A 56316-nucleotide genomic window follows, 5' to 3' on the forward strand; every position below is an offset into this window, starting at 1 on the left:
CAGCAGCCGCTGCCGGCTCATGTTCGAGCCGTAACTGACATACCAGACCTCGTCCATCGCGCTGTGGTTTCAGACTCCGAATCCGGCGGCCACCATCTCGACTGGTACCAATTCCTGTCTCGCCGAAAGGGTCTCAGCCTTCGGTCGCACTCACCTCGGCCTCGGAGCGCAGGATGCAGAACTCGTTGCCCTCCGGGTCAGCCAGGACGACCCACCCGGTGCCAGGACCGTACTTGCCTCGACGATCGGCCACCTCACGGGCGCCCAGTTCGAGCAGGCGCGCCAACTCGGTGTCCCGGTCACCCTCGGTGGGACGAAGATCCAGATGGATGCGGTTCTTCTTCGACTTGGGCTCCTCCACCTCGAGGAACAGGATCCGGTGCCTGCCGTCAACGTCCTGGATCATGCACTCCGCATGCCCCGGCTCGTTCGGGTCGCCGGGCACGTCACCGTAGTCCAGCACCTGCTTCCACCATTCCGAGATCTCATAGGCGTTACGGGCGTCGATGGTCGTATGTGACACGAAGGAAGTCATGGGAGCCACTTTCCCAGGGCCCGTCTGCACACACCAGCTGTTTGGTCAGCGCCCGGCCTTCTCCAGCGTCCCGAACGTGCGCCGGTAGGCCTGGGGGGACACGCCTCGTTCCCGCAGGAAGTGCTGACGCAGGGTGCCGGCGTTGCCGAATCCGACCTGGTCGGCGACCCACTCCACCGAACCGTCGCCGCTCTCCAGCATCTCCTCGGCCGCGGCCACTCGCTGACTGACCACCCAAGCGTGCGGTGTCTGACCTGTCTCGGCCCGGAAGCGCCGGGCGAAGGTCCGTGCCGACATGTGCGCGCGGCGAGCGAGTGCCTCCACGCTCAGATCCTCCTGCAGGTTCGCCACGATCCAGGTCAGCAGGGGTCCGAGCGTCTCGGCCCGGCAGTCCGGGACCGCTCGGGCGATGTACTGGCTCTGGCCACCGGAGCGGTGCGGGGGCACCACCATCCGCCGGGCCGCGGTCGCCGCGGTGCCCGCACCGAAGAGTTCGCGCATCAGGTGCAGGCCGGCGTCCAGCACCGCGGCCGCACCGGCACCGGTGGTCAGCCTGCCGTCGGTCACGTACAGCACGTCCCGGTCCACCACGGCCTCGGGGAACATGGCGATCAGACGGTCCGCATAACGCCAGTGCGTGGCACACCGCCGACCATCCAGCAGGCCGGCCCGTCCGAGGGTGAAGGCCGCGGTGCAGTGCGAGAACAGGCTCCGGCCGCCGGCGTCGGCCTCGCGGAGCAGGTCCAGCACGTCCGAGTGATCGGCGGTTATGTCCTGCTTGGGGGCAACGCAGATCAGGTCCGCATCCTTCGCGGCGTCCAAGCCGTGCTCGACGTGCAGATCGAAACCGGAGTTGGCTCGGATCCGGCCCGGCTCGGGAGCACAGACGACGAAGTCGAACACCGGGTTGTCGTCATCGGGGTGGTAGGGCTCGTCCCAGAGTTCACACAAGGCGCCAAGCCCGAACGGCTCGACGCCGTCCTGCACGATCACGGCGACCTTCTGCATCCCACCAGCATCCTGCACCGATGGCAGGAAATCAATGGGTAGCAATACCTCTGCCACCGCATCGTCCGGATGAGGCCACGAGACGGTTGGCAGGAACTAAACGGATCTTGGCATATCTGCCACTGGTGGCAGAGACGCAATGGGCGCACGATAACTGCCATGTTTACTCTCATCGTCGTACTCGCCTTGATCCTGTCCCTGGTGGCCTTCGCCGTCCGGACCGTCTACCGCGACGGTTACGGCTCCGCCCCACCCCCGCGTTCGGAGTATGAGCACGCTCCGCGCATACTGCCCTGAGGCCATGGCCACGCCGGCTCGAGCCCACTATTGAGTTCACCGCCGCCCGCGCGCCTGAGACAATGGCGCGCGGTGACCGAGACGAAGCACAACCAGCGGCGGCCCGAGCGCGGGTCACGACGTCGTCGACCCCAGCGCCGTCGCGAGGGCTACCGAAAGCCCGATCCCCAGTTGCTCCAGCGGCGCAGGGACGCCGTCCCGAAGGTGGCCTATCCGGAGCAGTTGCCGGTCTCCGCCCGCCGGGAGGAGATCGCCGAGGCCATCGAGAAGAACCAGGTGGTGATCCTGTCCGGGGAGACCGGGTCGGGCAAGACCACCCAGTTGCCGAAGATCTGCCTGGACCTGGGCCGCGGTATCGAGGGCACGATCGGGCACACCCAACCCCGCCGGATCGCCGCGCGCACCGTGGCCGAACGCATCGCCGAGGAACTGGGCACGGAAGTCGGCCAGGCCGTGGGCTACCAGGTGCGCTTCACCGACCAGGTCTCCGAGACCACGCTGATCAAGGTGATGACCGACGGCATCCTGCTCGCCGAGGTCCAGCGCGACCCGATGCTGCGCCGTTACGACACCATCATCGTGGACGAGGCCCACGAACGGTCCCTCAACATCGACTTCCTGCTCGGCTACCTGCACCAGCTCCTGCCCAAGCGCCCGGACCTGAAGGTGATCATCACCTCGGCCACCATCGACTCGGAGCGCTTCGCCGAGCACTTCGGCTCCCCCGGCACCCCTGCCCCGGTGATCGAGGTGTCCGGGCGCACCTACCCCGTCGAGGTGCGCTACCGCCCCCTGGTGCCGGACACGGAGACAACCGAGGACGACGACGAAGCACCCGGCCGCGCAGGCGGCACCGGCGCTGGGAGTAACGCAGGCGACCCCGCGCGCTCCCGCGGAAGCGCCGGTCCCACACGCTCCCGCGCAAACTCAGGCGAGCGCGAACCCCTGGACCAGGCCACCGCCATCTGCCTGGCCGCCGATGAACTGATGGCCGAGGGCCCCGGCGACATCCTGGTGTTCTGCTCCGGGGAGCGCGAGATCCGCGACGGCGCCGAGGCCCTCACCAATCACCTGTCCGGCCGCCCGGGTCCCGAGGTGGAGATCCTGCCGCTGTACGCGCGCCTCTCCGCGGCAGACCAGCACCGGGTCTTCGCCGCGCACTCAACCGGCGCATCGTGCTGGCCACCAACATCGCCGAGACGTCGCTGACCGTGCCGGGCATCCGGTACGTGATCGACCCGGGCACCGCCCGCATCTCCCGCTACTCCAAGGGCACCAAGGTCCAGCGCCTACCGATCGAACCGGTCTCCCAGGCCAGCGCCGGCCAGCGCGCCGGCCGCTGCGGACGGGTGGCCGACGGCATCTGCATCCGGCTGTACTCCAAGGCCGACTACGAATCCCGCCCGGAGTTCACCGAACCGGAGATCCTGCGCACCTCCCTGGCCTCGGTGATCCTGCAGATGACCGCCCTGGGTCTGGGAGAAGTCGCCAAGTTCGGCTTCGTCGACCCGCCCGACACCCGCTCCGTCCGGGATGGGGTAGCCCTCCTCACCGAACTGGGTGCGATCACCGACGACGACGGTGCCCGGCCCGCCCGTCCGGGTCCCGCGGACGCCGCTCGCCCGGGTGAGTTGCACCCCACCGCCGCGAAGACAGCCCGGCGGGATGCGCCGTCGTCGGCCACTCCCGGGCTGCGCCTGACCAAGGTGGGCCGATCCCTGGCGCACCTGCCGATCGACCCGCGCCTGGGCCGGATGCTCCTGGAGGCCGACCGGCTCGGGGTAGCCGCCGAGGTACTGGTGATCGTGGCGGCCCTGTCCATCCAGGACGTGCGCGAGCGCCCGCCGGATGCCCAGCAGCAGGCCGACGCCAAGCACCGCCGGTTCGCCGACGAGACATCCGACTTCCTGTCCATCCTGCGGCTATGGGACTACCTGCGCACCAAGCGGACCGAGCTGTCGTCCTCGGCGTTCCGGCGGATGTGCCGGGCGGAGTACCTGCACTTCCTGCGGATCCGGGAATGGCAGGACGTGCACACCCAACTGCGGCAGATGATCAAGCCGCTGGGCATCCATCTGGGTCGTCTGAAGGCACCCGGGGACATCGACGCCGACGCGGTGCACCAGGCGATGCTGACTGGGCTGTTGACCCAGATCGGTTTCTGGGATGAGCGCAAACGGGACTATCTCGGCGCCCGCGGGGCGCGGTTCGTGATCTTCCCCGGCTCCCACCTGGCGAAGAAGCGCCCGGACTGGGTGATGGCGGCCGAACTGGTGGAGACCTCGCGGCTGTTCGCCCGCACCGCGGCCCGGATCCGCCCCGAGTGGGTCGAGCCGCTGGCGGCCCACCTGATCAAACGAAGTTACTCCGAGCCGTACTGGTCCACCCGGCAGGGTGCGGGCATGGTCAAGGAGAAGGTGATGCTCTACGGGCTCACCCTGGTGGCCGACCGGCCCGTCCCCTACGCCCGGGTCGATGCCCCGGCGGCGCGGGAGATGTTCATCCGGCACGCCCTGGTGGACGGTGAGTGGCGCACCCACCACGCCTTCGTCGAGCACAACGCCGGCGTGATCGCCGAGGCCGAGGAACTCCAGGCCCGCGAGCGCCGACGGGACCTGATGCTGGATGAGGACGGCCTGTTCGACTTCTACGACGAACGCATCCCCGAGCACGTGGTCACCGCCGCGCACTTCGACACCTGGTGGAAGCAGGCCCGCCGGGAGCACCCGGACCTGCTGAATCTGAGCGTGGACCTTCTGGTGCCGCAGGTGCAGGAACTCGATCCCGGCCGGTACCCGCAGGTGTGGCAGCAGGGGGACCTGACGTTGCCGCTGTCCTACCAGTTCGAACCGGGCACCGAGGCCGACGGGGTCACCGTGCACATCCCGATCGCGGTGCTGGGCCGGGTGCGTCCGGAGGGATTCGACTGGCTGGTGCCCGGACTCCTGCAGGAACTGACGGTGGCCAGCATCAAGGCCCTGCCCAAGCCGATCCGCAAGCATCTGGTGCCGGCGCCGGACACCGCACGCGCGATCGCCGAGCTGTTGCCGCCGTGGGAGCAGATGGCCCCGGCCGGGGAGGGAGCGGTCTCCTACGCCGAGGCCTTCGCGACCGCCGCCCGGCAGGTGCGCCCGGAGTTGGAGATCAGCGCCGGGGACCGCGATCCGGAGAAACTGCCCCCGCACCTGCGCATCACCTTCCAGGTGCACGCCGAGCGCGGGGCGGTGCTGGGCACCGGTCAGCATCTGGAGGCGTTGCAGCGGGAGTTGTCCCGGCAGTCCGGCGACGCGGTGCGCACGGCGGTGAAGGCGGCGCTGCTGGCGGCCCGGAAACGCGCCGGGGCTGCGGCTGCCGGGCCCGGAACCGCAGGCGGGGCATCGGCGGGCGCTGGAGCGGCCGGTGCCGGCGCGGCATCAGCCGGTGCCGGGTCGGCGGAAGACGGCGACGGCGACGGCGACGGCGACCGTGCGGCCTTCCCGCAGGGCGGCGTGCGCGCCGGGCTGGCTGAGGAGAAGAACCTGACCGGATGGCCGGCGATGGACCGGATCCCGGACGTGGTCACCGCCACCGGCGCCGGCGGGTTGGAGATCCGCGGCTACCCGGCGTTGGTGGTGGAGGGCGAGGTCACCGGCCGGGTGTCGCTACGGGTGCTGCAGGATGCCGCGGCCCAAACCGGCGCCCACCGCGCCGGTGTGCGGCGGCTGCTGGCCGACACCACCGCTCTGCCCACCGGGCGGGTCTCCAGCCGGTGGGGCGGACGGGAGGCGCTGTCCCTGGCGGCCAGCCCGTACCGGGACACCGCCGCCCTGGTCACCGGTTTGCACCGGGCCGCGGTGGCCTCCCTCACCGCGAGCAGGGACCTGGCGCAGGTGCGCACCGCGGAGGCGTTCGCGCAGGTCCAGGCCGATGTGCGGGCGCGGCTGGAGGATGAGATCTACCGGTTGGCGGCCCTGACGGTGCAGATCCTGGATGCCTCCCGGGAGTTGCAGGCCCAGATCAAGGCCACCACCTCCATCGCACTGCTCGATGTGCTCACCGATGTGCGCGACCAGCACGCCGCGTTGATTCATGACCGGTTCCTCACCACCACCCCACCGGAGCAGCTGACGCATCTGCCCCGGTACCTGCAGGCGGCCACGATGCGGCTGGCCAAGGCCGCGGAGAACCCGAACCGGGACGCGGATCTGGCCTGGCAGATCCGGGACCTGCACGATGCCTGGTGGGCCGCGGAGCGGGCCACCACCGACCCGACCCACGCCGAGCAGTTGGCGCAGGTGCGGTGGATGCTGGAGGAGTTGCGGGTCAGCTTCTTCGCGCAGCAATTGGGCACCGCGGTCCCGGTCTCGGCCAAGCGCATCCGCAAGGCCCTCGCCGAGGTCGGCTCGGCCTGAGGCCGGACCAGCGGTGCCGGAGGGTGTCGGTGGCAGCGATTAGAGTCGGCACCAACCGGTGCAGTTGGGGTGATGTGGTGAATCTGGAGCAAGCCGAGTCGATGGCCCGTGACCTGATGGCCGAACACGGCCTGAGGGACTGGACCTTCGCCTTCGACCGCGCGAAACGCCGCGCGGGCCTGTGCCGGTTCCACACCCGCACCATCTCCCTGAGTCGTCACCTGACCGAACTGCACCACGACGATCTGGTGCGGGACACCGTGCTGCACGAGATCGCCCACGCCCTGGCCGGCCCCGATGCCGGGCACGGCACCCAGTGGCGCCAGGTCGCCGGCCGGATCGGCGCCCGCCCGGAACGGACCCTGCCCGCTGAAGCCCCGCTGCCGCCGGCGCCGTGGGAGGGCCACTGTCCCGGCGGGCACGAGCACCGACGGTTCCGCAAGCCGGCGCGCCCGGTCAGTTGCAGCCGGTGCTGCCCGCAGTTCTGCATCGCGAACCTGATCATCTGGACCCGCGACGGCGAGCCCATGCAACCCGGCCCCACCTACCATCGGGCGCTGAAGGACGCAGCCCGGCGGGCCAAGCGGCAGCGGGTGTGCCGCCGGTGCGGCGGTGCCACCGACACCGCACGCGAGCCCGCTCGCACCGGCCACCGCGGGGCGGCTCCCGGTCGCCCCAAGGATCCGCCGCCACTCGTTCCGGCCACCCTCTTCTAAACCCCGGCTACCGGGCCCACCCGATGGCTGGCAGACTCGATCCAGACCCGCAAGCGGCACTGGCGAAGGTGAGGAACCGATGAGCATCGAACCCGATGCCAAGGACTGGACCTGGGTCCTGCGCGAACCCTGCGATGAGTGCGGGCTCGAGGCGGGCACCGTGGTGCCGGAATTGATCCCCCAGATGCTGCGGGACAACGCCAGGCAATGGCAGGACGTGCGGGCGCGCACCGACGCCCACTGGTGGACCCGGCGCCCGAACGCTCAGACGTGGTCACCGCTGGAGTACGCAGCGCACGTGCGCGATGTGCACGGGGTGTTCGCCGAGCGACTGGGGCTGATGCAGACCGAGGAGGACCCCACCTTCCCCAACTGGGACCAGGACGCCGCCGCGATCAAGGGCAACTACGCTCAGGAGGATGCCGATCAGGTCCTAGCCGAGTTGCGCGAGCGCGCCGAGCCCGTCGCCGAGCGGTACCAGCGCTTGTCCCGGGACCAGTGGCAGCGCACCGGCCGCCGCTCCGACGGCGCGCAGTTCACCGCTGTCACTCTCGCCCAGTACCACCTGCATGACGTCATCCACCACCTCGGTGACATCACCCGCTAGTCGGTGAGCCGGCTTCCACCCACAGCCGCACGACGGCGTAACCACGGTGCGGCCGCCACGCCTCGGCCGCAGTCCTGACCGCACGCGCCGTCAGACCGCCCATGCCGCGGCGCAGCACCAGATCGGAGGCCGGCAGCGCATCACCGTCGCCGCTACCGCGTAGCGCAATGATGGAGAGGGTCCAGGGACCGACTCCGGGAAGGTCGGCGAGTCGGGCGAGCACGTCCCCCTCGAGCAGGTGCGGCGCGTCGGGATGGCCGGGGTGCTCGGCCAGCAGCGCGGCCGTTGCCCTGAGCGTGCGGGCGCGGGCCCCGGTCAGGCCGATCGCTGCCCGCAGGTCCTCCTCGTCCGCCGCAGCGATCCGAGCGGGCACCGGGAAGGCCCGGAGGCGGGCCGCGGTCTCCTCGCCGTAGGCAGCGACCAGCCTGCCGGCGAAGGTGCGGCCGCCGCCAGGGACACCTGCTGACCGAGGATCGTGGTGAGGACCCCGGCTGCCGCGTCAGCATGACGAGTGATCCGGATCCCGGGACGGTCCGCGACCTGCCCCGCTAGGAGTGGATCACCGCGCAGGTGGGCGTCGATGGCCCCGATCTCGGCGTCCAGGTCGAACCACCAGCGCAGCAGTGGCTCCATGGTCCTCGCATCGGGCGCTCCGGCGGCCCGGTCGTGGCCGCGCACGCGCCAGTACACGCCGGCGGGGGTGAGCCGCAGGTCGACGATGTGAAGATGCCCACCGATCCTGAGCACCCGGGTGTGGGTCCCGCTCACGGTGTCGGTGCGGTGTGCACCAGGGATGCTGTGATGACCCAGTGTGGTCAGGGTCGCGCGGGTATCCCACGGGCCGCGTGCGGGCAGGAAGCGTTCAGTCATCATCGTCTGCGCGCGATCAGAACAGCCTCGCCGCTCGGGCCTCGGCAGGTTCCTCGAGGTCCAGCAAGGCCCGCTACGGTCCAGTCCGCCGGCGTACCCGGTCAAGGACCCATCGACGCCGAGCACGCGGTGGCAGGGGATCACGATGCTGATCGGGTTGCGCCCCACGGCCTGGCCCACCCGTTGGGCCAACGTCGCCGACCCCGCTTGCTGCGCCAGCGCGCCGTAGGTGGTCACGTGCCCGTAGGGGATCTGCCGCAGCATCGCCCATACCGTCTCGTTGAACTCCTCGCCTGCGGTACGCAGCGGAAGGTCGAACGCTTGCCGCTCCCCGGCGAAGTACTCGCGCACCTGCTCCCCGACGGTGAAGAGGAGTTCATCGTCGCGGCGGCGCAACCGGTCACCGCTGGGGTGTACCAGTTCCCCGAGCGTGCCGGGTTTCGGTGGGTAGGTGCGGTCCGGGAAGTACAGGCCAGACAGTGCTGTGCCCGATCGGACGGCCAGGAGGGTCCCCATCGTGGTGGGCAGGTAGGCGTGGCGCCGGTCCGCCGGAGCGACCTTTCCCCGGGTGGTCATGGTCAGTGGTCAGCGCGGGGGTGGCGGCGTCTGGGAACCGGGCGATTGCGGTCCCGGCCCCTGGCCGCCGTGCTGCGGCTGCTGGACATGGGAGTAGGCCGCGCGGTAGATGTCCTGGTTCAGTTGTCGCTGCTTGGCGCGACGCCGAACTGCGAGCGCCACGAAGAAGGTCACCACGGCCAGCACGCCCAGCGCGAGCAACAACTGCACCAACAACACGATCATGGTCATGGAAGTCACCTTCTCCGGTCCGGCGTGGCGGGCCTGTCGGCACACTACCGCCATCGGTCCGCCGAGGGTGACGGCCGTTGGCGCCGCTGCGGACCCTGCGGGTGGGCTCAACGCGCCAGACGCGCCAACACCTCCAGCACATGCTCATAGGTGCGCCCGGTGGCCCGGCTCATCCCCATCTCACAGGTGCGGTTGGCGGAGATGTAGGCATCGAACGCACCGTGCCGGGCCTCGACCGCGGCCAGTTCGGCCACCTGGGGTGCGGTGGCGCCGGCGGTCAGTTCGGGGTGCAGCATGCCCCGGTCACCGGCGAACCCGCAGCACCCCCAGCTCACCGGAACGGTCACCTGCCGCGCCACCGAGCGGGCCAGGGCGAGCAGGTCATCGGTGACGTCCAGGTGGGTGGTGGCACACGTGGGGTGCACCGCCACCGAGGCCAGGCGCCGGTCGGGGTCCACCGGCACCCTCGGCAGCACGTGGGCGCGTACGAATGCCAGGGCATCCATCACCTGCAGGCCAGGGTCCGACTCCACCAGGCCCAGGGTGCACGAGGCCGCGTCGGTCACCACCGGCAACCGGCCCCCCTCACTCGCCTCGGTGAGCACCTGGCGCACCTGCTCGGCCATGGTCCGGGCGCCACCGGTCAGGCCCTTGGAGGTCCATGGCACGGCGCAGCACAGGGAGTCGATCTGCTCCGGGATCCGCACGTGCACCCCGGCCCGGGCGCACAGGTCCAGGAAGGCCTGGGCGGCCCCGGGTGAGTCCGAGCCGAACATCGCCCCGGTACAGGAGGGGAAGAGGACGACGCCGACAGCCCCCTGGTCAGCCGTGGCACCAGCCGCGGGGGTACGTGTGGTCACCGCGCCGGGGCGCAGCGCCGAGCGTTTCGTGCCGGGCCCGGGCAGGTCCTTGCCCACCTCGGGCACCAGGTCATGGGGCGCCGCGGTGCGCACCGCCCGGCTGCCCGCCGCGAGCACCCCGCCGGGAAGGACCGCGGCGACCCCCAGGCCGGCCCGCACCGCCGTCGTCGTGCCCGCCCAGTGCATCGCGGCCGTCCGCCCGGCCCGTTGCGCCACCGGGGGTGCGGCCTCGGCACGCATGCCCTTCATCACCGCGCCGGTGTCGATGCCCACCGGGCACACCGTCACGCACATGGAGTCCCCGGCGCAGGTCTGCACCGCCTGGTACTCGAACGCCTTGGCCAACTCCTCCCGGCGCTGGGGGTCGGCCACCGCCATCTCCCGCATCAGCACAATGCGCTGGCGCGGGGTGGTGGTCACGTCCCGGGAGGGGCACACCGGCTCACAGAACCCGCACTCCACGCACGCGTCCACGAGCGGGTGGGCGGTGGGCATCGTCTTCAGGTGCTTGAGGTGGGCCAGCGGGTCCTCGTTCAGCACCACCCCGGGGGCGAGGATGCCGGCGGGGTCGCAGGCCGCCTTGATCCGGCGCATCAGGGCGTACAACTCCGGGCCGAACTGACGCTCGACGTAGGCGGACATGATCCGCCCGGTGCCGTGCTCGGCCTTCAGCGTGCCGCCGGCGCCCAGGATCACCTCGACCATGTCCTCGGTGAAAGCGGCGTAGGTGTCCACCTGCGCCGGATCGTCCAGCCGCGGATTGATCATGAAGTGCAGGTTCGCATCGCGGGCGTGGCCGAAGATGACCGCGTCGTCATACCCGTGCCGCACGAACAACTCCGCCAGGTTGCGCACGGTGGTCCGCAGGTGCTCGGGGGGGACGGCGACGTCCTCCAGCAGGTTGGTGTGCCGGCCGGCCGGGCGCGCCCCGGCCACTGCGGGGTAGAGCCCCTTGCGCACCGTCCACATGGCCGCACGGGCGGCGCCGTCCTGGCTGAGTTCGGCCGGCATCGACAGCCGGGCATCGGCCAGCGCCGCGAGCAGGTCCCGACTCTGCTCGGTCAGTTCGGCCTCCTGCTCGGCCTGCAGCTCCACCAGCAGGGCGGTGTGGGCCTGCACGTCGATTCCGCGCATCGACTCCGGTGCCGCCGGCAGTCGCTGGGCCACCCGCAGGGCGCGGGCGTCCATGAGTTCGGCCGCCCGGGCGCCGGCGCCCAGGATCGCCGGCAACGCGTCCGTGGCTCGGTTGACGTCGTCGAACACCAGCAGCGAGGTCGCCACGTGCGGGTGGGCGGGCACGGTGGTCAGCACCACCGAGGCCAGGTAGGCCAGGGTGCCCTCGGACCCGACGATCAGGTGCGCCAGGATCTGGGCAGGCTCGTGGTGGTCCAGAAAGGCGTTCAGCCCGTACCATGGTGTTCTTCATCGAGAACTGGTGCTCAACGATGCGGCGCAGCGCCGGTGTGGTGCGGATCGTGTCCCGGATCCGCACAAGTTCGGCGTGCAGGGCTGGTTCCTGCTCACGCAGGCGGGCGTCGGCGTCACCGGCGGCGGTGTCGATCGCCGTACCCGAGGGCAGTACGAACACCGCGGATTCCATCGTGTGATAGGCCGTGGCGGCCGAGCCGCTGGTCATCCCGGAGGAGTTGTTGGCCACCACCCCGCCGATGGTGCAGGCGATCTCACTGGCCGGGTCCGGTCCCAGCCGGCGCCCGTACGGCATGAGCGCGGCGTTGACCTTGCGCAGCAGCACCCCCGGTTCGCAGCGCACCCGGGCGCCGTCGTCGAGCACGTCGAACCCGGCGAAGTGGCGCCGCACGTCGATGAGCACCCCATCGCCCACGCCCTGCCCGGACAGACTGGTGCCGCCCGCGCGGAAGGTCACCGGCACCCCGGCGGTGCTCGCGCGGGCCAGAACGGCGGTGAGTTCGCCCAGCGTGCGAGGGGTGTGCACGGCACGCGGGGTGAGCAGGTAGTGCGAAGCGTCATGGGCCATCGCGGTCCGGGTGGCCTGATCGGTGCTCCAGGCGGCCGGGGCGGCGACGTCGCGCACCTGCGCCAGCAGATCCTCGGTGACTGTCACAGTGCCGACCCTACGCCCGGGCGGGTGGGCGCGTGAGCGCGGAACGGGCGCCCGATCGGTGTTGCGCCGGGCAGATGTGCCCATCGATATCGCTGAACTCATCCGACACGATTGGCCCCGGATGCGTCATGATGGACGCACGGACGAGGGAGGACACCATGACCACGCCATCCGGTACGCCGCAACCTGATCAGTACGGCCAGCAGCCGCAGGCTCAGCCCGGGCAGTACGGCCAGCCCACCCAACCCGGTCAGCCGCCGCAGCCGGGGCAGCCGTCGCAGCCGGGCCAGTACACGCAGCAGGCGGGCCAGGGCGCCCAGTACGGCCAGCCTGCCCAGTACGCCCAGAACGCCCCCTACGGCTCCAGTCCCGCTGGCTCGGCCGCAGGCTCCCGCAGTTTCCGGCCCGGGACGGTCACCGGCGGGGCGGTGCTGGCCTGGATCGGCTCCGCGGTCATGATCATCCTCGGGCTGCTGCTGATGTTCGCCCAGGCTCTCGACCCCGCCGATCTCGGGCTGAGCGCCGACGAGGGCGTGGTGCTGCAGTTCATCGCCATCTTCGGGGTGGTCGCCGCCATCTGGGGTGTGCTGGTGCTGGTGATGGCGATCTTCGCCTTCCGTGGTGCCAACTGGGCCCGCTGGGTGCTGGTGGTGTTCGGTGCCCTGGCCATCGCCGGCAGCCTGTTCAACCTCTTCGACGGCAACGCGCTCGCTCTCATCTCCATCATCTGGGTGGGCCTGTCGGTGGGGCTGTTCCTGGCCCCGAAGTCGCGGGACTGGTACAACGCCCGCAAGACCACCCAGTTCAACCCCGGCAACTACACCCGCTGACTTCCTGGATGGGCTCGATCACCGAAGGACAACCCGGCAACGCGGCCGAGCAGGCCCACCGACCCGGCACGGTCGCGGCCGCCTCGCTCATGACCTGGTTCGGCACGCTGTTACCGATCGTGGGTGGGGCGGTGCTGCTGATGGCACGGGATTCCCTGCTGGCGATGATCGCGGACCTGATCGCCGGTGGTGAGCAGGGGCTGGTCGATGTGGGGGTGCACCCCTCGCAGGCGGCCGATTTCCTGGCTCTGCTGCGCGAGGCGCTGCCCTACCTGTCGCCGATCATGACGGCGGCGGGGGTGGTCTCGCTGGTCTGGGGCGCGGTGGTGTTCCTGCTGGCGGTGCTCGCCTTCCGGGGCTCCCGGGCAGCGGTCTGGGGGTTGACGGTGATGGGCATCGTCTTCGTGCTGGCGATCTCGATCCTGCTGCTGGCCGGTGAACTGCTCTCCCTCATCGCCGCCTCCTGGACCGGTGTCGCCGTGATCCTGTTCCACGTCACCTCCTCCCGGCAGTGGTACGTCCAGCGTCAACACCGGCAGACCGGCGATCGATACGGTGGCGCCTCCGGTGGCGGCCCCGGTGGACCAAGCGGTGGGCCGCACAGACCCGCGGCGAGCTACGGCACCGAGCCGCCGTCGTCGGCCCCCTTCCGGCGCTGACCCGCACCTCCGGCGCCGGCTGCACCGACGGCACCGGACAGTGACTGATCGCCCCCACCGGCTGGGTCCATCCACAACGGGTGGGCCCGCTCTTCGTTGTCCACACGGCCGGGTGAGGCACGTGCGGCGTCGCCGGTCCGGTTCGTACCGTCGGGCTCTGTCAGGTCCCTCCCTCCGGTGCGGCACGCGCGCTCCCGGAGGACGACGGCGGGAGCAGCCGATGACGAATCCGCACCATCCACCTGGGCCGCCCGGTGGGCACCACCCGGCGGGGCCGCCCGGCGCAGGTCCTCCGTCACGGCCGCCCGGGCCGGGTCCACCGGCCGGCCCGCCCCGCCGGCACCACCGGGTCCACCGTCCGGACCCCGGTCGGCAGCACCGGGCGGGGTACGGCCCGGGGGCGCGGCGCCGCCACCACGGCGACCGCTCACCGTGACCATCGCCGCTGCGTTGATGTGGGTGGCCGGAGCCCTGGGGCTCGGTGTGGGCGTGCTGGCCCTGGCCACCGACGATCTGCTCGTCCGTGAACTGCTGCCGCGGTTCCTCTTCGGCCATCCCCCGCACGGCACCGGAATCAGGATCGTGGAACTCACGCTGTACCTGGCCGCCATGGCGGTGGTGCTGACCCTCGGACTGCTGGCGGTGGCCGCCTACCAGGGGTCGAACGCGTGCCGGTGGGTGCTGGTGGGTCTGCTCGGCTTCTGGTCGCTGCCGACTGTGCTGGCCGGGACCGTCCACCCGCACCCGGTGAGCGTGCTCCTGGGCTTCGGTCCAGCGGTGGTGATCCTGCTGTTCCTACTCCCGCCGGCCTCGGCCTGGTACCGACACCAGACGTCCCCGGCGGCGATGGCGCCGCCACCTGATCGAGACCCAGCGCCGTCCGGGGCGCCGGCCCGGGCCGGCGCCCCCGGGTCGCCCAGCACGACCGGGCCATCCAGCGTCCCCGGGCAGGTAGCCCTCGGGCATTGAAAGTTGCCTGCCGCGCTGCCGAATGAGCCCGGAACCGACCCCGCCGAGATTAGGCTGGCGCAGGAGCACTCCTGACCGGGTGCGGCCGAGAGGACGACGGCGTGGAGGGGACCGTGACGAATCCTTACCCGCAGCAGCACGACGGCGGGCAGTGGACCGGCGGGCCCGCCCAGAACCCGTCCGCCCAACCCGACGCAGCGGCACCGGGTTACGGGCACCCCGGCCACCGGGGCGGTTACGGCGACGCCGCACAGAGCCGGCCGCCCGGTGCTCACCCCGCCTACGGCCAGTCCCCACACAGTCAGCCGGGCACCCACCCCGCCTACGGCCAACCGGGCTATGCCCAGCCCGGCACGCAACCGGCACCAGCTCAGTACCCCTACGCCCCGCCCGGCCATGAGGGCATGCCCACCACCGCTGACCATCCCCCGGGCCCACCGCCGCGCCGCCCGGTCACCGTGCTGCTGGGCTCGATCCTGGTGTGGCTGGCCTGCGCCGCCTCCCTGGTCGCGGGGATCGGGGTGCTGGTGGTCCGGGACCGGGCCGCGGACCTGCTGGTCTCGCTGCCGTTCATGATCCCGGAGTTCCACGCCGGCTTCTCGATCCTGATCAGCCTCATCGGCGCCTTCGCCATCGCGATGGGCCTGGTCTTCGGCGCGTTGACCGTCGGCGCCTTCCGCGGCTCCAACGGGGCCCGCTGGGTGCTGATGATCCTGATCGGCCTGGCCGCGCTGGGCGCCCTGCCGGCCGTGGTGGAGGTGCCCACCATGGAGGGCGCGCTGGCCGTGCTCATCCCGGCCCTCGTCGTCGTTCTTTTCCTGGTACCCCCGGCACCGCAGTGGTACCGGTATCGCAGCAACGAGGAGGCCGCGCGGGCAGGACAGACCATCCGTTGAACCGTTCCACTCCGCGATAGGCCCCGCCCGGGTGAGGTTCTGGCCGTACTGTGAGGCCCATGGTCAGCGAGGTGCCGATCGCGATCCACGTGATGGCCGATTCGACCGGGGACACCGCCGCGCGTGTGGCCCGGGCCACGCGTGTGCAGTACGAGGACTTCGACACCCGGATCGTGCGCCACCCGCGCATCCGCACCTCCGCGGTGCTGCGGGCAGCGTTCCGCGACATCACCGGTTCGGAGGAGGACGTGGTGGTCTTCTCCACCCTCGTCGACGACGGGCTGCGCAGTCTGCTGGATGACCTGTGCGATGAGCACCGGATCTCCCACGTGGACCTGCTGCTGCCGGCGATGCAGGCGATGGAGCGGGTCACCGGGACCGCACCCCGGCGCAAGATCCGCCCGGTGGGCATAGACGCCGACTACTTCAAGAAGATCCAGGCGATGGAGTTCGCGATCGCCCTGGACGACGGCCGCGCCCCGAGTCCCTGACCGAGGCCGACATCGTGCTCGTGGGCGTCTCGCGCACCGGCAAGACCCCGCTGTCGATGTACCTGGGTTACCTGGGCTACAAGACCGCGAACATCCCGCTGGTGGCCGGGGTGCCACCGCCGCAGGAGTTGTTCACGGTGACGCCCTGGCACGTGGTGGGGCTGAGCATCGACCCCGAACGACTGCTGCACATCCGCCAGCGCCGGCTGCGCACGATGGGCGCCTCCGGGGTGAACGAGGGGTACTCGGATCTGGTGGCGATCTACGACGAACTCGACCACGCCAAGGCGATCCAGCGGCGCCTGGGCTGCCCGGTGGTGGACACCACCGAGTTGGCGCTGGAAGAAGCCGCGGTGCGGGTGATCGAACTCGTGGAGAACCGGCGTCGGGCCCTGACGGGCAGTTGAGCAGGAGGAACAGATGACCAACCAGAACCAGCCGGGCGCAACCGGGATCAAAGCCGCCTCCCGGGCGGGCGAGTCGGTCAGGGCAGCGCCGACGACGACGCAACCCGCTACGTCTACGACCTCGCCGAGGGCGGGGCGCACCTGAAGGAGTTGCTCGGCGGCAAGGGCGCCAACGCCTCGGAGATGCTCAACCTGGGCATCCCGGTGCCGGACGGGTTCACCGTCACCACCACCGCCTGCGTGGCCGCCACCCGCGCCGGCGGACGGTGGCCCGATGGCCTGGCCGAGCAGATCCGCACCTCGCTGGCGGACCTGGAGGAACGCACCGGCCGCACCCTGGGCGGGTCGGAGCGCCCGTTGCTGGTGTCGGTGCGTTCCGGGGCGGTGGTGTCGATGCCGGGGATGATGGACACCATCCTGAATCTGGGGATCTCCGATGACACGGTGGAAGCCCTGGGCGCCGAGGCCGATGACCCGCGGTTCGCCTGGGACTCCTACCGCCGGTTCCTGCAGATGTACGGCGAGGTGGTCGAGGGGGTGCCGGCCCATGCCTACGAGGACGCCCTCAGCGCGATGAAGCGCGACCGGGGCGTGCACAACGACACCGATCTGACCGCCGCGGACCTGCGCGAGTTGGTGCAGACGTTCAAGGGGGTCTCGGCCGAGTACATCGGCACCGACCTACCCACCGACCCGCACACCCAGCTCGAACGGGCAATCGAGGCGGTGTTCGCCTCCTGGCAGAACCCGCGCGCCGGGGTGTACCGCAAGGCGCACCGGATCCCCGACGACCTGGGCACCGCCGTGAACGTGATGCAGATGGTGTTCGGCAACCGCGGCGACACCTCCGCCACCGGGGTGTGCTTCACCCGCAACCCCTCCACCGGCGCCAAGGAGCTCTACGGGGAGTTCCTGCTGAACGCCCAGGGGGAGGACGTGGTCGCCGGGATCCGTACACCGCTCCCGCTGGCGCAGATGGAGGAGGTGCTGCCCGAGGCGTTCGCCCAGTTGGTGGAGACGATGAACCGCCTGGAGGTCCACTACGGCGACATGCAGGACATCGAGTTCACCGTGGAGGAAGGATCCTTGTACCTGCTGCAGACCCGCAGCGGTAAGCGCACCGCGGCAGCGGCGCTCAAAGTGGTCCGGGACCTGGAGGCCGACGGCGTGATCGACCGCGCCGAGGCGCTGCGCCGCATCGAACCGGCCCACCTGGACCAGCTGCTGCACCCGGCGATCGACCCCGGCGCCCACCGCGAGGTGCTCACCCGCGGGCTGAACGCCTCCCCCGGGGCGGCCGTGGGCCAGATCGTGTTCGACTCCGATGTGGCCGAGCAGCGCGGCAAGGCCGGCACCCCGGTGGTGCTGGTGCGCTGGGAGACCACCCCCGACGACATCGCCGGCACCCTGGCCGCACAAGGTGTGCTCACCGCGCACGGGGGGATGACTTCCCACGCGGCGGTGGTGGCCCGTGGGATGGGTAAACCGTGCGTGGCCGGGGCCGGGCAGATCCGCATCGACACCGACGCCGGCACCCTGGCCGTGGGGGACGTGGTGCTGCACGAAGGTGATCTGATCACCCTGGACGGGTCCACCGGTGAGGTCTTCGCCGGGGCGCTGGACCTGGTGCCACCGCAGTTGGGTGAGGACTTCGCAACGATCGTGGGCTGGGCCGATGAGATCCGGACGTTGGGGGTGCGCGCCAACGCCGACACCGGTGCCGACGCGACCAAGGCCCGGGAGTTCGGCGCCGAGGGCATCGGGTTGTGCCGCACCGAGCACATGTTCATGGCTGAGGACCGCCTGCCCGCGGTGCGGGCGATGATCCTGGCCGCCGATGATTCCGAGCGTGCGCAGGCGCTGGAGGCGTTGCTGCCGATGCAGCAGGACGACTTCACCGAGATCCTCTCGGCGATGTCCCACCTGCCGGTCACGATCCGGTTGCTGGACCCGCCGCTGCACGAGTTCCTGCCGGATCTGGTCACCCAGGCCCTGACCGTCCAGCGTCTGGAACTGAGCGGCGATGGCAACGCCGCCGAGCTGGCCCGGGCCAGACGGCTGCTGGGGCAGGTGCGCTCGCTCACGGAGATGAACCCGATGCTGGGCACCCGCGGGGTGCGCCTGGCACTGCTGTACCCCGAGATCGCCCGGATGCAGGTGCGCGCCATCGTGCGTGCCGCCCTGGCCGTGCGGGCGGGCGGCGGGGAGCCGGTGGTGGAGATCATGGTGCCGCTGGTGGCCTTCGCCGAGGAGTTGCGCCGGATGCGCGCGATCGTCACCGAGACGGTGGCGGAGGAACTCTCCGCCGCCGGGGCGGACTTGGACATCAGCGTGGGCACCATGATCGAACTGCCGCGGGCGGCGGTGACCGCCGATGAGATCGCCGAGCACGCCGACTTCTTCTCCTTCGGCACCAACGACCTGACCCAGACCGGGATCGGCATCTCCCGTGATGACGCCGAGGGCTCCTTCCTGGCGGCCTACGAGGAAGGCGGGATCGTGCCGGAGAACCCGTTCGCCACGATCGACGCCGACGGCGTGGGCGAGCTCGTGCGCATCGGTGCCACCAAGGGCAGGGCCGCCAAGGCGGGGCTGAAGCTGGGGGTGTGCGGTGAGCACGGTGGGGACCCGGCCTCGATCGACCTGTTCAACCGGATCGGGCTGGACTACGTCTCCTGCTCCCCCTACCGGGTGCCCATCGCCCGTTTCGCCGCCGCCCAGGCCGTTCTGGCCGCCCAGGAGGCTGACGCGGTCAGTTCGTGATCTCCCCGGGCCCCCGCCACGGTTGGGAGCCCCAGAAACCGCCGGGGGCGAACAGTTCGGCGACGCACTCCTCCAGCAGGTTCGCCTCCAGCAGCACATCAAGCAGGGTGTAGCGGCTGCGGATCATCTGCGCGCGCACATAGGTGGCCCGGAACCGGGCCTCCTCCACCCCGATCTGGCTCGGATGGGTGATCGCGCCGACCGTCGCCAGGCGGTGCTGGATGTCGGCGGCTGGCAGCAGTTGGGCCCGCAGGCGCTGGGCGAGCCCGGGCCACAGGTCCCGCAGGCGCTCCAGTCGAGCCCGCAGTTCCGGCGCCGCCAGGTACTTCAGGCGCGACTGTTCCACGGCCGCCTCGGTGACCTCCGGCGGCAGCGCGGCCCCGCGCACCCGCGCCTCCATCTGTTCCCAGGTCGGCCAGGCCGCCACGGCCGCCTCGACGTCCAAGGTCGCCAGATCCCGGTTCAGGGCCACCTCGTACAGCGCGCACAGGGAGATGGTGCCCAGCCCCACCTTCATCCCGTGGGAGAGCGGCGGCTCCTCATCGAGGCCGAGCCCTTCCATCTCCCACAGGTGGGAGAACTGGTGTCCGGCGCCGGAGGCCGGCCGGGAGGACTGGTGGGCCTGCATCGCCAGGCCGGACATCAACAACCCCTCCGAGAGCCCCCTGATCGCTCCCGCGTCACCGGCGGCGATCAGTTCCGGGTGCGCGATCGAGTCCCGCAGCGGGTCCTGCACCAGGTGCCATACGTCGTCGTCGATCGCCTCGATGCCCAAGGCATCCGCCAGGATCCAGTCCCCACCGGCCGGGATCTCTCTCCACCAGGTCGCCCACGCCGGTGGCGGTCAGCCGGCCCGGGGCAGCGGCGAGAAGTCCGTAATCGGCCACGATCGCCGCCGGCGCCGGGCAGTACCGGGTGATCTTGAAACCGCCCTTGGTGATGGAGGCGCCGTAGGCGGCATAGCCGTCCATCGAGGCGGCGGTGGCCACCGCCAGGTACTCCCGCTCCAGTTCCCACGCGGCCAGTTTGACCAGGTCGTTCAGGGTGCCCGAACCGATCACCACCGGCACGCCGTCCCGGGCCCGCAGGTGCTCCCGGATCCGTTCGACGTTGTCGTAGGAGGCGTACACCGTGGGCACGGCCGGGAAGATGAGCGGCTCGCCCAGTCCCACCCCGGCCTGGCGAAGCGCGGCACCGACCTGCTCCCCGGCCACAGCCCAGGTGTTCCCGTCGGCGATCAGTTGCGCCGATGGCAACCCGGTGGGTGTGCCGAAAGCCTCGGCGAACACCGAACCGGTGCGTCCCAGCACGTCCGTGCCCGCGGTCAGGACCCGGGTGTCGGTCGCTGCGGCCAATGCGGCCTGGAGCACGTCTGCGGACGCGCGATCCTCAGTCATCTGGGCCTCTCTGTCGGGGCAGGTGAGCCTGCCGGAGCGGGTCACCCGAGGGTATGGCGCGCGCGTAGCGGCGCCGCGCGCTAGCGTACCGAGCCAGCCCCGACGAAGGATCGCCATGCCACCGAAGAACCGTTGGACCGAGCACCCCCGCACCCTGCTGCGCCCCGGTGAGGACTTCTCCCTGGCCGACCTGGACCACCGCTCAACCCCGGGCTGGTCGGGGAGGAAGCGGCACGCGCGCGAGTTCATGGCGCATCGCGGCGGGCTGCTCTCAGAGTTGCAGGAGCGACTGTACGCCCACGGCCGCAGCGGTGGGGAGAAGTCGGTGCTGTTGGTGATCCAGGGCATGGACACCTCCGGGAAAGGTGGCATAGCCCGGCACGTGATCGGGATGGTCGATCCCCAGGGCGTGACGCTGCGCGCCTTCGGCAGGCCCACGCAGGAGGAACTGGATCACCACTTCCTGTGGCGGATCCGTCGGGCCCTGCCGGCCGGCGGTCAGATCGGGGTGTTCGACCGATCCCACTACGAGGACGTCCTCATCGCTCGCGTGGACGGCCTGGTGGAGGAGGCGGTCTGGCAGAAGCGGTACGAGGAGATCAACCGGTTCGAGAAGGAGGTCGCCGAGTCCGGCACCACCATCGTCAAGGTCGCGCTGATGATCTCCCATGAGCAGCAGGGCCTGCGGCTGATGAAGCGGCTGCACCGCACCGACAAGTACTGGAAGTTCGACCCCGCCGACGTCGACGCGCGCCGCCAGTGGGAGGACTACCGCGACGCCTACGCCGACGTGTTCGCCCGCACCCACACCGAGGTCGCGCCCTGGCACGTGATCCCGGCCGACCGGAAGTGGTACGCCCGGCTGGCCGTCACCGAACTGCTCACCCAGGCCCTGATCGACCTCGACCTGGCCTGGCCCACGCCCCGGTGGAAGGTGGCGACCCAGAAGCGACGGCTGGCCGAGACGATGAGCGAGGAGACGCTGGCGGAGGCCAGGGCCGCGGCCAAGGATGCGAAGAAGAAGGTGCGTAGGCAGGAGCAGGCCTTCGCCGCAGCCGTCGCCGAGGCCGACAAGTACCGCTGAGCTCCGCCCGCTGGTGGGGGGCTCCGCGACACCCCTCGCAGGATCGACTACTGCGCAACGGTCATCGCCGCTTACGGCTCCAGGACCTCCAGCCCGGCACCGAAGGCCACACCCATCCGCTCTCCGGTGGCCCGGGCGTTCTGCTGGATCATCGCGGGGAAGTCGAAGTCCCCACCCAGCCCCTCCAGGTAGGCGCGATGCGCACGCAGGGAGGCGTCGCCGTCGTCCATCGTGTCGCTGACGTCCACACCATGGTTCTCCTGCGGTGATCCGGGCAGCCACACCTGGCGTACCCCGTCCCAGGGTTGCAGGCCGCCCTCGCTGACCTGGTCGGGAAAGACCCAGCGGTTCCCGGCGTCGCGCACGGCGTCCAGGGTGGCCTGACCGGTGGCGATGTGGTCGGCCTGGTTCAGTCCGCCGCCCATCCAGGATTCGCGGAAGTTGTTGGTGATGACGATCTGGGGGCGGTGCCGGCGGATCTGGTGGGCGATGCGCCGGCGCAGGTGCAGGCCGTACTCCAGGACACCGTCCGGTTCGCGTAGGAAGACCACGTCGGCCACACCCACGATCCGGCAGGCCTCGACCTGTTCGGCCTCCCGCAACGGCCCGGCCTCCCCGGGTTCGATACCGTCGATGCCGGCCTCCCCGGAGGTCACCATGCAGTAGGTGATCTGTTTGCCCTGGCCGGTCCAGCGGGCCACGGCGGCGGCGAAGCCGAACTCCATGTCATCGGGGTGGGCGACGACGGCGAGTGCGCGGTCCCAGTCCTCGGTGACGTGCGGCAGGGGTGGGGTGGACATCGTTCCTCCAGTGCAGTCGACCATCGGGCGACTGTGCGCCACGCTATCGCGCCGGTTCGCGACCGCGTCGTCGCGCCATCACCAGGTTCTGCCGTCCTATACTCAACCTCACCCCCCAGGCACCTGAGCGCTTCACCATCCGACGGAGGAAAGACGATGCGCAACACCGCACAGATTCACGGAAGGCCCTGGTTGAAGGGCCTCGCACTCGTCTCCGCCGCGACCCTGGCACTGACCGCCTGCGGCGGCAACGGCGATGACGGCGACGGAGCTGACGCCGAATCCGAGGTCGACGCCGACGTGAGTGTCGACGCCGAGGTCCAGACCCTCAACGAAGGCACCCTGCAGGTCTGCTCCGACGTGCCCTACCCGCCGTTCGAGTACTACGACGCCGACGGAAACGTCGTCGGCTTCGACATCGACATCGCCTCTGCCATCGCCGACGGCCTGGGCCTGGACCTGGAGATCATCGAATCCTCCTGGGACGGTCTGGAGTCCGGTGTGGCCCTGAACGCCCAGGACTGCGACCTGACGATCTCCGGGATGACGATCACCGAGGATCGCAGCGGGAACATGCTCTTCAGTGACCCCTACCTGGACGACAACCTGGGGCTGCTGGCCACCGAGGGCTCCGGCATCGAAAGCGTCGATGACCTGGAAGGGGTCTCGGTCGGCGTTCAGGCCGCCACCACTGGTGATGTCTACGCCAGCGAGGAACTGGGTCTGGACGTGGTGCAGTACGAGGATTCGGGGCTGATGCTCCAGGGACTGCAGGCCGGCCAGGTGGAGGCCCTGATCGGCAACATCTCCATCCTCGGGTACCAGGCCGGTGAGGATCCGCAGTACGTGTTCGTGGAGGAGATCGACACCGGGGAGCAGCTCGGCGTCGCGGCCCAACTGGACAACACCGAACTCATCGACGCGGTCAACGAGGTCCTCGCGGAACTGAGGTCCAGTGGCGGCCTGGATGAGATCGAGGAGGCCTGGTTCCACTCCGAGACTCCTGAAGAGGGCGACACCGGGGACGACAGCTAAGCCCCATGGCCCTGTCGAACCGTCAGCGTCGCAGGATCAGCCTGGGGATCCAGTCCCTGCTGTTCGTCGTCGTGGTGGTGACCCTGCTGGTCCTCATCGACTGGGGTGCCGTTCAGCAGAGTTTCTTCAACTTCGAGCGGATCAGCTCCATGTTCCCCGGGGTGATCACCACCGGTCTGGTCAACACGGTGCAGTACACGTTCTTCGGGTTCGTCTTCGGGCTGCTCGCGGGCACGCTGCTGGCGCTGATGCGCATGGCCAGTTTCCCGGTCTATCGCTGGCTGGCCACTGGGTATATCGAGTTCTTCCGCGGCATCCCCGCGATCCTGGTGTTCATCGCGCTGGGATTCGGGGCCAGCCTGGCGTTCGGGCTCAACCTGACCACCCTGCAGACCGCGGCCACCGCCCTGGCGATCGTGGGCAGCGCCTACATCGCCGAGACCATCCGCGCCGGCCTGCAGGCAGTGCCCAAGGGGCAGGTGGAAGCCGCTCGGGCGCTGGGCATGCCGGCCTGGCGGGCGATGATCACCATCCAGATTCCCCAGGCTTTCCGGATCGTGCTGCCCCCGCTGACGAACGAGGCGATCCTGCTGACCAAGGACTCCTCGCTGATCTACGTGGTGGGGATGGCCGGTTCCGCGGCGGAGTTGACCAAGATGGGCCGTGACGGCATCACCATGTACCAGGCAGGCATGACGCCGCTGGTGGTGGCCGGAGCGTGCTACCTGATCATCACGGTGCCGCTGGCGCTGCTCGCCCGTCGGATGGAGAGCCGGGGCTCGGGCAAACCCGCCCGGCGGCGCAAGAAACCCATCACGACCACGCCGGCGACCCAGGGAGTGCCATGAGCAAGCAGGCGAGCGCGCCGGCCGAGCAGTACTCCGGGGTCACCATCTCCGGCCTGTACAAGTCCTTCGGCGACAACGAGGTCCTCAAGGGCGTGAGCCTCACCGTCGACCCCGGGGAGGTGGTCTGCCTGATCGGGGCCTCCGGGTCGGGCAAGTCGACCCTGCTCCGGTGTGTGAACCGGTTGGAGGACCCCGATTCCGGCCGGATCACCGTGGGCCGGTTCGATGCCACTGACCTGGACGTGAACCTCGATGCGATGCGCCGGCGGATCGGGATGGTCTTCCAGCAGTTCAACCTGTTTCCGCACCTGAGCGTGCTGGAGAACTGCACGATCACTCCCCGCCGGGTGCTCAAGCTCTCCCGGGAGGCCGCTGAGACCGAGGCGATGCACCAGTTGGACCTGGTGGGCCTGAAGGACCTGGCGCAGCGGCGGCCATCGCAACTCTCCGGCGGTCAGCAGCAGCGGGTGGCGATCGCCCGGGCCCTGACCATGAAACCGGAACTGATGCTCTTCGATGAACCGACCTCCGCGCTGGACCCCGAGACCGTGGGCGATGTGCTCTCGACCATGCGGGACCTGGCCGAGGCCGGGATGACCATGCTCGTGGTCACCCATGAGATGGGCTTCGCCAGGGAGGTCGCCGACCGGGTGGTCTTCCTGGACGACGGCGTGGTGGTGGAGGAGGGACCGGCCGCCAAGGTGATCGGCGACCCGCAGATGCCGCGCACCCGCGACTTCCTGCGCCGGGTGCTCAACCCCCTGGCCGGCTGAGCGCAGGTCAGTAAGGACTTGCCCACCAGCGGCTGGTCCCGGGCAGGATGGCCCGATGGATCCATCTATTCATCTGGGCCGGCGCCCCCTCGCCGAGGGCTACCGATTGTTCGCCGAGCAGGAAGCACGGGGGGTCTCGGCGGTCTACACGGACTGGGCGCACGCGGTCGCCCAGGACAGGGAGGTGCTGGACCTTCTTTCCGCGCTGCCCGGGGGTAAGCGCCAGCCGAACCTGGTCTTCGCCGCGGCCCGCTGGCACGGGGCGGATGAGTCCTATGCCTCCTTCCGGGGGACGGTGCTGCGGCGCTGGGATCAGGTCCGCTCCACCATCATGACCAGGGCGACGCAGACGAACGAGGCCGCTCGCTGCGCCACCCTGCTCCCGTTCCTGGCCGAACTTCCCCAACCGTTGGCTCTGATCGAGGTCGGTGCCGCCGCCGGACTATGCCTACTGCCGGACCACTACTCCTACGCCTACGACGACGACACCAGCCTCGACCCTGACGCCGGCCCCTCTTCGGTGGTGATCGAGGCTCGCCTGGGTGCCGGTGTGCCCGCCCCAGCGATGCCGCAGGTCGCCTGGCGTGCCGGAATCGACCTGAACCCGATCGATGCCACCGACCCCGACGCCCGGGCGTGGCTGGAGACCCTCATCTGGCCCGGGCAGCCGGTCCGGCGCCGGCGGTTGCGGGCCGCGTTGGACATCGCCGCTCGCGAGCGCCCGCGCCTGGTCGCCGGTGATCTGGGCGAGGCGCTCCCGTCCCTGGCCGCCCAGGCCCCATCGGAGGCCACGCTGGTGGTGTTCCATTCCGCGGTGCTGGCCTATCTGGACACCGACGCACGGGCACAGTTCGTGGACACGGTCGGGGGTCTTCCCGGGCACTGGATCAGCAACGAGGGCGCCTCGGTGCTCGCCCCGGTCCTGCCGTCCGCCACGCTGGATGGCTCCACGCTGGGTGCCTCCGAGCAGGGTGGCTCACCGCCGGCTGCCTCCACGCGGGGCGCCCCCGCACCGGGCGCCGGACCCGGGGCCGGGGCCGGGGCCGGGGCCGGGGCCGACAACGGCCAGTTCCTGCTAACCGTCGACGGCATCCCCCGGGCGCGCACCAACCCGCACGGCAGCGCGGTGCACGGCCTCCACTGACCCCACTCCCCTCACCACACCCGCCCAGGACGAGCCCCGCGGCCAAGACGCCAAGGCTCCCGTCACCACACCCGCCCAGGACGAGCCCTGTGGCCAAGATGCCAAGGCTCCCGTCACCACACCCGCCCAGGGCGAGCCCCCCGGCCGAGGGCGAGCCTTCTACCGCTCGTCCTGGGCCGCCAAGATCGCCCTCGACCATCCGCCGGCGCTGGGCGGCGGCCCTGGGCGAGCATCCGCAGCCCAGGGGCTCCCGTCGCCACATCCGCCGAGGACGAGCCCCGCGGCCGAGGACGATACGTCTACCACTCGTCCTCGGCCACAAGGATCGCCCTCGGCGCTTGCCGAGCGGCCACCGCGGCGTGAGGGCGCCCTCCGGAGCGCGGCGCGGGCGCTCGGGGCGGGAGGGCGCGGGCGCGCGGGGCGGGTGCGGGGCGGGAGGCGGGTGCGGGGCGGGCGGGGGTGCTGGGCCCGGGCGGACCTGAGATGGTGGCGCGCATGAAGCAGATCAGCGAGAAGCTGTACTCCTGGGCCTCGATCATCGACGAGCACGCGCTCGCACAGGCCGAGCTGACGGCCGCGCTGCCCTTCGTCACCCCACACGTGGCGCTGATGCCGGATGCGCATGTGGGGATGGGCGCCACCGTCGGTTCGGTCATCCCCACCCAGGGGGCGGTGATCCCCGCGGCGGTCGGCGTGGACATCGGGTGCGGGATGGTGGCGGTGCGCACCCAGTTCTCCGCCGAGCGGTTGCGCGCCGCCGGCCGGCCGCTGTCGCACCTGCGGGAGCGGATCGAACGGGCCGTTCCGCTCAGCCCGGGCCGGTACAACCGCAAGGTGCAGGAGGCAACGGCACCGAAGGTCACCCAGTTGGAGGAACTGGCCGCAGCCGAGAACGTGACGCCGGAGGAGTTCGCGAAGAACTGGCGGTTGCAGTTGGGGTCGTTGGGTGGGGGTAACCACTTCATCGAGGTCACCGTCGACGAGACCGGCGCGGTGTGGACGTTCCTGCACTCGGGCAGCCGCGGGGTGGGGAACAAGATCGCCCAGCGCTACATCAAGCAGGCCCAGAAGTACGCCACCAAGCGAGACCCTGATCTACCCGATGCCAACCTGGCACACCTGGCCGTGACCGACTTCCACTACGCGGGGTACATGTCCCATCTGCACTGGGCCCAGGAGTTCGCTCGGCTGAACCGGGAGGTGATGATGGACCGGGTGATCGATCAACTCGGGGCGTTCATGGAGGAGGAGGTGCAGCGCCTGGAGGAGGTGAACTGTCACCACAACTACACCGCCACCGAAACCCATTTCGGGCAGGACCTGGTGGTCTCCCGCAAGGGTGCGATCGCCGCGCACGCCGGGACCCGGGGGCTGATCCCCGGTTCGATGGGGACCGCCTCATACGTGGTGACGGGGAAGGGCAACGAGATGTCGCTGTGCTCGGCCCCGCACGGTGCGGGGCGGATGTACTCCCGGCGCAAGGCCCGCCAGACATTCAGCCAGGATGACCTGCGCCGGCGGATGGCCGGTATCGAGTACCGCGACGACGCAGCCTTCATCGATGAGATCCCCGATGCCTACAAGGACATCGACCAGGTGATGGACGATGCCGCGGACCTGGTGGAAGTGGACCACGTGCTGCGCCAGATCATCAACGTCAAGGGGCAGTAGCACGCGGAGGCCGGACCGATCCTTCCCGACAGCAAGCCGGCAGGCCAGAGATCCGGCCGGCCGGAAAACAGGATGCCTGCTCGCGTCCACGCATGAAACGCTCCGGCCCATGGACCCTGCGGACTTCTACTCCGGCATCGTGGTCGACGCCTACGCCCGTTTGAAGTCATCGACTTTTCAGGCCGGGCCGTACCTGAAGTTCGTCAGGACGCACGGCGGACCAGCCCTGGAGGTCGGCTGCGGCGACGGCGAACCGTTGCTTGATCTCTGCGCAGCCGGGCTCGAGGTTGATGGCGTCGACTCCTCCGCCGACATGGTCGAGCGATGTCGCGCAAACGCAGCCAAACGCGGCCTCGCCACCAATGTCTTCCACCAGCGCGTCGACGCCCTCGAACTGAACCGACGCTATTCGTCGATCTACTTTGAACGGTCCGACGTTCAACCTGCTGGCCGACGATGAGACAGCCATGCAGGCCACAGACAATCAGCGCTCTCTGCCCGCGCGCCGGACTGAGAATCGTCGATCTCAGGGACGACGACACGGGCGAAGCAGTTTCCGACGTCTCGCCGTCCTTCACGGCCACGGTGCAACGGCTATAGGAAGGTGTGGCCAGTGATCGACTACCGCAACGACCCCGGTTCATCGGTGAGACCAGATGCGTGGGTGCCACGGGCGGGTCGCAAGTGATCCAGGACAGGGTGGACCTGGCCGATGGCTCATGGTTGACCGTCGACATCCACGGAGACCCGGCCGCACCCGCCCTGATGGTCGTGCCGGGCGTGATGAGCGATGCCCGGGCGTGGCGCCGCATGGCGGGTGCCATCACCGCCTGGCCCGCGGTCGCCGTCGTCAACCGCCGGGGACGACACCCCTCAGGTGACCTTCCCCCCGGTTACTCCCTGGCGACCGAACTCGACGACGTCGCCACGGCGATCGGGGCCATGCCGTCCGTGTCGGCGCTGTTCGGCTGGAGTTACGGGGGGCTGATCACCCTCACGCTGGCAAGCCGCACCAGCGTTCCCCAGGTGATCGCGTACGAACCGGTGGTGCGGCCCTTCGCTGCCCATGCCCTGGGTGACCTCGAGGAGGCGCACCAGGACGCTGACCTGGACCGGACCGTGGAGATCGTCTGCGGCCAGATCTCCGGAATGGATGCCGCCGCCATCGAGGCTCTCCGAAGGAACAGCGCCGTCTGGGAGGCAATGCGCGCGTTGGCACGCCCGGTGTACGCCGAGACGGTGGCCCTGAACGAGTCGCCCCCGCCGGAGGCGTTCGCCCCGTCCGTGCCCGTCGACCTCGTCGTGGGTGGGAACAACCGGGGCCGGGCACCCTATGGGACCTCCTTCGAGCACGTGCAGGTGCTGACCCCGCACGCCGGCGTGCACGAACTCCCCGGACAAGGGCACATGGCGCACCTGGAGGCGCCCGAGACATTGGCGCACCTGCTGGATTCACTGCGCACTCCGGCCTGATCCGCGGTCCGGGCTTACCGGGCAGGCGTCCGGCCCGGCACGGGCGAACCCCATCACACGTCGGTCAACACATAAGGTGAGGCATGAGCGCACTCAAGGTCCCCGTGTCGCTCCTGGATCGCTCCCGCACCCGCGCGGGCGAAGACCACGCCAGCGCGCTGTGGGCCACGGTCGAGCGGGCAAGGCACGTGGAGGACCTGGGCCATCACCGGTTCTGGGTCGCCGAGCACCACGCGGTGCCGGGGATCGCCTCGGGCAGCCCGGCGGTGCTGATCGCTTCCGTGGCTGCCCGGACCGACCGCATCCGGGTGGGTTCGGGTGGGGTGATGCTGCCCAACCACCGCCCGATCCTCGTCGCCGAACAGTTCAAGATGCTCCAGTCGCTGCACCCGGGGCGCATCGATCTGGGCCTGGGCCGCTCGCTGGGGTTCACCGCCCCGGTGCGCCAGGCACTGGGAGTGACCCGCTACCCCCCGGAACAGTTCGAGCAGGACATCGCGGCGCTGCGTGACTTCCTCAGCGGAAACGGACCGGTCACGGCGATGCCGGCCTCACCCGAACCGCCGCCGCTGTTCGTGCTCACCACCGGAAGCGGGCTGGAGGTGGCCGCCCGGGCCGGGCTGCCCGTCGTCGTCGGCGGTCCCGCCCTACGCGAGGAACACGGGGGCCTCGCTACGTACCGCGAGCAGTTCCGCCCCAGCGCGCAGTGCCCGGAGCCGCAGGTGATCATCAGCCTGGACGTGATGGTCGCTGAGACCACCGAGCGCGCCCGGGAGTTGTTGCTGCCGGAGGCATGGGCGATGGCGGATTCACAGACGATCGGTGCGTTCCCGCCCCTGTCACCGGTGGAGGTGGTGCGCGAGCGGGTGCCGACGGCGAAGCAGGCCCGCACGATCGAGCGCACCCTCGGCGGCGCGGTGTACGGCACCGCCGCGCACGTCCAGCAGGAGCTGGCCGCCTTGATCGAGTCCACCGGTGCCGCCGAGGTGCTGGCCTCCACCTCCACATACGACCGGGACGATCTGGCCGGAGCCGACGCCGCGGTGGCGGCCTTGTTCACCGCGGCGTAACCCGAACCAGCGGCAGGGCCGGACCTCCTCGAATCCCTGAAGGATCCACACCACGGGACCCCGCACCCGCCCGTAGCCCAGCCCCTCGCCGATCGGCGACACTGGACCGATGTCCTCCACCGAACGCCTCCCGAAGGTTCGCGCCAGCGAACTCACCGGCCGCGGCTGGCTGAACACCGGCGGCACCGACCTGCCCCTGCACAACCTGCGCGGCAAGATCGTGCTGCTGGACTTCTGGACCTTCTGCTGCATCAACTGCCTGCACGTGATCGATGAACTGCGCGAACTCGAGGAGGACTTCGCCGACGTCCTGGTCACCATCGGGGTGCACTCCCCCAAGTTCGTCCACGAGGCCGACCCCGACGCCCTGGCCGCCGCGATCGAGCGGTACGACGTGGCCCACCCGGTGCTCGACGACCCGGAGTTGGGCACCTGGAAGGCCTACACCGCGCGCGCCTGGCCCACCCTGGTGCTGATCGACCCCGAGGGCTACATCGTGGCCCACATGGCCGGCGAGGGGCACGCCCCGAACCTGCGCGCCCTGATCGAGGGCCTGATCAGCGAGCACGAAGCCGCCGGCACCCTGCACCGCGGAGATGGCCCCTACGTGCCACCCGAGCCCAGCACCGAACTACTGAAGTTCCCCGCCAAGGCGATCCGCCTGCCCAGCGGCAACCTGCTCATCGCCGACGCCGGACACCACCGCCTGGTCGAAACCGAGGCCGACGGCGAAACCCTGGTTCGCGTCTTCGGGTCCGGCGAGCGCGGACGCACCGACGGCGAAAGTGCTGTCGCGCAGTTCAGCGAACCCAACGGGCTGTGCCTGCTCCCGTCGCACGTCGCGACGCAGGTGGGTTACGACGTGGTCGTCGCCGATACGGTCAACCACCTGCTGCGCGGGGTGCACCTGGACTCGGGCAACGTCACCACGATCGCCGGCACCGGGGGCCAGTTCATGCTCGGCGCCCCGGACAACGTACTGCCCGACCCTGATGACCCCACCCCCGCCACCGCCGACTACGGCCCGGCACGGCGCATCAAACTCTCCTCCCCCTGGGATGTGGCCTGGTCCGAGGCTGCCGGCGCGGTGGTGATCGCGATGGCCGGGCACCACACCGTGTGGACGTTCGAACCCGGCGACGGGTACCTGACCCGCCTGGGCGGCACCATGAACGAGGGCCTGGTGGACGGCCCGCTCCGCCAGGCCTGGTTCGCCCAGCCCTCCGGGCTCGGCACGGACGACGGCGGGCGGATCTGGCTGGCCGACGCCGAGACCTCCGCGGTGCGCCGGCTCGACGTGGGTGCCGGGGAGGTGCACACCGCGATCGGGCAGGGCCTGTTCGAATTCGGCCACCGCGACGGACCGGCCGGCCAGGCGCTGTTGCAGCATCCGCTGGGCGTGGCCGTGCTGCCCGATGGGCGGGTGGCGATCGCCGACACCTACAACGGGGCGGTGCGCGTGTTCGACCCGGACACCGAGCAGGTAGGCACCCTGGCCACCGGCCTCGCCGAGCCGTCCGGGCTGCTACCGACCGACGACGGCGCCGCCGTGATCGTGGTGGAGTCGGCCGCGCATCGACTCACCCGAGTGGATCTCGGGCAGTCGGTAGGGCACGCCGACCAGCACCAGGGCGCGGCCTACCGGACGCAGCGCGAGGTCACCGAGGTGGGACCCCAGGTGCGGCTGCAGGTGCGGTTCACCGCCCCGCCGGGACGAAAGTTGGATGACCGGTTCGGCCCCTCCACCCAGTTGGAGGTCTCGGCCAACTCCGGGGCGCTGGTGGATGGTGCCGGTACCGGCACCATGTTGCACCGGGACCTGACCCTGGCCGAGGGCACCGAGGGAGCGGTGTTGTCGGTGACGGCCAAGGCCGCATCCTGTGATGACGACCCGGCCGTGCTCGCCCCCGCCTGCCACCTGGCGGCACAGGACTGGGGCATCCCGGTGCGGGTGGTGCCGGACGGCCCCTCGGAACTGGTGCTGCACCTGGCCGGCTGACGGCTATCGCCCACCAACCGGCCAGGTGCCTATGCGGACCCCCGACGCGTGCCCGCTCAGGGCACGATCACCGCACGTCCGCGCAGGGTCCCTGCGTCGAGCTTCTCGTACGCCCTGGGCGCATCGTCCAGGGAGAACACCTCGGTCTCCACCGTGACCGCCCCGGCCCGGGCCAGGTCCAGCACCTCGAACAGTTCGCTGCGGTAGCCCCAGTAGGGGGCGCGCACCGTGGACTCATAGGGTCGGTCAAGGAAACCGACCGGGAGCGTCCCGTTACCCACCCCGACCATCACCTGGTCACCTTCCATGGCGATCATCTTCGCCCCGAGGTCCATGGTGGGCTGCACCCCGACGAAGTCGAACACCGCCGTCGCCCCGCGCCCCCCGGTCAGGGTGCGCACCTGCTCCACGGCGTCGTCGTTGGACAGGAAGGTGTGGTGTGCCCCCACGTCGCGGGCCAGTTGCAGTTTGTCCTCGGCGATGTCCAGGGCCACCACCGTGGCGGAGGTCAGGGCCCGCAGGATCTGGATGCCCACGTGCCCCAGCCCGCCGGCGCCGATCGCGACCGCGGTCGATCCGGGGGTGAGTTTGCCCAGGGACTCCTTGATCGCGTGATACGGCGTCAGCCCGGCGTCGGTCAGGGCGACGTTCGCCACCGGATCCAGGTCACCCAGCGGCACCAGGTGGCGGGCGTTGTTGACGATCATGTACTCGGCCATCGCACCGGGGGAGCCCAGGCCCGGCGGAGCGATTCCCAGTTCGACGGCCCGCTGGCAGTAGTTCTCCTTGCCCTGGGCGCAGGTGTAGCAGTGTCCGCACCCCCACGGCCCGTACACGGCCATCGCGGCCCCGAGTTCCACACCGGTGACACCGTCACCGAGTTTGTCCACGATCCCGGCCCCCTCGTGTCCCAGGGTCAGCGGCAGACCGTAGATGTAGGCCTCCTCGGGCAGGCTCATCACGAACGCATCGGAGTGGCACACGCCCGCGGCGGTGACCTTCAGGCGCACCTGCCCGGGCCCCGCTTCAGGGGTGTCGATCTCCACGACCTCCGGGGCAGCCCCGATCGTGCGGTATTGCAGCGCCTTCATCTGACATCCTCTCGTCCCAGCCGGCGGCCCTCACCGGCTCCATCTCCAGGGTGGCAGGCAGGCGTGCCGCCCGCACGGGCCATTGGTCCCCCTTCGGAGGAGAGCGGGCGAACGAGGACGCCGGCGCCTACTGGTCCTCGAGGCGTTCCAGCACGAACACCGGGATCTCCCGGTCGGTCTTGTCCTGGTACTCCGCATACGGGGGGAAGGTGGTCACGGCACGGTCCCACCACTGTTGCTTCTCCGCGCCGGTGAGTTCACGTGCGTGCATGTCCCACGTGTGCGCCCCGTCCTGCAGTTGTACATGCGGGTGAGTCTTGAGGTTGTAGTACCAGAGCGGGTGGGTGGGAGCACCGCCCATCGAGGCGACCACCGCGTAGGCGCCCTCGTGCTCAACCCGCATCAGGGGGATCTTGCGGACCTTGCCGGACTTGGCGCCGCGGCTGGTCAGGATGATCACCGGCACCCCGCCCAGGGTGCCGCCCTCGGCGCCGCCGGTGCGCTCATACACCTCGACGTGCTCGCGCACGCGTTCGCGGGGACTGGGGACGTACTCTCCGTCAAGTGGCATGGGTTCTGTCTACACCACATCGCCCATACCGCTCAGCTGGGCGCAGGTGCAGGCACACGGGACCGACGCCTCGCCACCGTGCGCCCACATCCTGCAGGTGCTGCGGATCGCCGGGGTACCCAACACCGTGGCACCGGCCGGGGCAGGCGGGGCCGTCGTCGTCGTCCGTAGCAGTGACCTGACACCGGCATGCACCGCCCTCGCCCTGGGCCTGGACAGCACGTGGCGCGTGGTCGACCTGGATGCCGAGCCGCTCGAGTCACGCGGCCGCCGGGTCACCTCGACCCGACTCACCAGAGCCGCGCGCGGCAACGATGGGTTCCGGTTGTACCGTGACCAGCCCAGCGCGGCAGGGGCCCTGGTGGGTGCGCAAGTGGGCGTGGACGTGCAGGTGTGGACGCACGTGCAGCCAGGTGACGTCGGCCAGCCTCCGGGGGAGAGCGAGGCCGCTGTGGTGTCCCCGCGCCGGCAGCATTGGACCTCACGGTTGAACCCGGCCCAGTGGCAGCAGGCAGTGGCGCGCGGGGCGCTGGAGGTAGGTCGGGAGCCGCACGTGTTCGCGGTGGTCCGGCCCATCGACGTGGTCTACACCTGGGTGGACGGCTCGGACCCGCAGTGGAACACCGAGCGCATGGCCGCGCTCGGGCTGCCGGTGGCCGAGCAGGCGCAAGAGGCGGCCACGCACGCGGCCCGGTTCCGTTCCCATGATGAGTTGCGCTACTCCTTGCGCTCCCTGGAGATGTTCGCCCCGTGGGTGCGCCGGGTGCACATCGTCACCGCCGGGCACGCACCGGCCTGGCTCGATACCGACCACCCGAGGATTCGCGTGGTGGACCACCGGGAGATCTTCACCGACCCCGACGTGCTGCCGGTGTTCAACTCCCACGCGATCGAGTCGCAACTGCACCACATCTCCGGCCTAGCCGAGCAGTACCTGTACCTGAACGACGACGTGTTCTTCGGCCGCCCGGTGGACCCGGACGCGTTCTTCCACGCCAACGGGCTTGCGAAGTTCTTCATGGCCTCCGCACTCATCGACGCCCAGGAGCACCAAGCCGATGACGTACCGGTGATGAGCGCGGCGAAGAACAACCGGGCGTTGATCGCCGAGGTGTTCGGGCGCCGGGTGACCCACCTGTTCCAGCACACCCCGCACCCCCAACTGCGCTCCGTGCTGGAACTGATGGAGGCCGAGCACCCGGGGATGTTCGCCCAAGTGGCCGCCTCCAGGTTCCGCCACCCCGATGACCTGTCGATCTCCTCATCGCTGCACCACAACTACGCCTACGCCCTGGGCAGGGCGGTCCCCGGGCGGCTCGCCTACCTGTACCTGGACCTGGCGCACCCGCGGGCCGCACGCCGGTTCCGGGCACTGTTGCGCGACCGGCAGTTCGATGTGTTCTGCCTGAACGACTCACCCGGCGTCGGTGAGGAGGGGAGCGGCCCGTTGCTGCGCGAGTTCCTCCAGCAGTACTTCCCGCTACCCAGTTCCTTCGAGTTGCCCGCGGCGGACCCCGGCCACCACGCGCACACGGCCTCGGCGGTGCGCTACGCCGCGAACCACACCGACCAGCCCGGTCACGGCCGGCTCACGTCCTCGCCCTGAGGTCGACGGGGGTGCTGAGCAGGCCTCTACCCGCCGAGACGCACGAGAAGCTTGCCGGTATTGGCACCGCGGAACAGGCTCAGGAACGCCGCCGGAGCGTTCTCCAGCCCCTCCACCACAGTGTTCTCGGCGCGCAGGGAACCGTCGGCCAACCACCCCGTGGCTCGTTCGACGTATTCGCTGGTGCGGTCCGCGTGGTCGCTGACGATCATCCCGCGCAGGCTCAACCGCCGCGGAAGGGTGCGGTAGAAGTTGGCCGGGCCCCGGGCCGGGCCGGTGGAGTTGTACCCGCTGATCGCACCCACGATCGCGACGCGTCCGTTCCGGCGCAGGGCGCCGAGCGCCGCCTCGAGGTGCTCACCACCGACGAGGTCGATGTAGACGTCGATGCCCTCGGGTGCGAGGGTGGCGAGTTGGCCCGCGACGTCTCCGGCGGTGTAGTCGATCGCGGCGTCGAAGCCGAAGTCCGCAACCGCCCGGGCGACCTTGGCAGCCCCGCCGGCGGAGCCGATCACCCGCGAGGCCCCCAGGAGGCGGGCGAGTTGGCCCGCGACGCTGCCCACCGCGCCTGCCGCCGCGGAAATGAAGACCACGTCACCTTCCTCAACCGGCGCGGTGTCGGTAAGCGCAACATAGGCCGTCAGGCCGGTCATGCCGAGGACGCCCAGGTAGTGCTCGGGCGGGGCCACCGAGGTGTCCACGGGGGTGAGGGAGACCGCGTCCAGCACGGCGTGGGAGCGCCATCCGGCAAGGTGGGACACGGTCGAACCCACCGGCACATCGGCCGCGTTCGAGGCCACCACCTCCCCGATCGCACCACCATCCAGCGGAGCACCCAGCGCGAACGGGGCGATGTAGGACTCGGTGTCATCCATCCGGCCCCGCATGTACGGATCGACCGACATCCAGGTGTTGCGCACCAGGACCTGCCCGGGCCCGGGCGTGGGGATCTCGACGTCGACGAGGTCGAAATTCTCGGCGGTCGGCTCCCCGGCGGGGCGGGAGCGCAGGCGCACCTCCTGTCCGCGGCGCACCTCCTGGTCGGATGTGGTGTGGGTAGGCATCGAGCGTTCTCCTTGACCTTAGCGAAACTTACCTGTGGTAAGTTACCACAGGTAAGTTGTCCGGAGCGATCGAGGAGGGGCGATGACCGAGCCCGCTGTGACAACCCCGCGTCGTCGGCTGCCGAAGTCGGAGCGGCGCGCCCAACTGCTGGAGGTGGCGCGTGAGTTCATCCGGGAGGCGGGCACCGATGAACTGACGCTCGGTCGCCTCGCCGAGCGGGCCGGGGTGACCAAGCCGTTGGTGTATGACCACTTCGGTGACCGGGCCGGGGTGCTCGCGGAGTTGTATCGGGAGTTCGAGGCCCGCCAGCGCCAGGCACTCGCGGCGGCGCTCGATGAGGCCGACCCCCAACTGGCGGCGGTGGCGGGTCTGGTGGCGGGCGCCTACATCGATTGCTGCCTGGCGGAGGGACGCGAACTGGTCGACGTCGTCGCCGCGCTTGCGGGCTCGACCGGCCTGAGTGAACTGCGCCAGGAAGCCGAGGAGGAGTACCTCGCGATGTGCCGCGAGGCCCTGGAGCCGTTCACCGGTCCGTTGGACGCCGCGGTCCTGCAAGCGATCATCGGTGCCGGTGACTCCTTGGTCCGCGGCGCGCTCGAGGACAAGGTCAGTCCCGATCGCGCCCGCCGCGTCCTCACCCGGGTCATCCTCGCCGTCACCGACCACGATCCGGCGGCGGCAGTGATGACGATCAGTCACCCGGGTCAACCCGGCACTGCGCTGTGGCTGTACGCCCATCCCCGCCGCGGGTCCGGCCGCACCGATCTGGGCATCCACCTCGCCCCGATCGCCTAGCTGGCAGGCAGACGCCGAGGCCCCGAGAAACTCCTGGGCCTGCGCATCCTCCCTCCCCTACGCTCGCCTTCCATGACCGTCGATGAGCAGGGCCGCCCCGAACCGCCGATGAACACCGATGAGGCGGGCACGACATTGGGGTTCCTGGACTTCCACCGGGCCACGCTGGCCTGGAAGTGCGACGGGCTGGACGCAGCCGGGCTGAACACCACCGTCGGTTCCTCCACGATGACGCTGGGCGGGATGCTCAAGCACCTGGCTTTCGTGGAGGACTTCTGGTTCGGCTATCGCATGGCCGGACGCGAGCCCGCGCCGCCGTGGGACACCGCCGACTGGGACGCCGACCCGGACTGGGACTGGCACTCCGCCGCCCAGGACGGCCCGCAAGAACTGCACCGGCTGTGGCGGGAGGCGGTGCAGCGGTCCCGGGACCTGGCCACCGAACTGATGGCCGACGACGGCGACCTCGCCCAGGTAGCGAAGCGTCCTTTTGCCGATGGTGGCGCCGTGAGCCTGCGGTGGGTTCTGGTGCACATGGTGGAGGAGTACGCCCGCCACAACGGTCATGCCGACCTGCTCCGCGAGTAACGATCGGGACAGCCACGGCCCATCCACTCCCGCGTCCGCCCTTCCGGTACTACTATCGCGCTCACCGGAAGGCGGACGATGATGACCGAGAACTATCCGATCCTGACGCTCATCCCCCCGTTGCTGGCAATCGGCCTGGCGATCGCCACCAGGAAGGTGCTGATCAGCCTGGGCCTGGGCGTGCTCGCCGCCGCGATCCTGATCGCCGAGTTCGACCCGCTCGCCACGTTGCGCGAGGTCTGGGCGTCATTCGCGGTGATCTTCTGGGACCAGGGCGCGGTCAACACCTGGTACGTCTACATCCTCATCTTCCTGTTGCTGCTCGGGGCGATCGCCGCGTTCATCATGATGTCCGGCGGCACCCGCGCACTGGCGGACTGGGCGATCACCCGGGTCACGAGCCGGCGCGGAGCCCAAGGGGTGCCGGCGGTGCTCGGGCTGATCATCTTCATCGACGACTACTTCAACGCCCTGGCGGTGGGCCAGGTCAGCCGCCCGGTGACGGACAAGCACCGGGTCTCTCGGGCCAAGCTCGCCTACATCGTGGACTCCACCTCCGCGCCGGTGGCGGTACTGGCCCCATTCTCCAGCTGGGGCGCCTACATCATGGGCCTGATCGCCCCGCTGGTGGCCGCCTCGGCCCTGACCATGGGCAGCCTGGAGGCGTTCCTGCGCGCCGCGGCCGCGAACTACTACGCGATCGCCGCCGTCATGCTGGTCTGGGTGATCGTTCTGCTCCGCCTGGACGTGGGCCCGATGCGCAAAGAGGAACGCCGCGCGCTGACCGAGGGGAGGGTCTACGCCGAGGGCGCCACAATCCCCGGTGAACTGGCCGAGGACCTGCCGGTGCACTACCCCGGCGTGCGGCGGGCGCTGGTCGTTCCGTTCCTGGCGCTGGTCCTCGGGGTGTTCGCCGGGCTGGCCCTCACCGGCTACCGCGCCGCCGGCACCTGGGACTGGGTGGCGATCCTGGCCGACACCGACGCCTCTGCCGCGCTGGTGCTCGGCGGGCTCATCGGCCTGGCCTTCGCCCTCTACTACTACTTCCGCAACACCTCGAAGAACCCGGACTTCTCCGCGTCCGAATTCGGCCGCGGGTGGCTCGAGGGCATCAAGTCGATGCTGCCGGCCATCGCGATCCTGCTCCTGGCCTGGACACTCGGCGACCTGATCGGGACGCTGGGCACCGGTGAGTATCTCGGCGACCTGGTCGAGCGAGCCGACATGCCCCCGGCCTGGCTGATCCCGGTGATGTTCGTCGTCGCCTCCCTGATCGCGTTCGCGACGGGCACGTCCTGGGGCTCGTTCGGCCTGCTGCTGCCGATCGCCGGGGCGATCATGACCTCGGTGAACCAGCCGGAGCTGTTGCTGCCGGCCTTCGGTGCGGTGCTGGCCGGGGCGGTGCTGGGTGATCACGTCTCCCCGATCTCGGACACCACGATCCTGTCCTCGACCGGGGCCGGCGCCAACGTCATCACCCACGTGGTGACCCAGGTGCCCTATGCGATCGCCGCAGGGGTCGCGGCCCTGGCCGGTTACGCGGTGCTGGCACTGACCGGCAGCGTCCTGGCCGGGCTTGCCGCCACGTTCGCGGCCATCGCCGCCTTCGTCCTCATCGGGCGCGCCCGCTCCACACCGCTGGACGAGCAGGTGACCACCGATCGCACCATCGCCCGCGGGTGAGGGCCCGGGCACCGCACGCCGCCGCGCAGGACTTCAGAGCACCGACGACGGCGACCGGCACCCGCCGGCAGTCTGCCGAAACCCTGGTCAGGGGTGCCCGGGCGCCGCGGCGAAGGGGTCCTCCCCGCGCGAGCGCACCGGGACGATCCGCTGACCCAGCGGCAAGAACGCCAACGGCACCATTTTCCAGCACGCGATCCCGAACGGGATGCCCACGATGGTCAGGCACAGCAACAACCCGGCAATCAGGTGACCGATCGCCAGTTCCCAGCCCAGCAGCACGATCCAGAGGATGTTACCGATCACGGCCAAGACCCCGAAGTCGGCCCGGAACTCGGTGCGGCGCCCAAACGGCCACAGCACGTAGCTCGCCAGCCGGAAGGAGGCGATGCCGAAGGGGATGGTGATGATCAGGATGCACGCGATCACCCCCGCGATCACGTACGCCAGCGCCAGCCACCAGCCGGCCAGGATAAACCACAGCACGTTCCCGAGCGTTCGCATGGCCTAACGGTAACGCTGCCACGGCGCTCCCGCGGGAGCGTCAACTGCTCGCGGTCGTGATACCGACGGGCGGCCCGGGCCCGCGATCGAGCAGGGCGGCGACCAGGGCGCCGATCAGGCTGAGCACGCCCATCACACCGAACGCCGCGGCGTAGTTTCCGAGCAGATCGGCCAGCACCGTCCCGGCCCAGGGGGCGAGCGCCACGGTCACCGTGATGGGCGCGGAGAGCACGCCCGTCAGCCGGCCGTAGTGGGCGGCGCCCCACCGGTCGCTGACGGCGGTGGCGTGGACGAGGGTGAACAGTCCTCTGGCCACCCCGGCACCGACGGCTGAGAGGATCAGCACCGTGGGCGAGGTGAACACGGCGAGGGCCGCGATGCTCAGCGCGACGGCGAGGAGGATCGCCACCGTTCGGGCGCGCACGCCGACGCGGGCGGACAGTGCGGGATAGGCGAGGCGCCCCACCACCTGCCCGGCGCCGCCCAGACCCAGCGCCAGGGCAGCGGAACGGGCATCCATCCCACGCTCGAGCAGCAATGGCACGAGGTTGATCAGGGCTGCGAACGCCGCGAACCCGGCAAGGGCCAGGGCGGTGACCACGGCGACGAAGCGCGGGCTACCCACGATGCGGGCGGGGGAGTCCGTCCCCGCAGCGTCGACGCTCCCCCGGCCCGGCCGGGCATCCGGCGCCGGCCACGGAGCGCGCAGACCCCACCAGTGGGCCGGCACGGTCACCACCAGCAGGATGACCGCCAGGGTGAGGTAGACGCCCCGCCAGGTCAGGTGTTCCTGCAGTGCGGCGGTCAACGGCGCGAACACCGAACTGGCCAGCCCGCCCGCCAAGGTCAGGATGGTCAGGGCGCGGACACGGTCCGGCCCGTACCAGCGGGCGATCGCGGTGAAGGCCGGTGGGTAGAGCACCCCCGCCATCGCGACGCCCGCGACCAGCCACCCGCCGGCGAAGGCGACCTGGTTCGGCGCCAGCGCGATCAGCACGAGCGCGGCGACGGCCAGCACCGAACCACCGGCCATGATCCGGCGCGGCCCGCTGACGTCCAGCCGGCGACCGAGCGGGATGCCCACGCCGGCCGAGATCAGGAGGCCGGTGGAGAAGGCGCCGGTGATCGCCGTCGTCGACCACCCGGTCCCGGCGGCGATGCCGGTGGCCAGCACCGGGAAGGCGTAGTAAAGCACCCCCCAACTGACGACCTGGGTGCCGCACAGCACACTCAGCACTCGCCGTCGTCCGTGCACCACCCCAGGTGACGCCGTAGCGCCGGCGCCGGATGCTGCCGGACTCACACCGCGGACATACTCGGCCGCACCTGATGCGCCGCGGTCGCCTTCCAGGACCCTCGGATGTGCGCGGCCAGCGGCGCCATCACGTGATCGGCGTCGCGGTGCACCCCGCGCAGGGTGTTGGAGGAGAAGGACCGCTGGAACTCCAGGCCCAGGTAGGCCAGCCCCATGTGGGTCATGGACAACCCGCCCGCGTGCAACGGTGCGCCCGTCTGGTCCAGCGCCCCCAGGGGCCGCAGGTACTCCAGCGCAGGGCGGTAGCCGGTGGCGAACAGCACCGCGTCCACCTGCTCACGGCTGCCGTCGGGCCACTCGATGCCGTCGTCGGTGAACCGGGTGAACATCGGCCGCCGGTCCAGGAGCCCGGTGGCGAAGGCCTGCTGGTAACCGCCGGTGTCGATCACCAGGGTGGCGGTGACCAATTGCGCCAACCAGTACGGCGGCAGCAGGTCGAACCCGGTCTCGACCAGGGCGTGGTGCAGGTCCAGGCCGTTGATCCGCTGCTCCCAGAACTGCAACGGCTGACGGGAGGCGAGCGTCACGGTGGCCGTGCGCGCCAACTCGACGGCGACCTGGACCGCAGAGTTGCCGCCCCCGACCACGATCACCCGCTTTCCCTGGTACTCGCTGGGATCACGGTAGTCGGCCACATGCGCCATGGTGCCGGCGAAGGTTTCCGAGCCCGGCAACGTCGGCAGATGCGGGTTGGCGAACGAACCGCTGGCGGCGACCAGGGCGGGGGCGGCCAGGGTGTCCCCGCCGGTGGTGTGCACCGCGAAACCATCGCCGTCGGACTCGACCGCGCGCACCCTGGTGTTGGTACGGATCTCGACGTCCAGGCTCTCGGCGTAGTTCTCCAGGTAGGTGACCACCTCATCGCGAGTGGGGTAGCGATCACCATCCCGGGGAAGGTGAATCCGGGGAATCCGCTGAACTGCGCCGGCGAGAACAGGGCGAGGCTGTTGTAGTAGTGGGGCCAGGAACCGACTGCTCGCTCCCCCGCCTCCAGCACGATCGGGCGAAGGTGGTGGTCCCGTGCCGCGCGCGCCGCGGCGAGGCCGGACTGCCCGCCGCCGATGATCAGGACTGTCTGCTGTGGTGTGCTCATGTGCCCAACATATCGACATATCCCGAAACGTCAATACGTTTTCGGGTACGATCTGAGCAGGAGGATTGAGCAGATGGCACAGGCAGCGGTTGCGGCCGGCGCGGACGCCGAGGCGATACCCGCGGAACTCCAGCCCGGCACGCACGACTTCCTCAAGGCGCTCGCCAGCCCCACCAGGCAGCGCATCATGTTGCTGTTCTTCGACGGCGCGGAGTTGTCGGTCGGCGAAGTGGCCGAGCGGGCCGGCGTCGGCCAATCGACGGCTTCGGAGCACCTGGCCCTGATGCGCCGCGGCGGTGTGGTCACGTCCGTTCGCGAGGGGAAGATCATCCGGTATCGCGGTGACCGCGACGGGATCAGGGCCGCCCTGACCGATCTGCAGGCCTACCTGGAAGTCTGCTGCTGACCTGCGCTCCGCGTCCTGACGCTTCCGCGGAAGCGCCCGATGTCGAATCGGGCAATCCGGTTCCGTCTACCAGGTGAGGGCGGCACAATGGCCGCCACCGACTCAGAGGGAGCCGACCATGGCCAAGTATCTGTTGCTCAAGCACTACCGGGGCGGACCGGAGCCCACCGGAGCCGCGGTGCCGATGGATGAGTGGACCGAGCAGGAGATCACCGATCACGTGGCATTCATGGACCACGTGGCCCAGGTGCTCACCGAACGCGGGGAGTTCGTCGATTCCCAGGCATTGTCCCCCCAGGGCACCTTCGTGCGCTTCGACGCCCAGGGCAAGGCCCCGGTGACCGACGGCCCGTTCGCGGAGACCAAGGATCTCATCGCCGGGTGGATGATCATCGACGTGGAATCGCAGGAGCGTGCCCACGAGGCGGCGGCGTTCCTCTCTTCCGCGCCGGGACCGGGTGGCAGGCCGCTGCAGGAGTGGATCGAGGTGCGCCCGTTCCTGACCCAGCAGGCCAGCGACGTGGAGACCTGGATGTCCGCGGCACAGTAGCGCGATGATCGACGACGACGGCGCTCGCCTGCGCGAGCTGGGTCCCCACGTGCTGGGGGTGCTGGTGCGCCGCGGCGCTGACTTCGCCTCCGCCGAGGACGCCGTCCAGGAAGCACTGCTGGAGGCGGTGCGACGGTGGCCGGCCGCCCACCCGGAGAACCCCCGGGCGTGGCTGGTCACCGTCGCCTGGCGCAAGTACACCGACGCCGTGCGCGCCGAGGCTGCCCGCGCCCGCCGGGAGCAGCGCGAGCACGACATTCCCGCCCCGGGGCCGGCGCAGCAGGCCGATGACACCTTGCTGCTGTTGTTCCTGGCCGCCCACCCGGCACTCACCCCGGCCTCGGCGGTGGCGCTGACGCTGCGTGCGGTGGCGGGGCTGACCACGGCGCAGATCGCCCGGGCCTACCTGGTGCCGGAGGCCACCATGGCCCAGCGGATCAGCCGTGCCAAGGCCGCCCTGCGGGGGAAGCGTCTGAATGAGCCCGGCGACCTGCGCACCGTGTTGAAGGTGCTCTACCTGATCTTCAACGAAGGCTACGACGGGCAGGTGGACCTGGCTGCCGAGGCCATCCGCCTGACGCGCCAGGCGGCCGCTGCGAGCGAGGAGCCGGAGGTTGCCGGCCTCCTGGCGCTAATGCTGATCCACCACGCCCGCCGGGCTACCCGTCATTCCGTTGGCGGTGACCTCATCCCGTTGGCACAGCAGGACCGCTCAGCCTGGGACACCGCCCTCATCGCCGAAGGCGTGCAGGTCCTGCAGTACGCCTTGGCCAGGGACCGGCTCGGGGAGTACCAGGCGCAGGCCGCGATCGCCGCGCTGCACGCCGACGCCCGATCGGCCGAGGAGACCGACTGGCCCCAGATCCTGCAGTGGTACGACGAACTCTCCGCGCTCACCGACAGCCCTGTCGTGGCGCTCAACCGGGCGGTCGCGCTCGGTCAGGTCGACGGTCCCCTCGCCGGCCTACGCGCTGCTGAAGCCATCCGGCATGATGTCCCACGCCATGCCGCCGTGCGCGCCTATCTCCACGAACGTGCCGGGAACTCCGAGCAAGCCCGCACTCTCTACCTGGAGGCGGCTCAGGCTGCGAGCAGCATCCCCGAGCGCGATCACCTCACCCGCCAAGCCGCCCGGCTGCAGTCATAGCCGCGAGGAAGAACGCTATATAGACATCTTCCTGATAGAGTGCCCTATGGCCCTGAACATCAAGGACCCAGAAACAGACCGGCTGGCTCGCGAGTTGTCCGCGGCCACCGGCGAGTCCATCACGGTCGCTACCCGACAAGCCCTCCAGGAACGCCTCGAGCGGGTCCGACGGCAACCGTCCAAGGGCCACGACCTCTCCGAGATCATCAATCGCGGCCGGGCCAGGCGGAACATGGACGATCGCACGGAGGACGAAATCCTCGGTTACGACGCCGCAGGGCTACCCGCGTGATCGCGGTCGATTCCTCGGCCCTCGTCGCGATCGTTCTCGGCGAACCCGAGGCCGAGACAATGCTCCACGCTCTTCAGCGCAAGCCCGCGATCCTCAACTCAGCGACGTTGGTCGAGTCCTCGATCGTCGTCGAGGCCCGGCAAGGTCCCGACGCCACACGCGACCTCGATCTGCTCATCGCAGGTGCGATCGATGAGGTCGTGCCCTTCGACCTTGCCCACGCCCAGGCTGCCCTGGAGGCATGGCGAAGGTTTGGAAAGGGCCGCCACCCGGCCGCTCTGAACTACGGTGACTGCCTCGCCTACGCCACCGCCCGCGTCCATGATGCTCCGCTGCTCTTCAAAGGCGAGGACTTTCCCAAGACCGATATCCCGGCCGCGAGCCCCAACTGACCCCGCAGCCGGCAGTCTCTCCACGACAGGTACGGTGACGGGCGGTGACACCCTCATCCACCCCCGGTGCGGCGCACGTACGTCTCCACCCCGCCGGTGCCGGTGCGTTCCCACACACTGTGCAGCATGGGAATCGTCCCCGACGTGACCACGCCGCGCCAGCGGTAACTGGTGGGCCAGCGTCGGAACACCGGCATCACCGTGGTGACCAGGCGCATCAGGAGTGGCAACTTCCCCGGACGCCACCGCTCGGTGACGTCCAGGTCACCGGTGACCTCGCCGTCGTCCCGCCTCAACGACCAGGATCCCCCGGTGAGGCGCACGTCGTCGACCCGCACATGCCACCTGCCCTGCTCCCGGGTGCCGGGAGCGATCGCGGTCAGGTCCGGCATCGCGGGGTCCAGGACGAGGTGCGCGGCGTGTCCTGCGGCGCGGGAGGTAAGCACAGCGGTCCCATCGGCGCCGGCGTTGACGACCGGCAGGTCCTGCAGCGCGCCTTCGTGTGCGCGGCCCAGGGTGGTTACGAGCAACGGTGCGGCGTACTTGATCAGCAACCGCCGGTGCAACCCGGCTCCAGGCAACCGCCCGATAGCCGCCTGTTCACCGTCGATTCGCAGCACCGGCGCCGTGCGCGTGCGGTGGACCAGGTCGAAGGCCGGCATCCACACCAGCAGCAGCGACTCCGGCTCGGCGATCGCAGCGCTGACGGGCGCCAGCAGGCCGGCGCGGCGCCGGGGCTTTCCATCCCGGTCATCAACGTGTACCTCGATCTGGCGTCCGTCGACGTCGGTGAGACTCGCGCGGGCCAGCACACCGTCCGGGGCTACCCGCAACTGCGCGACGTCGAAGGCAGTGGCCTGCCACGCGCCGGTGCCCCCGCCGAGGTGGTACCTGCTGCGGTCGAGCCGCAAGGCGGGGTCGAAGTAGTAGTCCACCCGCCGGTCGGCCCGCCGGGACAGGAATGCCAGCATCCCGGTGCCGTGGGCCTCGTCGTCGAACCACTGAAGTTCCAGGCCGTCATAGACCGGGTGGTCGGTGAACTCGCAGTTGAGCATCGCTGCGACCGTTTCCACCTGCAGGCTCAACGGGCTGTGGGCCATACCCCATCGAATCACGGCGCGGGGTTGGCGTCGTGGGCCCAAAGGCCCGTGTCGTGCCGGCTCACCCCGGTGTGGGATCAGCCCAACTGCACAGGCACCTCGCGCGCCACCGCCCCCTCGGGGTGCAGGAACAGAAGTACGCAGCGCACGCGCCGGCCGGTAGCCCGGGACAGGCACGTGGCGTAGGCCTGCATCTGCGGTTGGTAGTAGGCGATGCGGGACTCGATCGCGGCCGCAGGGACCGCGTCGGTCTTATAGTCCACGATGACGAGGCCCCCACTGCCGTCGTCGTAGACCAGGTCCACGTAGCCTTCCAGGATCGTGCCGTCCTCCTGGGTGGTGCCCACGTACGTCTCTCGCCAGTGACGGCGGGTGGCGGCCTCGCGCACCACCTCGGACTGCACCGCTGACTTCACGAGGGCAGCGACCAGTTCCTGGTGCTCAGTGACGCCCTCGGCCACGCACTGGGCATCGATCGCCGCGTCCGGAACCTGCCCTGCGCCCAGGTCCACGCTTTGCAGCACCCCGTGCACGGCCCGGCCGATCGCCGAGCCGTACCGTCCCTTGGACCACGGCGGCAGCACCAGGTCCCGCTGGGCCTTGTGGGAGCCCGGGTCGGCGTCGGTAAGCACCACGGTGGGCTCGGTCCCTTCCAGCCCCGAGGCCACCATGGCCGCGTCACGGTTCGCGCTGTCGCGTGCCCGATCCCGCGTGGCCACCCACTCCTGCCACGTCGGTGCCGGCACCACCTCGGTCTCCACGCGGCCGAGCGCCAGGGACTGTGAGACGGGTAGGTCCTCCAACCGCTCCGCGTTCGCAGCACCCTCGGCCGCAGCGATGACCTTCGCCGCGGTCTGCGACTTCGAACCACGGTCCCGGTGCAGGGACACCACCAGATGGTCCCGCGCCCGGGTGGCCCCGACGTAGAGCAACCGCATCCGCTCGGCAGTGTCCATCTGCTCATCGACGGGCAGCGCATCGGTGAAGTCGGAGGTTTGCAGGCGCGAGGTGATGCGCACCTCGTACCCGCCCTCGGCGGGCCAGAGAAGCTGCAGTCCGCGGTTGGTCCGCGGCTGCGAGGTCATCCCGGACATGATGACCACGGGATACTCCAGGCCCTTGGCGGCGTGGATGGTGGAGATGTGCACCGCATCGACGTCGGTTTCGGGCAGCACCGATTCGCTGACCCGGGAGGATTCGTCACCTTGGCGGGCGGCCCACGCCAGGTAGGAGCGCAACCCGCCCCGGGTGACCTGTGACCACGCCCGGGCCTGATCCACCACGAACCGCAGCCGGCGCCACACATCCCGCCGGTCCAACCGACCGGTGGCGGCCACCTCGAACATGCGCCGCTCGGCGACGATCGCCTCCAGCACCTGGCTCGGAGTGGACCACCGGGCCTGCCGGGCCAGCGAACGCAGCGCCTCCAGACCCGTGGCTACCGGACCGGTGCGCACCGGTTCCGGCAGTTGCTCATCGGACTGCCACCGCAAGGTGAACCTGCCGCCGTGCCGGCGCCATTCCCACAGGTCATCGTCGCCGCAGCCGAACAACGTCGAGCGCAGCGCGGTGACCAGGGACAACTCGTCGCTGAAATCCGCGATCTCCCGCGCGCACGCCATCAGGGCCCGGATCTCAGCGGCCTGGTACACCAGCGAACTGGCCTCGGCCCGGTAGGGCACCCCCGCGTGGGTCAGGGCTGCCTCCAGATAGGACAGTGAGGTGCGGGCCGGCACCAGGACGGCGATGTCGGCCGGGCGCACGGCCCGCCACTGATCGCCCTGCTGTACCTGCCACCCCTCGGTGAGCATGAGGCGGATGGATTCTGCGACGTCGTCGGCCTCCAGGATGCGCAACCGCTCGGCGGTCAATTTCCCTTCCGGTTGCGCGTCGGCGTCGTGACCCGCGGCGCCCAGCACGGTGACCGCCGGCCCGGAGGGTGGGCCCTGGATGCGGTAGGAGTCCAGGGGTTGGTACTCCGGTTGCCGACCCTCTTCGGCGGAGATCAGTTGGGAGAACACGTGGTTCACCCAGGTCAGGATCGGGTCGAGGGTACGGAAGTTCGTGGTCAAGGACACCGCGGTGCCCAGGTGTTCCTGGGCGTTGAGGTACATGTTGATGTCCGCGCGGCGGAACCGGTAGATCGACTGTTTGGCGTCGCCGACCACGAACAACCGCCCCTCTGGGACGTGCACGCCTTGCCAGTCCGGTTCGGAAGCCTGCTCGCCGCCGGCGATGCGAACGGCGAGTTCGATCTGGATCGGGTCGGTGTCCTGGAACTCATCGAGCAGCAGCCGCTGGTAGGTGCGGTGCAGCGCGGGCGTACCTCGGGGTTGTGGCGCAACAGGTCCCGGGTGAGCACGAGCAGGTCGTGGAACTCCAGACGGCCATCGCGCCGGCGTTCCATCGCGGCGGCCAGCACCCGTTCGGCCGTCCAGTAGGTCACCGCCCGCAGGCACCGGTCCAGCACCTTGGCGATCGCCCGCTGAGCGTCCTCGACCAAGGCGGTGCCAGCGGCGCGGACTTCGTTGATATCGCAGGACCAGTTGCGGCTGTTTCCGGTGCGTGGGCCGAACTTCAGGCCGGCGAGTTGCTGCAGCGCAGCCACCTGGGCAGCGTCGTCGCGGGCTGTGCGCAGGGCGTGGGTGGCGGAAGTGAGCACCGGAAACCGCTTGAATAGGTTGTCTTCGGCGTCGGTGCAGTGTTCGGCAAGGTCAAGTACGTCGATGGCTTGTCGTCGCACGCCGGAGGTGTCCGGGACCACCACGCGGGCCGGTGGGTGGGGCAGGATGCGGTCGGCGATCAGGTCCCAGTCGTTACCGAGGGCGCGGGCCAGGGACGGGATGTGCGTGTCGATCTTCAGGCCTGCGGCCATGCCCAGCAGCAGCGCCGGCTCCATCGACTCATCGTCCAGGAGCTCGGTGAGGATCTGGGACCACCGGTCCTCGAAGGCCACCGAGGAGGCCACCTCATCCATGACCTCCACCAGCGGCGGCAGCCCGGCGGCGATGGCGTGCTCGGTGAGGATCCGTTGGGCGAAGGAGTGCAGGGTGCCCACGGCCGCGCGGTCCAGTTCGTCCAGTGCGGTGGCGGCCCGGTCACGGTGGAGCTGGGTTTCATCGTCGATCGGTTCGGCGCGCCAGGCCTGTTGGAAGCGGGAGCGCAGCCGGTCGCGAAGTTCCGCACCGGCCTTCTCGGTGAAGGTGACGGCGGCGATGTGAGCCATGGAGACGCCGTCGTGCAGCACCAGGGTGGCGATGCGGTCCACCAGGGCCCGGGTCTTGCCCGAGCCGGCGCCGGCGTTGACGAACAGGGTCGAAGCGGTGTCGGTGGTGATCCGGTCCCGCACGGACTGGTCCCGAAGCGCCACGGCCTGGTCGGTACTCATGCGTCCTCCTGGTCCAGAGCCTCGGGTTCCAGCAGTGCCACCAGGTGGGCCAGCGCCGGGTCGTGACGTTGCCGCTCCCAGCGTTCGCGCGCGGTGGCGTGCCCGATGCCGTCGGGGTTGCAGTAGGCGCACTGGACCCACATGAAGTCCGGGGTCTCGGGTGGTCGTGGTGGGAACAGGCCGGCACTGACCGACTCGGTGAGCAGATCGACGGTGGAGGCCAGCGCCTCGATCACCGGGGCGTCCACCTCGATGCCGACGTAACCGGGTTCCTTGCGCACGAACCAGTACTCGGCCTGCACCGGCGAATCAGGGTTCCCGAACCGGTCGCGGGCGGCGAGCCCGTACACCGGGAGCTGCAACCGGGTGCCCCCGGCGAGGGGGTTGTCCGGCTTGATGGCCTCGAAGGATCGTCTCGACCCGGTCTTGATGTCGGTGACGTAGACCGTGCCGTCCTGGCCGAGGTCCACCTTGTCCGCGCTCCCGAGCAGCAGCACGTTGCCGTTGGGCACCTGCAGGGTGACCGGATCCTGGCCGCCGAGCCCGAAGGGCATCTCGCTGGCAGCCACCCGGGCGGCGCGTTCGGCGCGGCGTTCATCATCGGCGTCCAACATGGCCGCCATGTCCACCTCGAGTTGGTCGCGTTCGCGGCGCCACAGCCGTGGGTGACCGGTGAGCCCGTCGGCTTCCATGGCTGCGGCTTGCTCGTGCAGGATCCCGATGAGCCGGGAGCGGTGGGCCGCGGACCATGGTTCGCCGAAGCCGGGTAGGTCATCGGCGAACTCACGGGCCAGTGTGTCGAAACTGCGGTGCACCAGGTTCCCGACCTCCATCGGGGAGATGGTGATGAGGTCTTCGGGTTGCTCGATCGGGCGCACCCCCAGCACTCGTTCGACGAAGAACGAGTGCGGGCAGGACACGTACCGCTCCAGGGCGGTGGGTGAGATGGGGCGGCGGCCGTCGCGATAGTCGGGCAGGTCTGTGCTGGCGGTGAGGTTGCCGTCGTACCGGGTGAACGCGGCACCGGCCCGGGCGCGCAGGGTCTCCTGGGCGGCATGGACGACGGCGTCGTTGAGTTGGTCGGTGGCCGCGGCCCGGGTGCGCCACTCCTGGTCGGTGGCGAGGCGTTGCCCGCGCAGGAGTTCGGCGGAGAAGGAACTGGAGGTGCTCAGTGCCCCGCCGAGGTCCCCGACCGTGTCCCAGTCGGTGGCGGCCAGGGTGTTGTCCCCGGCGAGTTCACGCAGGGTGCCCAGCAGCCAGCGGCTGGGTAGGCGGCGGGAGGAACTCCGTAGGTCCCCGCGGGGGAAGGAGGCGACGACGTGCGGTGCGGCTGCGAACGCGGCGAGCAGGTGCCGGTAGGCGGTGCCTTGCCGGTCCCGCAGGGTGGTCAAGGGGCCGACGGCGGAGCGCACCGGGTCGGGCAGCAGCGAGTCCCGCTGGGTCGTCCGGGGTAGAGGTCCTCGCTCAGGCCCAGCACGTACACGACGTCGGCGTCGAGCCCGACGGCGTGGGACAGCGGCGCGACGAGCACGCCGTCGCCGAAGCGGCCCAGGCGGGGGATGGCCTCGCTGAGGTCGGCGTCCAGGGCTTGGCGCAGGGCCGCCAGGGAGGCGGTGGAGTCGATGTCATCGAGGATGCTCAGGGCGCCCAGCGTGGTGCGGATGGCGGCTGCGGCGTACTGCTCCTCCGGTGGGAGGGCGGTCAGGTCGCCCGGTTCGCCGAAGCAGGTGGTGATGAGGTCCTGGCACCAGGTGGCCAGGTCCGTCCAGCCGGTCATCTGGGTGGCGCGCTGGAGTTCGCCGGCCAGGTGGTGCACGAACTGCTGCAGGTCCGCCGCGGCCTGCGCCTGGGCGGTGGCGTACCGCACTGCACCGTCGCGATCGTCCTCGTGGGCCCGGTCGGCGCGCGTGTGTTGCTGCTGGATATAGCGGTCCAGGCGGGTGCGCCAGTCGGTGCCGCTCACCACCCCGGCCTCCCGGGAGATGCGTTCCCATCGGGCCACCGGCACCCGACCGCCGGTGAAGGTAAGGAACGGGGCGTCAGCCAAGGTGCGGAACAACCCGGCGCGGGGCATCTCATCAGCAGCCAGGTCAAGCAGCCCGAGGACCGCGCGGGACAGCGCGCGGTCGATGATCGGGCGCGACCCGGTGCCGTTGATCCGCACCCCGGCGTCGCGCAGGTGGTCGTGCAGCAGGGCGGCGTAGGGGTCGGCGGCGGTGTAGAGCACGGCGATTCGATGTGCCTGGGCGTTGTTGAGGTCGTCTAGGACGTGGCGCACCACGGTGCGTACTTCGTCGTCGGAGTCGGAGGTGTTCAGGATCCCGGTGGCGGTGGGCACGGGCGCGTCCAGCCGTTCGAGTGCGTCGCTTGCGATGAGTCGGTGGGACCCTTCGTCCGCGCGTGCCACCCCGCTGCTGCCGAGGAGCACCGTGACCTCGTTGTTCCTGGCGAGAGCGTGCAGGAATGACTGCTCGGCGACGGTGAGGTCTTGCGGGAGGTAGACGATCACCGCGGCGGCGAGCGGGTCCAACGGAATGTGGCCTGTCGCGGTGGTGAGGATGTCGGTGCGGTCGTACCACTGCGGGGCCATGGCGGTGACCACCTGGCGGTGCAGCCGAACCAGGTCACGGCTCACCGTGCCCGCGGCGGAAACCTGATCGAGTTCGGCTTCGGACAGGTCGCGCAGTTCGGTGTGCGCTTGCATCAGGGCCTGCACGGTGGCGGGATGGTCGGCGGTTTCTTCGAAGATGCCGGGGTCGGTGGCGAGCGCGCGGCGCCATCCTGCTGCGAGGACTTGGCGGGTCAGTGGGCGGCGCGGAGCCAGAATCGGGGTGGCGAGTTGTTCGGCCAGCCGTGTGGTGACGGTGATGTCGATCCCGGCGATACCTGGCCCATGGGGCGATCCCTCGCGGGCGAGATGACGCCGGGCGACCGTGCCCGCGATATTGCTCGGCGCGAGCACCAGTACTGGGGCCATGGGGTCCTCGGCTTTGACCTGGTTGACCACCGCATGGAGCCGGTCCAGGGCCGGTAGGCCGTAGGCCGTTGTGATGTGCTGCAGCATTACCTACCCCCGCGCCGAACCGCCGTTCACCTCATTAGAACAGGCGCCGGTGACATCCGGGGACGCTTTGCAGGCCTGGAAGAGGGGATCGTCCCGAGCATGGCTCGCCTACCGCTGCAGGTCGCTCGGACACACACATCCGACACGGCAACTGAGCGGCACGAAGAATCTGATCAAGTGTCGGCTCGGCCGCCACGCCACTACAGCCCGAAAGTCACCTTTGGAACGCCCACCAATTGCTGGGCGAGTTCGCGGTCCATTTGGAGAGTCTGACTTACCTTCGGCTTGCTCGCTCGAGTGTCCGAGCCGTAGGTGCTTAGCGTGAGATACGCGACGCCTCCGTCACTGTGCGTGACCTGCCAAGTGCAATCGACCTCGGTGGGATGAATACGTCCATCGGACTTTGCCTGAGTGAGGGAGCGGATGCGAGCCATGCGTGGAGACTACCGACGCTTCCGATCGGACGGAGCCACTTCAGGGACTCACAGAGTGGCAGTGGTCCATCGTTAGTTAGCACTCGTGGCGTATCGTCTGGGCCGGTCGGAACTACGGGCGATTCGGGTCCTTCGAGCGCCCCGCCAGATTCATTCTCCCCCCCGCGCATCCCGCACCGCGAGCGCCACTTTCACCCGGTTGTCCACCCCCAACTTCGCCAGCACGTGTCCCACGTGGGTCTTCACCGTGGTCTCCGACATGTACAGCGCTGCCGCGATCTCCGCATTCGAGGCGCCCTCACCCACCAGGTCGGCCACCTCCCGCTCCCGCGGGGTCAAGGTCGCCAGCGCCTCGGCCACCGTCTCGGCTCGCTCCCGGGCGGCGGCTGAACCGTCCTCGGTGAACCGGTCCAGCAGCATCCGGGTAGCCCCCGCGAGAGCATCGCGTCCCCGTGGGCCACCGTATGCACCGCTTGCACGATGCCCTGCGGGGAGGTGTCCTTCAGCAAGAAACCCGAAGCCCCGGCGCGCAGCGCACCGGCCACATAGGAATCTGCACCGAACGTGGTCAGCACGCACACCTGAGTGCCGGGCACCGCGCGCAGCACCTCCGCCGTCGCAGCAATACCGTCCAGTTCCGGCATTCGAATATCCATCAGCACCACATCGGGACGGTGCGCTCGCGCCTGCTCCACGGCTTCCCGGCCATCGGCGGCCTCAGCCACCACCTCGAGCCGGGCGTCCGAGCCCAGGATCATCCGGAGGCTGGATCGCACCAGCGCATCATCGTCAGCGATCAGCACCCGGATCATCGCCGCTCCTCCCCTAACCCGTCTCGCACCTCGTCCGAGGCCCCCGAACTCCCGACCCCTTGAGCCGGCAGTTCCGCCCGCAGCACCCACCGCTCCCCCATCGGCCCGGCCTCCAGCGTGCCCCCCCAGCACCCGCACCCGCTCGGCCAGTGAGGCCAACCCCATCCCGGCCCGAGCAGCCTCCCCGCGCCCAGCAGAATCCCGGCGCCCAGCAGACCCCTGCAACGGATTGCTCACCTCCACCACCACAGCCTCACGGCCTCCCCCGCGCACCGAGACCTCCACCGAGCCCCCGCACCCGTGTCGCAGCGCATTGGTCAGCCCCTCTTGCACGATCCGGTAGATGGCCCGTCCCACGGCCGGACCCACCTCCTCGTCCACCGCGAGCGCGAGTTCCACCTGCACCCCGGCCGAGCGGGTCCGCTCCACCAGGGCAGGCACCTCCTCAAGGCCTGCCTGCGGGGCCAGGGGAGCGTCGTCGTCGACCATCATGTCCAGCAGTCCGCGCAACTCCGCCTGCGCCTCCCCGGCCGTCTGCCGTAGCGATTTGGCCTGGGCTTCGACCACCTCCCGCTCGGCGTCGGGGTTCACTTCCAGGGCGCCGGCTTGCATGGAGATGAGCGCCAGTTTGTGGCCCACCACGTCATGCATCTCCCCAGAGATGCGCTCCCGCTCGGCGGCCACGGCCCGGGCGGCCCGCAGTTCCTGCTCCTCCTCTGCCCGCCGGGCCCGTTCGCGCAGCGTCGCCACAAGGGCCCGGCGCTGGGCGAGGAACGCCCCCAGCAGCATCGGCAACCCGATCAAGAGCGCCAACTCGGCGGCCAACTCCAGCCACGGTTCGAGCAGAGCCGGCACCGGCTCTCCCTCGAACGTCAGTCCGGCGCCCATGGTCGACGGGAACGCCTGCACCTGGAAACTGATCACTACCAGCCCCGCGGCCAGCGCCGCCACCAGAGCGGTGAGGCGGTCCCGGCGCCGTAGCACCAGGGAGAACATCGCCACCGGCAGCACCGCATCGGTGCTGGTGGCCACCAGCACCAGTGCCACCACGGGCAGCACCAGCGGGCGGTGGTGACGCACCAGCACGCCCCACACCACCGCCGGAACGGCCAGGGCGATCAGCACTCGCTGCCAGGTGTGCGCGTCGGGTTCGATGATCGCGGAGACGCACGAGCCGACAGTGATGAGCAGGTACAGCCAGGTCCACCCGCCCAGCCACCGGTGCGGCCACCCGCGCGAACCTGCCCGCGCCGGACCGCCGCTCACCGCTTCTGGACTGGCCCTCACGCGCCTCAGCCTACGGGCGGCCCTGCGCGCGGGTCCTCCTGCTTTGGTGTCCCACGACCCCGGCGGGCCTACTACCTTGGTCGCAGCACACTCCGGCCGTAGGCAGGAGGATCGCCACCCGCCACCGCGGCAGGCTGCTGGGCATGATCACTTATGAGAACGTGACCAAGCGATACGGCGGGCGCACCGTCGTCGACGACGTGACCTTCACCGCCCCGGCGGGCGCGGTGACCGCGTTCCTGGGGCCCAACGGTGCCGGGAAGTCCACCAGCATGCGGATCCTGGCCGGCCTGTCCCGGGCCGATTCGGGCGCAGCCCTGGTGAACGGGCAGACGGTGACCCAGTTGCCCAACCCCGGGCGCGTGGTAGGCCTGATGCTCGATGCCAGTGCCCTGCACCGCGGGCGCACCTGCGCAGAATCGGTGCAGATGGCCGCCGCTGCCACCGGGGTGGGAACGCAGCGGGCGCGCGATGCCTTGGACGCCGTGGGCCTGGGCGCAGCCGCCGGACTACGGGTGGCGGCGTGCTCGCTGGGGATGCGCCAGCGGCTCGGCCTCGCGGTGGCCCTGGTCGGCAGACCCCGGGCGCTGGTGCTCGACGAACCGTTCAACGGCCTGGACCCCGAAGCGATCCACGACCTGCGCTCGGTG

At 70.2% G+C, this 56316-nt stretch carries 52 protein-coding genes and 5 pseudogenes (2 of these 57 cut by a window edge); 32 read left to right on the top strand and 25 right to left on the bottom strand.

The window, feature by feature from the left end:
* The 3 genes from ACRRRO_RS05770 to ACRRRO_RS05780 all read right to left on the bottom strand — a co-directional run.
* Positions 1-57, bottom strand: partial view of a histone deacetylase gene (locus ACRRRO_RS05770; RefSeq protein ID WP_424797413.1) — the beginning only. The gene continues 522 nt to the left of window position 1, outside the view; the window shows 57 of its 579 coding nt (coding positions 1-57); its start codon is at positions 55-57; the stop codon falls past the left edge of the window.
* A gap of 76 nt (positions 58-133) precedes the next feature.
* The gene (locus ACRRRO_RS05775) at positions 134-535 is read right to left on the bottom strand and encodes a VOC family protein (protein WP_424797412.1); all 402 of its coding nucleotides are present in this window, start codon (positions 533-535) and stop codon (positions 134-136) included.
* A 45-nt stretch (positions 536-580) separates the two neighbouring features.
* Entirely contained in the window at positions 581-1543 is a 963-nt protein-coding gene (locus ACRRRO_RS05780) for a GlxA family transcriptional regulator (protein WP_424797411.1), read from the bottom strand.
* Positions 1544-1702: 159 nt separating this feature from the next.
* On the opposite strand from ACRRRO_RS05780, the gene ACRRRO_RS05785 reads away from it, so the two are divergent.
* The 5 genes from ACRRRO_RS05785 to ACRRRO_RS05805 all read left to right on the top strand — a co-directional run bounded on the left by ACRRRO_RS05785 (position 1703) and on the right by ACRRRO_RS05805 (position 7554).
* Positions 1703-1840, top strand: coding sequence for a FeoB-associated Cys-rich membrane protein (locus ACRRRO_RS05785; RefSeq protein WP_424797410.1), 138 nt, complete (start codon positions 1703-1705; stop codon positions 1838-1840).
* 72 nt (positions 1841-1912) lie between these two features.
* Positions 1913-3049: a DEAD/DEAH box helicase gene (locus ACRRRO_RS05790; RefSeq protein ID WP_434081208.1), complete on the top strand. Its 1137-nt coding sequence runs from the start codon at positions 1913-1915 to the stop codon at positions 3047-3049.
* Positions 3016-6231 carry a DUF3418 domain-containing protein gene (locus ACRRRO_RS05795; RefSeq protein WP_434081209.1) on the top strand — a complete coding sequence of 1072 codons (3216 nt, stop codon included), beginning with the start codon at positions 3016-3018 and terminating at the stop codon, positions 6229-6231. Before ACRRRO_RS05790 ends, ACRRRO_RS05795 begins: the two co-directional genes overlap by 34 nt.
* Before the next feature lie 29 nt (positions 6232-6260).
* Positions 6261-6947, top strand: coding sequence for a SprT-like domain-containing protein (locus tag ACRRRO_RS05800; protein ID WP_424797408.1), 687 nt, complete (start codon positions 6261-6263; stop codon positions 6945-6947).
* A gap of 79 nt (positions 6948-7026) precedes the next feature.
* Positions 7027-7554 (top strand): DinB family protein, encoded by a 528-nt coding sequence (locus tag ACRRRO_RS05805; protein WP_424797407.1) that lies wholly within the window; start codon positions 7027-7029, stop codon positions 7552-7554.
* Here ACRRRO_RS05805 and ACRRRO_RS05810 read toward each other — a convergent pair.
* The 4 genes from ACRRRO_RS05810 to ACRRRO_RS05825 all read right to left on the bottom strand — a co-directional run bounded on the left by ACRRRO_RS05810 (position 7544) and on the right by ACRRRO_RS05825 (position 11405).
* Positions 7544-7927, bottom strand: a complete 384-nt coding sequence (locus ACRRRO_RS05810) for a DNA-3-methyladenine glycosylase family protein (protein WP_434081210.1) — start codon at positions 7925-7927, stop codon at positions 7544-7546. The genes ACRRRO_RS05805 and ACRRRO_RS05810 overlap by 11 nt on opposite strands.
* Complete coding sequence (locus ACRRRO_RS05815; protein ID WP_434081211.1) at positions 7870-9000, bottom strand: methylated-DNA--[protein]-cysteine S-methyltransferase; 1131 nt, start codon at positions 8998-9000, stop codon at positions 7870-7872. The genes ACRRRO_RS05810 and ACRRRO_RS05815 overlap by 58 nt, the downstream gene beginning before the upstream one ends.
* A 9-nt stretch (positions 9001-9009) precedes the next feature.
* Positions 9010-9231 carry a hypothetical protein gene (locus tag ACRRRO_RS05820; protein WP_424797404.1) on the bottom strand — a complete coding sequence of 74 codons (222 nt, stop codon included), beginning with the start codon at positions 9229-9231 and terminating at the stop codon, positions 9010-9012.
* 107 nt (positions 9232-9338) lie between these two features.
* Positions 9339-11405, bottom strand: a complete 2067-nt coding sequence (locus ACRRRO_RS05825; protein ID WP_434081212.1) for an FAD-binding and (Fe-S)-binding domain-containing protein — start codon at positions 11403-11405, stop codon at positions 9339-9341.
* 98 nt (positions 11406-11503) lie between these two features.
* Here ACRRRO_RS05825 and ACRRRO_RS05830 point away from each other — a divergent pair, with 98 nt between their 5' ends.
* Positions 11504-11698, top strand: a complete 195-nt coding sequence (locus tag ACRRRO_RS05830) for a hypothetical protein (protein ID WP_434081630.1) — start codon at positions 11504-11506, stop codon at positions 11696-11698.
* Between the two features lie 5 nt (positions 11699-11703).
* Here the strand turns inward: ACRRRO_RS05830 and ACRRRO_RS05835 are convergent.
* A pseudogene (locus ACRRRO_RS05835) lies at positions 11704-12276 on the bottom strand (FAD-binding oxidoreductase); the annotation flags it as partial.
* 56 nt (positions 12277-12332) lie between these two features.
* Between ACRRRO_RS05835 and ACRRRO_RS05840 the strand changes: the two are divergent.
* The 6 genes and pseudogenes from ACRRRO_RS05840 to ppdK form a co-directional block, all read left to right on the top strand.
* A complete protein-coding gene (locus ACRRRO_RS05840) occupies positions 12333-13004 on the top strand; it encodes a hypothetical protein (RefSeq protein WP_424797402.1) in 672 nt (223 codons plus the stop codon).
* Positions 13005-13012: 8 nt separating this feature from the next.
* Positions 13013-13663, top strand: a complete 651-nt coding sequence (locus ACRRRO_RS05845; protein WP_424797401.1) for a hypothetical protein — start codon at positions 13013-13015, stop codon at positions 13661-13663.
* Between the two features lie 432 nt (positions 13664-14095).
* On the top strand, positions 14096-14632 hold the full coding sequence (locus ACRRRO_RS05850) for a hypothetical protein (protein WP_434081213.1): 537 nt from the start codon (positions 14096-14098) through the stop codon (positions 14630-14632).
* A 113-nt stretch (positions 14633-14745) separates the two neighbouring features.
* Positions 14746-15528, top strand: a complete 783-nt coding sequence (locus ACRRRO_RS05855) for a hypothetical protein (protein WP_434081214.1) — start codon at positions 14746-14748, stop codon at positions 15526-15528.
* A 92-nt stretch (positions 15529-15620) separates the two neighbouring features.
* Positions 15621-16426, top strand: a pseudogene (locus tag ACRRRO_RS05860) (pyruvate, water dikinase regulatory protein).
* Positions 16427-16534: 108 nt separating this feature from the next.
* Positions 16535-19189 (top strand): annotated as a pseudogene (gene ppdK / locus ACRRRO_RS05865) (pyruvate, phosphate dikinase); the annotation flags it as partial.
* Here the strand turns inward: ppdK and ACRRRO_RS05870 are convergent.
* Both ACRRRO_RS05870 and ACRRRO_RS05875 read right to left on the bottom strand, forming a co-directional pair.
* Positions 19179-19964, bottom strand: coding sequence for a hypothetical protein (locus ACRRRO_RS05870; RefSeq protein ID WP_434081215.1), 786 nt, complete (start codon positions 19962-19964; stop codon positions 19179-19181). The pseudogene ppdK and the gene ACRRRO_RS05870 overlap by 11 nt on opposite strands.
* Positions 19870-20586, bottom strand: a complete 717-nt coding sequence (locus tag ACRRRO_RS05875; protein ID WP_434081216.1) for an iron-containing alcohol dehydrogenase — start codon at positions 20584-20586, stop codon at positions 19870-19872. Before ACRRRO_RS05875 ends, ACRRRO_RS05870 begins: the two co-directional genes overlap by 95 nt.
* Before the next feature lie 115 nt (positions 20587-20701).
* Between ACRRRO_RS05875 and ACRRRO_RS05880 the strand changes: the two genes are divergently transcribed.
* Positions 20702-21670 (top strand): PPK2 family polyphosphate kinase, encoded by a 969-nt coding sequence (locus tag ACRRRO_RS05880; protein WP_424797395.1) that lies wholly within the window; start codon positions 20702-20704, stop codon positions 21668-21670.
* A 71-nt stretch (positions 21671-21741) separates the two neighbouring features.
* On the opposite strand, the gene ACRRRO_RS05885 is transcribed toward ACRRRO_RS05880, so the two are convergent.
* Positions 21742-22470: a PIG-L deacetylase family protein gene (locus ACRRRO_RS05885; RefSeq protein WP_424797394.1), complete on the bottom strand. Its 729-nt coding sequence runs from the start codon at positions 22468-22470 to the stop codon at positions 21742-21744.
* Positions 22471-22626: 156 nt separating this feature from the next.
* Here ACRRRO_RS05885 and ACRRRO_RS05890 point away from each other — a divergent pair, with 156 nt between their 5' ends.
* The 9 genes from ACRRRO_RS05890 (at position 22627) to ACRRRO_RS05930 (ending at position 32483) form a co-directional block, all read left to right on the top strand.
* Complete coding sequence (locus ACRRRO_RS05890; RefSeq protein WP_424797393.1) at positions 22627-23505, top strand: ABC transporter substrate-binding protein; 879 nt, start codon at positions 22627-22629, stop codon at positions 23503-23505.
* A 5-nt stretch (positions 23506-23510) separates the two neighbouring features.
* On the top strand, positions 23511-24353 hold the full coding sequence (locus tag ACRRRO_RS05895) for an amino acid ABC transporter permease (protein ID WP_424797392.1): 843 nt from the start codon (positions 23511-23513) through the stop codon (positions 24351-24353).
* Positions 24350-25126: an amino acid ABC transporter ATP-binding protein gene (locus ACRRRO_RS05900; RefSeq protein ID WP_424797391.1), complete on the top strand. Its 777-nt coding sequence runs from the start codon at positions 24350-24352 to the stop codon at positions 25124-25126. The genes ACRRRO_RS05895 and ACRRRO_RS05900 overlap by 4 nt, the downstream gene beginning before the upstream one ends.
* 55 nt (positions 25127-25181) lie before the next feature.
* A complete protein-coding gene (locus ACRRRO_RS05905) occupies positions 25182-26270 on the top strand; it encodes a DUF2332 domain-containing protein (RefSeq protein ID WP_424797390.1) in 1089 nt (362 codons plus the stop codon).
* A gap of 495 nt (positions 26271-26765) precedes the next feature.
* On the top strand, positions 26766-27941 hold the full coding sequence (locus ACRRRO_RS05910; RefSeq protein ID WP_424797389.1) for an RtcB family protein: 1176 nt from the start codon (positions 26766-26768) through the stop codon (positions 27939-27941).
* A 109-nt stretch (positions 27942-28050) separates the two neighbouring features.
* Positions 28051-28401 carry a class I SAM-dependent methyltransferase gene (locus tag ACRRRO_RS05915; RefSeq protein WP_424797388.1) on the top strand — a complete coding sequence of 117 codons (351 nt, stop codon included), beginning with the start codon at positions 28051-28053 and terminating at the stop codon, positions 28399-28401.
* A gap of 146 nt (positions 28402-28547) precedes the next feature.
* Positions 28548-29414 (top strand): alpha/beta fold hydrolase, encoded by an 867-nt coding sequence (locus tag ACRRRO_RS05920; RefSeq protein ID WP_434081217.1) that lies wholly within the window; start codon positions 28548-28550, stop codon positions 29412-29414.
* Positions 29415-29497: 83 nt separating this feature from the next.
* The gene (locus ACRRRO_RS05925) at positions 29498-30484 is read left to right on the top strand and encodes an MsnO8 family LLM class oxidoreductase (RefSeq protein ID WP_424797386.1); all 987 of its coding nucleotides are present in this window, start codon (positions 29498-29500) and stop codon (positions 30482-30484) included.
* A gap of 109 nt (positions 30485-30593) precedes the next feature.
* Positions 30594-32483 (top strand): NHL domain-containing thioredoxin family protein, encoded by a 1890-nt coding sequence (locus tag ACRRRO_RS05930; protein WP_424797385.1) that lies wholly within the window; start codon positions 30594-30596, stop codon positions 32481-32483.
* A 56-nt stretch (positions 32484-32539) separates the two neighbouring features.
* Here ACRRRO_RS05930 and ACRRRO_RS05935 read toward each other — a convergent pair whose 3' ends face one another.
* Both ACRRRO_RS05935 and ACRRRO_RS05940 read right to left on the bottom strand, forming a co-directional pair.
* A complete protein-coding gene (locus ACRRRO_RS05935) occupies positions 32540-33574 on the bottom strand; it encodes an NAD(P)-dependent alcohol dehydrogenase (protein ID WP_424797384.1) in 1035 nt (344 codons plus the stop codon).
* Positions 33575-33701: 127 nt separating this feature from the next.
* The gene (locus tag ACRRRO_RS05940; protein WP_424797383.1) at positions 33702-34145 is read right to left on the bottom strand and encodes a nitroreductase family deazaflavin-dependent oxidoreductase; all 444 of its coding nucleotides are present in this window, start codon (positions 34143-34145) and stop codon (positions 33702-33704) included.
* Between ACRRRO_RS05940 and ACRRRO_RS05945 the strand changes: the two genes are divergently transcribed.
* Positions 34144-35751, top strand: coding sequence for a stealth family protein (locus ACRRRO_RS05945; RefSeq protein WP_424797382.1), 1608 nt, complete (start codon positions 34144-34146; stop codon positions 35749-35751). The two genes, ACRRRO_RS05940 and ACRRRO_RS05945, sit on opposite strands and share 2 nt — an antisense overlap.
* 26 nt (positions 35752-35777) lie before the next feature.
* Here ACRRRO_RS05945 and ACRRRO_RS05950 read toward each other — a convergent pair whose 3' ends face one another.
* Positions 35778-36815 carry an NADP-dependent oxidoreductase gene (locus tag ACRRRO_RS05950; RefSeq protein WP_424797381.1) on the bottom strand — a complete coding sequence of 346 codons (1038 nt, stop codon included), beginning with the start codon at positions 36813-36815 and terminating at the stop codon, positions 35778-35780.
* A gap of 82 nt (positions 36816-36897) precedes the next feature.
* Between ACRRRO_RS05950 and ACRRRO_RS05955 the strand changes: the two genes are divergently transcribed.
* The 3 genes from ACRRRO_RS05955 to ACRRRO_RS05965 all read left to right on the top strand — a co-directional run bounded on the left by ACRRRO_RS05955 (position 36898) and on the right by ACRRRO_RS05965 (position 39882).
* Positions 36898-37611, top strand: coding sequence for a TetR/AcrR family transcriptional regulator (locus ACRRRO_RS05955; RefSeq protein WP_434081218.1), 714 nt, complete (start codon positions 36898-36900; stop codon positions 37609-37611).
* A 72-nt stretch (positions 37612-37683) separates the two neighbouring features.
* Complete coding sequence (locus tag ACRRRO_RS05960; protein WP_424797379.1) at positions 37684-38199, top strand: DinB family protein; 516 nt, start codon at positions 37684-37686, stop codon at positions 38197-38199.
* Between the two features lie 81 nt (positions 38200-38280).
* Positions 38281-39882, top strand: coding sequence for a Na+/H+ antiporter NhaC family protein (locus tag ACRRRO_RS05965; RefSeq protein WP_424797378.1), 1602 nt, complete (start codon positions 38281-38283; stop codon positions 39880-39882).
* An 87-nt stretch (positions 39883-39969) separates the two neighbouring features.
* On the opposite strand, the gene ACRRRO_RS05970 is transcribed toward ACRRRO_RS05965, so the two are convergent.
* The 4 genes and pseudogenes from ACRRRO_RS05970 to ACRRRO_RS05985 all read right to left on the bottom strand — a co-directional run.
* Positions 39970-40386 (bottom strand): YccF domain-containing protein, encoded by a 417-nt coding sequence (locus ACRRRO_RS05970; RefSeq protein WP_424797377.1) that lies wholly within the window; start codon positions 40384-40386, stop codon positions 39970-39972.
* 40 nt (positions 40387-40426) lie between these two features.
* Positions 40427-41689 carry an MFS transporter gene (locus tag ACRRRO_RS05975; RefSeq protein ID WP_424797376.1) on the bottom strand — a complete coding sequence of 421 codons (1263 nt, stop codon included), beginning with the start codon at positions 41687-41689 and terminating at the stop codon, positions 40427-40429.
* Complete coding sequence (locus ACRRRO_RS05980) at positions 41686-42558, bottom strand: flavin-containing monooxygenase (RefSeq protein WP_434081219.1); 873 nt, start codon at positions 42556-42558, stop codon at positions 41686-41688. The genes ACRRRO_RS05975 and ACRRRO_RS05980 overlap by 4 nt, the downstream gene beginning before the upstream one ends.
* Positions 42559-42710: 152 nt before the next feature.
* Positions 42711-42794, bottom strand: a pseudogene (locus ACRRRO_RS05985) (hypothetical protein); the annotation flags it as partial.
* 73 nt (positions 42795-42867) lie between these two features.
* Between ACRRRO_RS05985 and ACRRRO_RS05990 the strand changes: the two are divergent.
* From ACRRRO_RS05990 to ACRRRO_RS06010, 5 genes are all read left to right on the top strand, one after another.
* Complete coding sequence (locus ACRRRO_RS05990) at positions 42868-43200, top strand: ArsR/SmtB family transcription factor (protein ID WP_424797374.1); 333 nt, start codon at positions 42868-42870, stop codon at positions 43198-43200.
* 118 nt (positions 43201-43318) lie between these two features.
* The gene (locus ACRRRO_RS05995) at positions 43319-43750 is read left to right on the top strand and encodes a YciI family protein (protein ID WP_424797373.1); all 432 of its coding nucleotides are present in this window, start codon (positions 43319-43321) and stop codon (positions 43748-43750) included.
* Positions 43751-43754: 4 nt separating this feature from the next.
* Positions 43755-44897: an RNA polymerase sigma factor gene (locus ACRRRO_RS06000; RefSeq protein ID WP_424797372.1), complete on the top strand. Its 1143-nt coding sequence runs from the start codon at positions 43755-43757 to the stop codon at positions 44895-44897.
* Positions 44898-44943: 46 nt separating this feature from the next.
* The gene (locus ACRRRO_RS06005; RefSeq protein ID WP_424786643.1) at positions 44944-45189 is read left to right on the top strand and encodes a type II toxin-antitoxin system VapB family antitoxin; all 246 of its coding nucleotides are present in this window, start codon (positions 44944-44946) and stop codon (positions 45187-45189) included.
* Entirely contained in the window at positions 45186-45581 is a 396-nt protein-coding gene (locus ACRRRO_RS06010; protein ID WP_424786644.1) for a type II toxin-antitoxin system VapC family toxin, read from the top strand. Before ACRRRO_RS06005 ends, ACRRRO_RS06010 begins: the two co-directional genes overlap by 4 nt.
* 53 nt (positions 45582-45634) lie before the next feature.
* On the opposite strand, the gene ACRRRO_RS06015 is transcribed toward ACRRRO_RS06010, so the two are convergent.
* The 7 genes and pseudogenes from ACRRRO_RS06015 to ACRRRO_RS06045 all read right to left on the bottom strand — a co-directional run bounded on the left by ACRRRO_RS06015 (position 45635) and on the right by ACRRRO_RS06045 (position 55666).
* The gene (locus ACRRRO_RS06015) at positions 45635-46654 is read right to left on the bottom strand and encodes a hypothetical protein (protein ID WP_434081220.1); all 1020 of its coding nucleotides are present in this window, start codon (positions 46652-46654) and stop codon (positions 45635-45637) included.
* A gap of 104 nt (positions 46655-46758) precedes the next feature.
* Positions 46759-48795 (bottom strand): UvrD-helicase domain-containing protein, encoded by a 2037-nt coding sequence (locus tag ACRRRO_RS06020; RefSeq protein ID WP_434081556.1) that lies wholly within the window; start codon positions 48793-48795, stop codon positions 46759-46761.
* A 36-nt stretch (positions 48796-48831) separates the two neighbouring features.
* A pseudogene (locus ACRRRO_RS06025) lies at positions 48832-50069 on the bottom strand (UvrD-helicase domain-containing protein); the annotation flags it as partial.
* Entirely contained in the window at positions 50066-51460 is a 1395-nt protein-coding gene (locus tag ACRRRO_RS06030) for a PD-(D/E)XK nuclease family protein (protein ID WP_434081221.1), read from the bottom strand. The gene ACRRRO_RS06030 and the pseudogene ACRRRO_RS06025, both read right to left, overlap by 4 nt.
* Positions 51457-53133, bottom strand: a complete 1677-nt coding sequence (locus ACRRRO_RS06035; RefSeq protein ID WP_434081222.1) for a hypothetical protein — start codon at positions 53131-53133, stop codon at positions 51457-51459. The genes ACRRRO_RS06030 and ACRRRO_RS06035 overlap by 4 nt, the downstream gene beginning before the upstream one ends.
* Positions 53134-53717: 584 nt before the next feature.
* The gene (locus ACRRRO_RS06040) at positions 53718-53927 is read right to left on the bottom strand and encodes a response regulator transcription factor (RefSeq protein ID WP_434081223.1); all 210 of its coding nucleotides are present in this window, start codon (positions 53925-53927) and stop codon (positions 53718-53720) included.
* Entirely contained in the window at positions 53903-55666 is a 1764-nt protein-coding gene (locus ACRRRO_RS06045; RefSeq protein WP_434081224.1) for an ATP-binding response regulator, read from the bottom strand. Before ACRRRO_RS06045 ends, ACRRRO_RS06040 begins: the two co-directional genes overlap by 25 nt.
* 143 nt (positions 55667-55809) lie before the next feature.
* Between ACRRRO_RS06045 and ACRRRO_RS06050 the strand changes: the two genes are divergently transcribed.
* Positions 55810-56316, top strand: the 5' portion of a protein-coding gene (locus ACRRRO_RS06050; protein ID WP_424797366.1) for an ABC transporter ATP-binding protein. The gene runs 447 nt beyond the window's last position; the window shows 507 of its 954 coding nt (coding positions 1-507); the start codon lies at positions 55810-55812; its stop codon lies off the right edge, out of view.

Source organism: Sanguibacter sp. Z1732 (assembly GCF_051020515.1).
GTDB lineage: Bacteria > Actinomycetota > Actinomycetes > Actinomycetales > Beutenbergiaceae > CALKWS01.

Excerpts from the sequence above, each read along its gene's own strand:
- ACRRRO_RS05890 (WP_424797393.1), top strand. The coding sequence starts at position 22,627 with ATGCGCAACACCGCACAGATTCACGGAAGGCCCTGGTTGAAGGGCCTC.
- ACRRRO_RS05930 (WP_424797385.1), top strand. The coding sequence starts at position 30,594 with ATGTCCTCCACCGAACGCCTCCCGAAGGTTCGCGCCAGCGAACTCACC.
- ACRRRO_RS05910 (WP_424797389.1), top strand. The coding sequence starts at position 26,766 with ATGAAGCAGATCAGCGAGAAGCTGTACTCCTGGGCCTCGATCATCGAC.
- ACRRRO_RS05830 (WP_434081630.1), top strand. The coding sequence starts at position 11,504 with ATGGTGTTCTTCATCGAGAACTGGTGCTCAACGATGCGGCGCAGCGCC.
- ACRRRO_RS05965 (WP_424797378.1), top strand. The coding sequence starts at position 38,281 with ATGACCGAGAACTATCCGATCCTGACGCTCATCCCCCCGTTGCTGGCA.
- ACRRRO_RS05900 (WP_424797391.1), top strand. The coding sequence starts at position 24,350 with ATGAGCAAGCAGGCGAGCGCGCCGGCCGAGCAGTACTCCGGGGTCACC.
- ACRRRO_RS05950 (WP_424797381.1), bottom strand. The coding sequence starts at position 36,815 with ATGCCTACCCACACCACATCCGACCAGGAGGTGCGCCGCGGACAGGAG.
- ACRRRO_RS05885 (WP_424797394.1), bottom strand. The coding sequence starts at position 22,470 with ATGTCCACCCCACCCCTGCCGCACGTCACCGAGGACTGGGACCGCGCA.
- ACRRRO_RS05915 (WP_424797388.1), top strand. The coding sequence starts at position 28,051 with ATGGACCCTGCGGACTTCTACTCCGGCATCGTGGTCGACGCCTACGCC.
- ACRRRO_RS05895 (WP_424797392.1), top strand. The coding sequence starts at position 23,511 with ATGGCCCTGTCGAACCGTCAGCGTCGCAGGATCAGCCTGGGGATCCAG.
- ACRRRO_RS06020 (WP_434081556.1), bottom strand. The coding sequence starts at position 48,795 with ATGTACCTCAACGCCCAGGAACACCTGGGCACCGCGGTGTCCTTGACC.
- ACRRRO_RS05955 (WP_434081218.1), top strand. The coding sequence starts at position 36,898 with ATGACCGAGCCCGCTGTGACAACCCCGCGTCGTCGGCTGCCGAAGTCG.
- ACRRRO_RS05935 (WP_424797384.1), bottom strand. The coding sequence starts at position 33,574 with ATGAAGGCGCTGCAATACCGCACGATCGGGGCTGCCCCGGAGGTCGTG.
- ACRRRO_RS05785 (WP_424797410.1), top strand. The coding sequence starts at position 1,703 with ATGTTTACTCTCATCGTCGTACTCGCCTTGATCCTGTCCCTGGTGGCC.
- ACRRRO_RS05940 (WP_424797383.1), bottom strand. The coding sequence starts at position 34,145 with ATGCCACTTGACGGAGAGTACGTCCCCAGTCCCCGCGAACGCGTGCGC.
- ACRRRO_RS05845 (WP_424797401.1), top strand. The coding sequence starts at position 13,013 with ATGGGCTCGATCACCGAAGGACAACCCGGCAACGCGGCCGAGCAGGCC.
- ACRRRO_RS05875 (WP_434081216.1), bottom strand. The coding sequence starts at position 20,586 with ATGACTGAGGATCGCGCGTCCGCAGACGTGCTCCAGGCCGCATTGGCC.
- ACRRRO_RS05960 (WP_424797379.1), top strand. The coding sequence starts at position 37,684 with ATGACCGTCGATGAGCAGGGCCGCCCCGAACCGCCGATGAACACCGAT.
- ACRRRO_RS05815 (WP_434081211.1), bottom strand. The coding sequence starts at position 9,000 with ATGACCACCCGGGGAAAGGTCGCTCCGGCGGACCGGCGCCACGCCTAC.
- ACRRRO_RS05990 (WP_424797374.1), top strand. The coding sequence starts at position 42,868 with ATGGCACAGGCAGCGGTTGCGGCCGGCGCGGACGCCGAGGCGATACCC.
- ACRRRO_RS05970 (WP_424797377.1), bottom strand. The coding sequence starts at position 40,386 with ATGCGAACGCTCGGGAACGTGCTGTGGTTTATCCTGGCCGGCTGGTGG.
- ACRRRO_RS06035 (WP_434081222.1), bottom strand. The coding sequence starts at position 53,133 with ATGCTGCAGCACATCACAACGGCCTACGGCCTACCGGCCCTGGACCGG.
- ACRRRO_RS06005 (WP_424786643.1), top strand. The coding sequence starts at position 44,944 with ATGGCCCTGAACATCAAGGACCCAGAAACAGACCGGCTGGCTCGCGAG.
- ACRRRO_RS05780 (WP_424797411.1), bottom strand. The coding sequence starts at position 1,543 with ATGCAGAAGGTCGCCGTGATCGTGCAGGACGGCGTCGAGCCGTTCGGG.
- ACRRRO_RS05805 (WP_424797407.1), top strand. The coding sequence starts at position 7,027 with ATGAGCATCGAACCCGATGCCAAGGACTGGACCTGGGTCCTGCGCGAA.
- ACRRRO_RS05945 (WP_424797382.1), top strand. The coding sequence starts at position 34,144 with ATGGGTTCTGTCTACACCACATCGCCCATACCGCTCAGCTGGGCGCAG.
- ACRRRO_RS05905 (WP_424797390.1), top strand. The coding sequence starts at position 25,182 with ATGGATCCATCTATTCATCTGGGCCGGCGCCCCCTCGCCGAGGGCTAC.
- ACRRRO_RS05880 (WP_424797395.1), top strand. The coding sequence starts at position 20,702 with ATGCCACCGAAGAACCGTTGGACCGAGCACCCCCGCACCCTGCTGCGC.
- ACRRRO_RS06000 (WP_424797372.1), top strand. The coding sequence starts at position 43,755 with ATGATCGACGACGACGGCGCTCGCCTGCGCGAGCTGGGTCCCCACGTG.
- ACRRRO_RS05775 (WP_424797412.1), bottom strand. The coding sequence starts at position 535 with ATGACTTCCTTCGTGTCACATACGACCATCGACGCCCGTAACGCCTAT.
- ACRRRO_RS05820 (WP_424797404.1), bottom strand. The coding sequence starts at position 9,231 with ATGACCATGATCGTGTTGTTGGTGCAGTTGTTGCTCGCGCTGGGCGTG.
- ACRRRO_RS05840 (WP_424797402.1), top strand. The coding sequence starts at position 12,333 with ATGACCACGCCATCCGGTACGCCGCAACCTGATCAGTACGGCCAGCAG.
- ACRRRO_RS05995 (WP_424797373.1), top strand. The coding sequence starts at position 43,319 with ATGGCCAAGTATCTGTTGCTCAAGCACTACCGGGGCGGACCGGAGCCC.
- ACRRRO_RS05925 (WP_424797386.1), top strand. The coding sequence starts at position 29,498 with ATGAGCGCACTCAAGGTCCCCGTGTCGCTCCTGGATCGCTCCCGCACC.